Annotated in this window: 57 protein-coding genes and 1 riboswitch (1 of these 58 running past the window's edge); of the genes, 25 read left to right on the plus strand and 32 right to left on the minus strand. The window is 32.6% G+C overall.

Going from position 1 to position 57,671, the window contains the following annotated elements; translation table 11 throughout:
• The first annotated feature begins 219 nt into the window (after window positions 1-219).
• Window positions 220-696: a hypothetical protein gene (locus ACVC08_RS05460; RefSeq protein ID WP_452601305.1), complete on the plus strand. Its 477-nt coding sequence runs from the start codon at window positions 220-222 to the stop codon at window positions 694-696.
• Window positions 696-1,193, plus strand: coding sequence for a hypothetical protein (locus ACVC08_RS05465; protein ID WP_452601306.1), 498 nt, complete (start codon window positions 696-698; stop codon window positions 1,191-1,193). Before ACVC08_RS05460 ends, ACVC08_RS05465 begins: the two co-directional genes overlap by 1 nt.
• Window positions 1,194-1,351: 158 nt before the next feature.
• Here ACVC08_RS05465 and moeB (ACVC08_RS05470) read toward each other — a convergent pair whose 3' ends face one another.
• The 14 genes from moeB (ACVC08_RS05470) to ACVC08_RS05535 form a co-directional block, all read right to left on the minus strand.
• Complete coding sequence (gene moeB, locus ACVC08_RS05470) at window positions 1,352-2,401, minus strand: molybdopterin-synthase adenylyltransferase MoeB (RefSeq protein WP_452601307.1); 1,050 nt, start codon at window positions 2,399-2,401, stop codon at window positions 1,352-1,354.
• Between the two features lie 22 nt (window positions 2,402-2,423).
• Window positions 2,424-3,539, minus strand: coding sequence for a 2-iminoacetate synthase ThiH (gene thiH / locus ACVC08_RS05475; RefSeq protein ID WP_452601308.1), 1,116 nt, complete (start codon window positions 3,537-3,539; stop codon window positions 2,424-2,426).
• Window position 3,540: 1 nt separating this feature from the next.
• Window positions 3,541-4,305, minus strand: a complete 765-nt coding sequence (locus ACVC08_RS05480; RefSeq protein WP_452601309.1) for a thiazole synthase — start codon at window positions 4,303-4,305, stop codon at window positions 3,541-3,543.
• A gap of 2 nt (window positions 4,306-4,307) precedes the next feature.
• On the minus strand, window positions 4,308-4,961 hold the full coding sequence (gene thiE / locus ACVC08_RS05485) for a thiamine phosphate synthase (protein ID WP_452601310.1): 654 nt from the start codon (window positions 4,959-4,961) through the stop codon (window positions 4,308-4,310).
• An 11-nt stretch (window positions 4,962-4,972) separates the two neighbouring features.
• Entirely contained in the window at window positions 4,973-5,710 is a 738-nt protein-coding gene (locus tag ACVC08_RS05490) for a hydroxymethylpyrimidine/phosphomethylpyrimidine kinase (RefSeq protein ID WP_452601311.1), read from the minus strand.
• Window positions 5,700-6,299: a thiamine phosphate synthase gene (locus ACVC08_RS05495; protein ID WP_452601312.1), complete on the minus strand. Its 600-nt coding sequence runs from the start codon at window positions 6,297-6,299 to the stop codon at window positions 5,700-5,702. The genes ACVC08_RS05490 and ACVC08_RS05495 overlap by 11 nt, the downstream gene beginning before the upstream one ends.
• 3 nt (window positions 6,300-6,302) lie before the next feature.
• The gene (gene thiC / locus ACVC08_RS05500; RefSeq protein ID WP_452601313.1) at window positions 6,303-8,162 is read right to left on the minus strand and encodes a phosphomethylpyrimidine synthase ThiC; all 1,860 of its coding nucleotides are present in this window, start codon (window positions 8,160-8,162) and stop codon (window positions 6,303-6,305) included.
• Between the two features lie 15 nt (window positions 8,163-8,177).
• Window positions 8,178-8,381: a sulfur carrier protein ThiS gene (thiS, locus tag ACVC08_RS05505; RefSeq protein WP_452601314.1), complete on the minus strand. Its 204-nt coding sequence runs from the start codon at window positions 8,379-8,381 to the stop codon at window positions 8,178-8,180.
• An 89-nt stretch (window positions 8,382-8,470) separates the two neighbouring features.
• A riboswitch (TPP riboswitch) is annotated at window positions 8,471-8,565 on the minus strand.
• 358 nt (window positions 8,566-8,923) lie between these two features.
• A complete protein-coding gene (gene dsrP, locus ACVC08_RS05510; RefSeq protein ID WP_452598319.1) occupies window positions 8,924-10,144 on the minus strand; it encodes a sulfate reduction electron transfer complex DsrMKJOP subunit DsrP in 1,221 nt (406 codons plus the stop codon).
• A 10-nt stretch (window positions 10,145-10,154) separates the two neighbouring features.
• A complete protein-coding gene (locus ACVC08_RS05515; protein WP_452598320.1) occupies window positions 10,155-11,273 on the minus strand; it encodes a 4Fe-4S dicluster domain-containing protein in 1,119 nt (372 codons plus the stop codon).
• 6 nt (window positions 11,274-11,279) lie between these two features.
• Complete coding sequence (locus ACVC08_RS05520) at window positions 11,280-11,903, minus strand: cytochrome c3 family protein (RefSeq protein WP_452601315.1); 624 nt, start codon at window positions 11,901-11,903, stop codon at window positions 11,280-11,282.
• Window positions 11,896-12,591, minus strand: coding sequence for a nitrate reductase cytochrome c-type subunit (locus tag ACVC08_RS05525; RefSeq protein ID WP_452597082.1), 696 nt, complete (start codon window positions 12,589-12,591; stop codon window positions 11,896-11,898). The genes ACVC08_RS05520 and ACVC08_RS05525 overlap by 8 nt, the downstream gene beginning before the upstream one ends.
• A gap of 3 nt (window positions 12,592-12,594) precedes the next feature.
• Window positions 12,595-14,880 carry a molybdopterin-dependent oxidoreductase gene (locus tag ACVC08_RS05530; protein ID WP_452601316.1) on the minus strand — a complete coding sequence of 762 codons (2,286 nt, stop codon included), beginning with the start codon at window positions 14,878-14,880 and terminating at the stop codon, window positions 12,595-12,597.
• Window positions 14,881-14,925: 45 nt separating this feature from the next.
• Window positions 14,926-15,165, minus strand: coding sequence for a hypothetical protein (locus ACVC08_RS05535; protein WP_452597080.1), 240 nt, complete (start codon window positions 15,163-15,165; stop codon window positions 14,926-14,928).
• A gap of 147 nt (window positions 15,166-15,312) precedes the next feature.
• On the opposite strand from ACVC08_RS05535, the gene ACVC08_RS05540 reads away from it, so the two are divergent.
• The 14 genes from ACVC08_RS05540 (at window position 15,313) to ACVC08_RS05605 (ending at window position 30,331) form a co-directional block, all read left to right on the plus strand.
• Entirely contained in the window at window positions 15,313-16,488 is a 1,176-nt protein-coding gene (locus ACVC08_RS05540; protein ID WP_452601317.1) for a molybdopterin molybdotransferase MoeA, read from the plus strand.
• Window positions 16,489-16,499: 11 nt separating this feature from the next.
• Entirely contained in the window at window positions 16,500-16,838 is a 339-nt protein-coding gene (locus ACVC08_RS05545) for a winged helix-turn-helix domain-containing protein (RefSeq protein WP_452601318.1), read from the plus strand.
• Window positions 16,838-17,578 (plus strand): sulfite exporter TauE/SafE family protein, encoded by a 741-nt coding sequence (locus tag ACVC08_RS05550; protein WP_452601319.1) that lies wholly within the window; start codon window positions 16,838-16,840, stop codon window positions 17,576-17,578. Before ACVC08_RS05545 ends, ACVC08_RS05550 begins: the two co-directional genes overlap by 1 nt.
• Window positions 17,579-18,166, plus strand: a complete 588-nt coding sequence (mobA, locus tag ACVC08_RS05555; protein WP_452601320.1) for a molybdenum cofactor guanylyltransferase — start codon at window positions 17,579-17,581, stop codon at window positions 18,164-18,166.
• On the plus strand, window positions 18,150-18,383 hold the full coding sequence (locus ACVC08_RS05560; protein WP_452597075.1) for a MoaD/ThiS family protein: 234 nt from the start codon (window positions 18,150-18,152) through the stop codon (window positions 18,381-18,383). Before mobA ends, ACVC08_RS05560 begins: the two co-directional genes overlap by 17 nt.
• Window positions 18,384-18,396: 13 nt before the next feature.
• Window positions 18,397-19,473, plus strand: a complete 1,077-nt coding sequence (moeB, locus tag ACVC08_RS05565; protein WP_452601321.1) for a molybdopterin-synthase adenylyltransferase MoeB — start codon at window positions 18,397-18,399, stop codon at window positions 19,471-19,473.
• Between the two features lie 3 nt (window positions 19,474-19,476).
• Window positions 19,477-19,923, plus strand: a complete 447-nt coding sequence (locus ACVC08_RS05570) for a molybdenum cofactor biosynthesis protein MoaE (protein WP_452601322.1) — start codon at window positions 19,477-19,479, stop codon at window positions 19,921-19,923.
• A 49-nt stretch (window positions 19,924-19,972) separates the two neighbouring features.
• Window positions 19,973-20,887, plus strand: coding sequence for a bifunctional molybdenum cofactor biosynthesis protein MoaC/MoaB (gene moaCB / locus ACVC08_RS05575; protein ID WP_452601323.1), 915 nt, complete (start codon window positions 19,973-19,975; stop codon window positions 20,885-20,887).
• Window positions 20,884-21,891 carry a GTP 3',8-cyclase MoaA gene (gene moaA, locus ACVC08_RS05580; RefSeq protein ID WP_452601324.1) on the plus strand — a complete coding sequence of 336 codons (1,008 nt, stop codon included), beginning with the start codon at window positions 20,884-20,886 and terminating at the stop codon, window positions 21,889-21,891. Before moaCB ends, moaA begins: the two co-directional genes overlap by 4 nt.
• 59 nt (window positions 21,892-21,950) lie before the next feature.
• Window positions 21,951-23,618 carry a formate--tetrahydrofolate ligase gene (locus tag ACVC08_RS05585; protein ID WP_452601325.1) on the plus strand — a complete coding sequence of 556 codons (1,668 nt, stop codon included), beginning with the start codon at window positions 21,951-21,953 and terminating at the stop codon, window positions 23,616-23,618.
• A gap of 108 nt (window positions 23,619-23,726) precedes the next feature.
• Window positions 23,727-24,554 (plus strand): formate dehydrogenase accessory sulfurtransferase FdhD, encoded by an 828-nt coding sequence (fdhD, locus tag ACVC08_RS05590; protein ID WP_452601326.1) that lies wholly within the window; start codon window positions 23,727-23,729, stop codon window positions 24,552-24,554.
• A gap of 23 nt (window positions 24,555-24,577) precedes the next feature.
• The gene (locus ACVC08_RS05595; protein WP_452601327.1) at window positions 24,578-26,230 is read left to right on the plus strand and encodes an NADH-ubiquinone oxidoreductase-F iron-sulfur binding region domain-containing protein; all 1,653 of its coding nucleotides are present in this window, start codon (window positions 24,578-24,580) and stop codon (window positions 26,228-26,230) included.
• A gap of 13 nt (window positions 26,231-26,243) precedes the next feature.
• Complete coding sequence (gene fdhF / locus ACVC08_RS05600) at window positions 26,244-28,979, plus strand: formate dehydrogenase subunit alpha (RefSeq protein WP_452601328.1); 2,736 nt, start codon at window positions 26,244-26,246, stop codon at window positions 28,977-28,979.
• 71 nt (window positions 28,980-29,050) lie between these two features.
• Window positions 29,051-30,331, plus strand: a complete 1,281-nt coding sequence (locus ACVC08_RS05605) for an acetyl-CoA hydrolase/transferase family protein (protein ID WP_452601329.1) — start codon at window positions 29,051-29,053, stop codon at window positions 30,329-30,331.
• A gap of 76 nt (window positions 30,332-30,407) precedes the next feature.
• Here the strand turns inward: ACVC08_RS05605 and ric are convergent, their stop codons facing one another.
• The 4 genes from ric to ACVC08_RS05625 all read right to left on the minus strand — a co-directional run bounded on the left by ric (window position 30,408) and on the right by ACVC08_RS05625 (window position 35,332).
• Window positions 30,408-31,118, minus strand: coding sequence for an iron-sulfur cluster repair di-iron protein (ric, locus tag ACVC08_RS05610; protein WP_452601330.1), 711 nt, complete (start codon window positions 31,116-31,118; stop codon window positions 30,408-30,410).
• The gene (locus ACVC08_RS05615; protein ID WP_452601331.1) at window positions 31,115-32,374 is read right to left on the minus strand and encodes an alginate export family protein; all 1,260 of its coding nucleotides are present in this window, start codon (window positions 32,372-32,374) and stop codon (window positions 31,115-31,117) included. Before ACVC08_RS05615 ends, ric begins: the two co-directional genes overlap by 4 nt.
• 94 nt (window positions 32,375-32,468) lie before the next feature.
• On the minus strand, window positions 32,469-33,896 hold the full coding sequence (locus ACVC08_RS05620) for a pyridoxal phosphate-dependent decarboxylase family protein (RefSeq protein ID WP_452601332.1): 1,428 nt from the start codon (window positions 33,894-33,896) through the stop codon (window positions 32,469-32,471).
• Window positions 33,897-33,922: 26 nt separating this feature from the next.
• Complete coding sequence (locus tag ACVC08_RS05625; RefSeq protein ID WP_452601333.1) at window positions 33,923-35,332, minus strand: MBL fold metallo-hydrolase; 1,410 nt, start codon at window positions 35,330-35,332, stop codon at window positions 33,923-33,925.
• 242 nt (window positions 35,333-35,574) lie between these two features.
• Here ACVC08_RS05625 and ACVC08_RS05630 point away from each other — a divergent pair, with 242 nt between their 5' ends.
• The 4 genes from ACVC08_RS05630 (at window position 35,575) to ACVC08_RS05645 (ending at window position 39,362) form a co-directional block, all read left to right on the plus strand.
• Complete coding sequence (locus ACVC08_RS05630) at window positions 35,575-35,808, plus strand: hypothetical protein (RefSeq protein ID WP_452601334.1); 234 nt, start codon at window positions 35,575-35,577, stop codon at window positions 35,806-35,808.
• A 151-nt stretch (window positions 35,809-35,959) separates the two neighbouring features.
• Complete coding sequence (locus tag ACVC08_RS05635; protein WP_452601335.1) at window positions 35,960-36,919, plus strand: ornithine cyclodeaminase family protein; 960 nt, start codon at window positions 35,960-35,962, stop codon at window positions 36,917-36,919.
• Complete coding sequence (locus ACVC08_RS05640; RefSeq protein WP_452601336.1) at window positions 36,912-37,982, plus strand: proline racemase family protein; 1,071 nt, start codon at window positions 36,912-36,914, stop codon at window positions 37,980-37,982. Before ACVC08_RS05635 ends, ACVC08_RS05640 begins: the two co-directional genes overlap by 8 nt.
• 81 nt (window positions 37,983-38,063) lie before the next feature.
• Window positions 38,064-39,362, plus strand: a complete 1,299-nt coding sequence (locus tag ACVC08_RS05645) for a S28 family serine protease (RefSeq protein ID WP_452598246.1) — start codon at window positions 38,064-38,066, stop codon at window positions 39,360-39,362.
• 8 nt (window positions 39,363-39,370) lie between these two features.
• Here ACVC08_RS05645 and ACVC08_RS05650 read toward each other — a convergent pair whose 3' ends face one another.
• The gene (locus ACVC08_RS05650) at window positions 39,371-40,663 is read right to left on the minus strand and encodes an aminopeptidase P family protein (RefSeq protein ID WP_452601337.1); all 1,293 of its coding nucleotides are present in this window, start codon (window positions 40,661-40,663) and stop codon (window positions 39,371-39,373) included.
• 225 nt (window positions 40,664-40,888) lie between these two features.
• Between ACVC08_RS05650 and ACVC08_RS05655 the strand changes: the two genes are divergently transcribed.
• Together ACVC08_RS05655 and ACVC08_RS05660 are read left to right on the plus strand one after the other, a co-directional pair.
• A complete protein-coding gene (locus tag ACVC08_RS05655) occupies window positions 40,889-41,611 on the plus strand; it encodes an AAA family ATPase (RefSeq protein WP_452601338.1) in 723 nt (240 codons plus the stop codon).
• Between the two features lie 38 nt (window positions 41,612-41,649).
• Entirely contained in the window at window positions 41,650-42,465 is an 816-nt protein-coding gene (locus ACVC08_RS05660) for an NAD(P)-binding domain-containing protein (protein ID WP_452601339.1), read from the plus strand.
• Between the two features lie 72 nt (window positions 42,466-42,537).
• On the opposite strand, the gene ACVC08_RS05665 is transcribed toward ACVC08_RS05660, so the two are convergent.
• The 4 genes from ACVC08_RS05665 to ACVC08_RS05680 all read right to left on the minus strand — a co-directional run bounded on the left by ACVC08_RS05665 (window position 42,538) and on the right by ACVC08_RS05680 (window position 47,484).
• On the minus strand, window positions 42,538-43,956 hold the full coding sequence (locus ACVC08_RS05665) for a TolC family protein (protein ID WP_452601340.1): 1,419 nt from the start codon (window positions 43,954-43,956) through the stop codon (window positions 42,538-42,540).
• Window positions 43,956-45,317: an HlyD family secretion protein gene (locus ACVC08_RS05670; protein ID WP_452601341.1), complete on the minus strand. Its 1,362-nt coding sequence runs from the start codon at window positions 45,315-45,317 to the stop codon at window positions 43,956-43,958. Before ACVC08_RS05670 ends, ACVC08_RS05665 begins: the two co-directional genes overlap by 1 nt.
• On the minus strand, window positions 45,310-46,983 hold the full coding sequence (locus tag ACVC08_RS05675) for a peptidase domain-containing ABC transporter (protein WP_452598252.1): 1,674 nt from the start codon (window positions 46,981-46,983) through the stop codon (window positions 45,310-45,312). The genes ACVC08_RS05670 and ACVC08_RS05675 overlap by 8 nt, the downstream gene beginning before the upstream one ends.
• A 180-nt stretch (window positions 46,984-47,163) precedes the next feature.
• Window positions 47,164-47,484 carry a hypothetical protein gene (locus ACVC08_RS05680; RefSeq protein WP_452601342.1) on the minus strand — a complete coding sequence of 107 codons (321 nt, stop codon included), beginning with the start codon at window positions 47,482-47,484 and terminating at the stop codon, window positions 47,164-47,166.
• 349 nt (window positions 47,485-47,833) lie between these two features.
• Here ACVC08_RS05680 and ACVC08_RS05685 point away from each other — a divergent pair, with 349 nt between their 5' ends.
• The 3 genes from ACVC08_RS05685 to hemN all read left to right on the plus strand — a co-directional run bounded on the left by ACVC08_RS05685 (window position 47,834) and on the right by hemN (window position 50,286).
• A complete protein-coding gene (locus tag ACVC08_RS05685) occupies window positions 47,834-48,511 on the plus strand; it encodes a T9SS type A sorting domain-containing protein (protein WP_452601343.1) in 678 nt (225 codons plus the stop codon).
• Between the two features lie 121 nt (window positions 48,512-48,632).
• A complete protein-coding gene (locus tag ACVC08_RS05690) occupies window positions 48,633-48,920 on the plus strand; it encodes a hypothetical protein (protein WP_452598255.1) in 288 nt (95 codons plus the stop codon).
• 4 nt (window positions 48,921-48,924) lie between these two features.
• Window positions 48,925-50,286, plus strand: coding sequence for an oxygen-independent coproporphyrinogen III oxidase (gene hemN, locus ACVC08_RS05695; RefSeq protein WP_452601344.1), 1,362 nt, complete (start codon window positions 48,925-48,927; stop codon window positions 50,284-50,286).
• Window positions 50,287-50,366: 80 nt separating this feature from the next.
• Here hemN and ACVC08_RS05700 read toward each other — a convergent pair whose 3' ends face one another.
• The 9 genes in view from ACVC08_RS05700 to ACVC08_RS05740 are tightly spaced (at most 60 nt apart) and all read right to left on the minus strand, a layout consistent with a single transcriptional unit that may run on beyond the window.
• The gene (locus ACVC08_RS05700; protein WP_452601345.1) at window positions 50,367-50,516 is read right to left on the minus strand and encodes a hypothetical protein; all 150 of its coding nucleotides are present in this window, start codon (window positions 50,514-50,516) and stop codon (window positions 50,367-50,369) included.
• 40 nt (window positions 50,517-50,556) lie between these two features.
• Entirely contained in the window at window positions 50,557-51,264 is a 708-nt protein-coding gene (locus ACVC08_RS05705) for a sulfite exporter TauE/SafE family protein (protein ID WP_452598262.1), read from the minus strand.
• Window positions 51,265-51,711: a FixH family protein gene (locus tag ACVC08_RS05710; protein WP_452601346.1), complete on the minus strand. Its 447-nt coding sequence runs from the start codon at window positions 51,709-51,711 to the stop codon at window positions 51,265-51,267. It abuts the gene before it with no gap.
• Window positions 51,712-51,760: 49 nt separating this feature from the next.
• A complete protein-coding gene (gene ccoG, locus ACVC08_RS05715) occupies window positions 51,761-53,182 on the minus strand; it encodes a cytochrome c oxidase accessory protein CcoG (protein WP_452601347.1) in 1,422 nt (473 codons plus the stop codon).
• A gap of 7 nt (window positions 53,183-53,189) precedes the next feature.
• A complete protein-coding gene (locus ACVC08_RS05720) occupies window positions 53,190-54,161 on the minus strand; it encodes a cbb3-type cytochrome c oxidase N-terminal domain-containing protein (RefSeq protein ID WP_452597492.1) in 972 nt (323 codons plus the stop codon).
• On the minus strand, window positions 54,158-54,355 hold the full coding sequence (locus ACVC08_RS05725) for a CcoQ/FixQ family Cbb3-type cytochrome c oxidase assembly chaperone (RefSeq protein ID WP_452597491.1): 198 nt from the start codon (window positions 54,353-54,355) through the stop codon (window positions 54,158-54,160). The genes ACVC08_RS05720 and ACVC08_RS05725 overlap by 4 nt, the downstream gene beginning before the upstream one ends.
• Before the next feature lie 7 nt (window positions 54,356-54,362).
• Window positions 54,363-56,564 carry a cytochrome-c oxidase, cbb3-type subunit I gene (ccoN, locus tag ACVC08_RS05730; protein WP_452597490.1) on the minus strand — a complete coding sequence of 734 codons (2,202 nt, stop codon included), beginning with the start codon at window positions 56,562-56,564 and terminating at the stop codon, window positions 54,363-54,365.
• 2 nt (window positions 56,565-56,566) lie between these two features.
• The gene (gene ccoS, locus ACVC08_RS05735) at window positions 56,567-56,782 is read right to left on the minus strand and encodes a cbb3-type cytochrome oxidase assembly protein CcoS (RefSeq protein WP_452597489.1); all 216 of its coding nucleotides are present in this window, start codon (window positions 56,780-56,782) and stop codon (window positions 56,567-56,569) included.
• A 60-nt stretch (window positions 56,783-56,842) separates the two neighbouring features.
• Window positions 56,843-57,671 carry the 3' portion of a heavy metal translocating P-type ATPase gene (locus ACVC08_RS05740; protein WP_452597488.1) on the minus strand. 1,577 nt of this gene lie beyond the right edge of the window, so 829 of the gene's 2,406 nt are visible here — the last part of the coding sequence; the start codon falls outside the window, past its right edge — the gene reads right to left on this strand; it ends in the stop codon at window positions 56,843-56,845.

The raw sequence follows: 57,671 nt of genomic DNA on the forward strand, positions 1-57,671 counted from the left end.
TTGAAACTTGGTATAATAGAAAAAGATTACACACGGCTTTAGGCTTAAAATCTATTGAAGAATTTGAAACAGAAATGAACAATCAAAAATTAGCAGCATAATCTCTCTTCTTTTTGTCCAGTTTTTTGTTGCAAGTCCATAGAATATGATGGTTGTTTTAAAGAAGACTTAAAACGAAATGAATTTTTAAAATTAATTAATAATTAAAATTTTCTAATTATGATATCAAAAGAACAAGTGTTAGAGTCACAAAAAAAGTGGGGAGATGGAGTAGTAAAAATAGGGAGCTTAAAAGATAACAGACAAGAATGTCTTAAATATGCAAGAACGTTTCTAGAGGAGCGTTATGCATTTGAAAATGGGGTAGTTTTATTTAAACCAACAAAGTGTGAAATAGAACAATTTAGATCTACAAAACTTAAGGCGTTGTCTTATTTTATAGCAGGTGATGATAGAGCTTGTGCAGAAGATAAAGGTTTTGCTATACAACCTTGGACAAAGGTAAGATTTGAAAATACAGGATTTATTTTAGAGGAAAAAAGAGCTATTGCTATGGGTAATTACTTTTTTACAGATTTAAATGGAGAAGAAGCAAAAGTAGAATATACATTTGGATACAAACTTATAGATGAAGAGTTAAAAATTGATGTGCATCATTCATCATTTCCATTTGTAAATACAAGTCCTGTAGTATAATGCGTAAAGCGCTTTTTCTTTTATGCCCAACAGATTGTTTAGAAACAGTTATAAATACTAAGTTCGCCTCAGAAAACTATTTTTATACTTCTCTTGCAAACTCTTTTGTTTCTAATACTAAAACACTAGATGAATTAAATACATTAATTGTAAAACATAATATCACCAAAATTTATTTTGTCCTTTCTCGTAACAATCAAATTATTTTGGATGCTTTAGGCAAACAAACTTTTTCTAAGTTTTCAAGACTAGAACCGTTGTATAGAAGTATTTATAAATATAAAGGAAATTCGAAAACGATGTGGCTTGCAGAGAAATATCAAGATTCAATTATATCTTATTTTCTTAATCATAAAATAAAAGAATTAGAACAAAAGCTGTCATATTTTCAAAGTGGTGCTATTAAAATAGATGGGAAAATTTATAATAAAAGAGAGAATGTATTTAACAATATTTATTCAGATTTTATTTGTTTAAAAAAGTATCATTTAAATTAAAAAAGAGTATTCCAGTTTTTTAAATGAGTCTGTTTATTTGGATATGTCTATAGCTAGACTCTTAACTTAAAAAAAAATCAAAAGATTGAGTCTTGCGTATGTAATTGAAAGCCCTTTAGGAAATTGAAGGGCTTTTTACATAAACATAATTTATTATGTTACAATAAGGATAAGCTTATAAGCTGTTTTTTAAACCCATATTGTTTTAAAATTTTAATAGCAGCCATACTACGTACCCCCGATTTACAATACACAACTAAGTCTTTATCTTGTAAAACATTATCAATATTATGAGGCAGTTCTCCAAGAGGAATATGTTGGCCACCAATATGGTGTTCTTTACGTTCCCAATGCTCTCTAACATCTAGTAAATTATAAGTGTGTGGTAATGTCTCTAAATGTTCGAATGTAATTTTTGTAATAGCTTTTGGAACTTCACAAAACACATCATAATCAATATCTAGATTTGTAATAGTAGCTGTTATGTTTTTTTTGAATGAAAAAAGCAATTGTTGCATACTAAGTGCATTAAAGGTTAAAAGCCTACCTGTTAGTACCATTCCAATATTGCAAATTATCTTTATAACTTCATTAGCTTGAAAACAGCCTATTATGCCTGGTAAAATACCTAAAACGCCAATTTCAGAACAATTTGGAACGTCATTAGATTTGGGTGGTTTAGGAAATAAACAACGATACGTAGGACCATTTTTATAGTTAAATACACTAACCTGACCTTCAAACTTAAAAATAGAACCAAACACAACAGGTTTATTGGTTATAATTGCTGCATCATTAACTAGATAACGTGTTGGGAAATTATCACTTCCATCAACAATAATATCGTATTCTTTAAAAAGAGGTATTGCATTGTCTTTAGATAGCCGTATCGAGTAGGTTTTAAAATCTACAAAGGGGTTTAAGTGTTGTAAACGCTTAACGGCAGCATCTGTTTTTAAAGTACCAATATCGTTATAAGTATAGAGTATTTGGCGCTGTAAATTACTTTTAGTAACAATATCGTCATCTAAAACACCAATAGTACCAACACCTGCAGCAGTTAAATACTGTAATACAGGACAGCCAAGTCCGCCAGCACCAATAACTAAAACTTTAGCTCTTTTTAGCTTTAATTGCCCGTCTATACTAATCTCATTTAAAATTAAATGACGATCGTAATGCTGTTGTTCTTCTTTAGTTAATTTCATAATTAGTAAAGTGTACTATTTTTTATTGCCAATTATTTGCCCAATCTTTCCAAACAACTTCTAAGCCTTGAGTTTTTAACATAGCTGTTATGGCTTCGGTAGAGCGTTCGTCCGAAATTTCAAATTGTTCTAGCGATTTTGGTTCTACAGCATAACCTCCAGGATTTGTTTTAGATTCTGCGCTTATAGAGGTAATACCTATGTTTACAATGTTATTTCTAAACAGTTCACTTTCTCTAGTGGAAATAGAAAGTTCTACATCTTCATCTAATAATCTGTAAGCACAAATTAACTGTACCAAATCAGAATCTGTCATCTCTACTTTTGGTTCTAAGCCTCCAGAGTGGGGACGTAGCCTAGGGAATGAAATGGAGTATTTTGTTTTCCAATAGGTTTTTTGTAAATATTTTAAGTGTAAAGCTGTAAAAAAACTATCGGCTCTCCAATCTTCTAAACCAAATAAAGCTCCCAGACCTATTTTATGCACACCAGCTTTGCCTAATCGATCAGGAGTGTCTAATCTGTAATCGAAATTAGACTTTCTTCCTTTTGGATGATGCTTTTTATATTCGTCTCTATGATAGGTTTCTTGGTACACTAAAACGGCATACAATCCACTATCAATTAACTGCTCATACTCTTCTTGGTTTAAAGGTTGAACCTCTATTGTAATATTTGAAAAATGTGAACGAATTAATTGTAATACATTATTAATATATTCTACACCAACTGTTCTATTAGCTTCACCAGTAACTAATAAAATATGGTCATATCCTTTAGACTTAATATATTCAACCTCTTTTAAGATTTCGGTATCAGTTAAGGTTCTACGCGGAATTTTATTGGTCATACTAAAACCGCAATACGTACAAATGTTCTGGCACTCGTTACTTAAATACATTGGAGAGTACATCTGTATGGTATTTCCAAAACGTTTTTTAGTTAATTGCCTACTCAACTGGGCCATTTGTTCTAAGTATGGTTTTGCTGCTGGCGAAATAAGTGCTTTAAAATCTTCTAAGTTACGTTTTGAATTGTCTAAAGCTTGTAAAACATCTGTTTCTGTTTTAGAAAAAATACTTTGTAGAATTTCATCCCAATTATAAGTGTCAAATATGTCTTTAAAAGTATTATTCATTTTAACTTAAAAAACGAGTTAAAGGACTACTAGCTTCAGCCTTTTTATGAACTATAGGAGCTAACTTAGCTTCAAAAGCCATTCTACCAGCTTCTACAGCCATTTTAAAAGCTTTAGCCATTTCTACTGGGTGTTGCGAAACCGCAATAGCTGTATTTACTAATACAGCATCTGCACCAAGTTCCATAGCGTGAGCGGCATGACTAGGGCTGCCAATGCCTGCATCTACCACCACAGGGACATTACTTTGATCTATAATAATTTCTAAAAACTCTAATGTTTTTAAGCCTTTATTACTACCAATAGGTGCTCCTAAAGGCATTACGCATTGCGTTCCTACTTCCTCTAATCGCTTGCATAAAACAGGGTCTGCATGAATATAAGGCATTACAATAAACCCTAATTTTACAAGCTCCTCTGCTGCTTTTAAGGTTTCTATTGGGTCTGGTAATAAATATTTAGGATCTGGATGTATTTCTAATTTTATCCAATTTGTTTCTAAAGCTTCTCTGGATAGTTGAGCTGCAAACACCGCTTCTTTAGCATCTCTTACTCCAGAAGTATTGGGTAATAAATTAATTCTTGGGTGTTTTAAATGTGTTAATATATCATCTTGATTATTTTCTATATCAACCCGCTTCAATGCAACTGTTACCAATTCACTCTCTGAGGCTATTAAAGCTTCGTTCATTAATTTAGAAGAACTGAATTTGCCTGTTCCTGTAAACAACCTTGAGTTAAACTCTTTATTTGCTATTTGTAACATTCTTATTTTTTATTTTCTTCTGGTTGCCAACGTTGCTCTTGTGTTGGACCTCCATTTATAATTTCTTTAAACGTTGTTATACTATTAAAATTACGAGTAATTTCTCCAGATACTGCAATACCATATACTCCGGTAATTAATATATCTAATACATCATTCTGTGTAATACCTCCTATGGCAATTACAGGAATATCTGTATTTAATTCTTCTAGTATTGTTAAGTACCCTTTTTCTCCTAAAACCGGACTTAAATTATCTTTTGTTTTCGTGAATCTAAAAGGACCTAAACCTATATAGTCTACTTTTTTATCTATTAATTCCTTACAATCTTCTTGTGTGTTGGCTGTTCCGCCAATTATTTGCCAAGAATATAATTTCTTTCTAACCATAGAAGGGCAAGCATCAGTTTTTCCTAAATGAATACCATCTGCTTTAATTTCAATAGCAACTTTATAATGATCGTTTATAATTAATCTAGTTTGAAAATGAGTCGTTATTTCTCTAGCCTTTCTTGCTGTTTCAAGTATGGTTTTGTCATCTAGACCTTTTAAACGTAACTGAATCCATTCTGCTCCAGAAGTGCAAGCTTTCTGAATATTATCTAGATGTTCTTGAGGCGTGGTTCCTTGCGATATGTATTGTAATTTGCTTATCATAATTATTTCTTTTAATGATATCCTAAAAGACTTCTATTAGAACTTAAAAACTGCTCTGTACACCTTTTGCCTCTATAACATGCTTTTAATAACGGAAAACCTAAAGCTAAATAACTTGCTATGGAAGAAGATAACACACAACCACTACCATGTTTTTCTGAACAATTAAGTAACTTAGGGTTAAATACAAACGTTTTCCCTTCTTTAGTATATAGCTCGTCTTTTCCTAATTTATTTGGTCGATGTCCGCCTTTTAAAAATACGTTGGTTTTAGATGAAATTAATTGGATAGTTTCGTCTAAGCTTTTGTTAGGATATAGCTCTTTGATTTCGTTATAATTAGGTGTTAGTAAGTATATTTTTTCTAAAATATTGTCTAAATCTAAAATTGAATTGAACTGAAAATTAGAACTCGATTTTAAAATAGGGTCCAAAACAATTTTTGTCTTAGAATTATATTTTAAAACTAGATTAATAATTGTATTCAATACTTCAAAACGTTCTACAATTCCAATTTTTACTACATCAACCTGAAAGCGATTAAGTAAAACCTCTATTTGGGCTGTTATTTGCTCTACAGGCATCCAGTGACAAGCTTGAAATGATTGATCATCTTGAACGGTATTAGCTGTACAAACCGACAATCCATAACATTTTAAAGTTTCAAATGTTTTTACATCGGCTGTTAACCCCGCTCCGTTAGAAGGATCGAATCCTGCTATAGTTAATATGTTAGGTCTAACGTTCAATTTTATGGTATTCCTTTTTTAATTCTATAAAGCTTTCAACTGGATTATTAGTATTCCAAACTCCACCTAAAACTCCAACACCTTTAAACCCTAACTCCATTGTTTTTGCTATGGTATTTGCGTTGATTCCACCCATGCCAATTATTAATTTATCTATATAATTAACATTAAAACCTTTGCCTTTATATCCTTGTTTAGATATTGAGGAAAAAACTGGGCTTAGTAAATGATAATCAAACTCAAAATAACAGTCTTCTAATTCTTTTGGTTCGTGAAAAGAAGAGCTAATGGTTTTACCGAATAGATTTAGGTCTTTAAAATAATGACCTGGATTATCTATATGGTCTCTTCTTTTTTGTTCTTGAAAATGAATCCCTTTTAAATTGTATTTATTTATTAATTCATGAAAATAATGTACTACAATCCTATTATGATATTTAGGGTCTATGGCCTCTAAATACTCACAATGTTCTTGATAAGATTTGTTTGGTTTTCTAAAATGATAATATTCTAATCCTGACTCAAAAAGTTGAGTCAGAATTAAAATTTCATTTTCAATATCTTTTTCTGGGGCTATAAGAACAATCATTTTTTATAAATAAACTTCGCTTCCTTTGTCTTTAAACTCTTTAGATTTTTCTTCCATTCCTTTTGCAAAGACTTCATCATCTTTTATTTCATTTTCGGCAGCAAAATCACGTACCTCTTGAGATATTTTCATAGAACAAAATTTAGGGCCACACATGGAACAGAAATGTGCAATTTTAGCACCTTCTGCTGGTAAAGTTTCGTCATGGTATTCGCGAGCTAATTCTGGATCTAGCCCTAGATTAAATTGGTCTTCCCAACGGAATTCAAAACGCGCTTTACTTAAAGCATCATCTCTATGTTGTGCCCCTGGATGTCCTTTTGCTAAATCTGCGGCATGAGCTGCTAACTTATAAGTAATTACACCAGTTCTTACATCGTCTCTATTAGGTAAGCCTAAATGCTCTTTTGGTGTTACGTAACATAACATTGCTGTACCATACCAACCAATCATGGCTGCACCAATACCAGAAGTAATATGGTCGTAACCTGGGGCAATATCTGTAGTTAAAGGACCTAATGTATAAAAAGGCGCTTCACCACATGCTTCTAATTGCTTATCCATGTTGGCTTTTATCATGTGCATAGGTACGTGTCCAGGGCCTTCAATAAAGGTTTGCACATCGTGTTTCCATGCAATTTTTGTTAATTCTCCTAAAGTTTCTAACTCAGCAAATTGCGCTTCATCATTAGCATCTGCAATACAACCAGGGCGAAGTCCATCTCCTAATGAAAAGGCAACATCGTAAGCTTTCATAATTTCACAAATCTCCTCAAAATGAGTATATAAAAAACTTTCTTTATGATGCGCTAAACACCATTTTGCCATAATAGAACCACCACGAGAGACAATACCTGTAATACGTTTTGCAGTCATTGGTACATAGCGTAAACGTACACCAGCATGAATTGTAAAATAATCTACACCTTGTTCAGCTTGCTCAATTAAAGTATCTCTAAAAATCTCCCAAGTTAAATCTTCGGCAACTCCATTTACTTTTTCTAAAGCTTGATAAATAGGCACAGTACCTATTGGGACAGGAGAGTTTCGTATAATCCACTCTCTAGTTTCATGAATGTTTTTTCCTGTAGATAAATCCATAATATTATCTGCACCCCAACGGCAGGCCCAAACAGCTTTTTCTACTTCTTCTTCTATAGAAGATGTTGTTGCCGAATTACCAATGTTAGCATTAATTTTTACAAGAAAATTTCGACCTAAAATCATAGGTTCAGCTTCTGGATGATTAATGTTTGAAGGAATTACAGCACGCCCTCTAGCAATTTCTTCTCTAACAAATTCTGGAGTTATTTTTGAAGGAATATTTGCGCCGAAATCTTGCCCAGGGTGTTGTTTAGATAAACGTGTCATTTCATCTATACGCTGATTTTCGCGAATAGCCACATACTCCATTTCTGGGGTTATAATACCTTGCCTCGCATAATGCATTTGCGAAACGTTTTTTCCTTTTTTAGCTTTTTTAGGCTTGTGTTTTAAATTGAAACGTAAATGATCTAAACTAGAATCGTTTAAGCGTTCATTACAATAATTGGAAGAAAAAGCATGTAATTCCTCAACATCTTCACGATCTAAAATCCATTGATTTCTAATACGTTCTATACCATTATGCACATTTATTTCTTTGTTAGGATCTGTATAAGGTCCAGAGGTGTCGTACACCGTAACGGGTTCATTTGGAGTACGCTTTTTAGTTATAGAGTCTACGGTGTCACTTAATGCTATTTCTCGCATGGCAACGTTAATATTTGGATATATCTTTCCAGGAATATATATTTTTTTTGAGTTAGGAAAGGGTTGTCTTGTAACTCCATCTTGTTTTGGAGCAGTATCTTTTTTCTTCATATTAAAATAGTAGTTTTAGCCGCCTTGAGTTGCTGTTATAATTAAAATAGTATCGTTTTGTTGGAGTTTTTGTATGTCCCAATCGTCTTGACTAATAATAGTATTATTAATTGCTACAGCAATACCTGTACTAGTAATGTCTAATTGTGTTAGCAATGTTTTTAAACTAGTATTCTTAACGACTTGGTGTTGTTTTTGGTTTATGTTTACAGTTATCATTTGTATTAAAAATAGTATCTAATAAATTTAGAAATCAATTTTATAAATAATGTAAACGAGAAGTATTTAGAATAATAAAAAGTGCAGTAATACATACTGTAACTTTTCCCTACGCTGGTATTAACCAAATCAGGTTCTAAGGATATGTCTCAAACTAGATATCTAGCTACTCCTAAAGTTTACAAAACAAATGTAGTAAATATAAATAGGTTTGCTAATTTTTAAATGAATTTATCTTATAGTTAAGGAAAAGCACATAATTATGGTTGTATATAAATTTATCTATCTTAGATTAAAGATACAGTAGGAATAAGAGTAATACTGTATTTATAATATATTTAATTAAAATGGATAATATGCCTTGACTAATTCTTGATTTTCAACAAAGATAAGTTGATATTGAGGAGTTGAATTTAAACGATATGCGTGAGAGTATTCGAGATAAAAATACAACACAAGCATTTTACAGATAAGATATTTGAATGGTTTAATAAAAAAACTCGTTATAATGCATAACGAGTTTTTTTATTAGATAAACGACTTTACTTCTTTTTATACCTTAATTTCCCGGTTTCTATACCAATAGCTGTTTTAGCTAAAACAGTAAACACTAAAGCGCCCATAGCCCATATTCCTAATGTAACTCCTATTTCTATTCCAGTAGGTGTGTACTCGGCTATTTTTCCATAAGGTCCTGGGATGAAACCTGGCACAATTAGCCCGAACCCTTTTTCTATCCATATAGCAATAAACAAGATAAAACAGGCAAAGTATAGTACCTTTAAGTTGTTACGAAGTTTATGGAAAGTTAAAATTACAGTTGCTAAAACATTTAAAGAAATTGCAGTCCATATCCAAGGTAGTAAGGCTGTTTTACCATCTAGTCCAAAAAATAAATAATAAGCACTTTCACTATGGTGTGTAGGCGCATAGAATTCTTTAAACAACTCAGAGACTAACATGATAATGTTTATTTGTGCTGCAACAGTAACTACCATTGCTATTTTTTTTATGGTTTTGTCTTTAATTTTAAAAGCAGTAAAAGATCTAATTATAGCTAGTACTAATATTATTAAAGCTGGTCCTGCAGCAAAAGCAGATGCTAAAAAACGAGGTCCTAATAACGCATTGTTCCAAAATGGTCTTGCTTGTAAGCCTTGATATAAAAAAGCTGTTACTAAGTGAATCCCTACAGCCCAAAAAACAGATAATATTGCTCCTGGAACATAAATACTTTTTTTAGATTCTTTGCCTTGATAATGTCTAAATAAGATGTAAAAAGGAATTGTAATGTTTAAAAATAAATACCCATTAAGTACAATAACATCCCAAGTAAGCATTGAGTTAGGGAAGTTAAAAACACCAAATCCAGGAATCATATGCCATAATACAGAAGGGCCTCCCATATCTGCAACAACAAAAGCTAAACACATAATTAATGCAGCAACAGCTAGTCCCTCTCCAATAAGCACAGCTTGTTTAAAATCGATATCTTTTAAAACATAAGTTGGCATAACGAGCATTACTGCCGCCGCCGCTACACCTACTAAAAATGTGAAATTAGAAATATACAGGCCCCAGCTAACTCTATCGGTCATTCCTGTAACACTTAAACCATGTTCTAGTTGTATAGAATAACAATACATACCTATTAACATTACAAAAGTTAAAAAAGCCATCCATACATGGTATCTTTTGGAACCTTGTGTTATAGTGCTTAAACTATCTTTTACTAAACTTGTAAAAACTTTAAGTTGTTTCATTGTATATATTTTAGTCCATGAAGTACCAGAACTTTGGTTCTGTACCTAAATCTTCTTTTAATCTGAATACTTTTTTGTTTTCTAAGACCCATCTAATTGTACTGTTAGGATCTAAAAGATTCCCAAAAATACGTGCGCCAGTAGGGCAAGCTTCTACACATGCAGGGTTTTTACCAGCTCTTGAGCGTTGTACACAAAAAGTACATTTTTCCATGACTCCTTTTTTACGTAAACGATTTCCTAAGTAGTGTTGGTTTTTATTGACTTCGTTTTCTGGAACTTCTGGTTTACTCCAATTAAAACGTCTGCCATCGTAAGGACAGGCTGCCATACAATACCTACAACCAACGCACCAGTCGTAGTCCACTACAACAAGACCATCTTTTTCTCGCCAAGTTGCTTGTACAGGGCAAACCTCAACACATGGTGGATTATCGCAATGGAAGCATTGTGTACCCATGTAAAAATGACCTTCTGCTGGAACTTCATGATAATAATTATCATCAGCTTCATTAAAATTGAAGCCTTTACCATCTTTCATTTCATGAATTCTAATGTATTGCATTTGTGAATTCCTATCTTGATTATTTTCTTCAACACAGGCACTTACACAGTCCATATAGCCTTGACATTTTGAAATGTTAAAGGCATATCCAAAGAGTACATCTTCTTCAGCATTTTTAGAAGACATATTTAATGTTTTTCCTGTTCTAATTTGGTACGAACGTACCAGTCTGTTTACAGTAGCTTTCTTTTCGTCATCCGTCATCAGTTTATAGTTTCCTTTAAACTGCTCTTCCCAATCTATTTGCGCTTTTTCTTTAGTTTCATCACTAGATACAATACTAGTACATGAAGAGGCTGCACCCGCTCCAATTAACAAACTAGCTGTAAGTTTTTTAAAGGCAGATCTACGATCCATTTTTACGTCGAATACTTGATCAAAACCATCTTTATGTCTCTCTTCTCCAATTGCAGCATTAGAAGCAGCTTCTATAAAATCTTCATTGCTTAGTGATTTTTCCGAAGTACAACTACCAGAGTTTTTTCCACAACCACAAGAGCTTGAAGTTTGTTTATGTTTGCTGTTTAGGTTTAGAGTAAACCATTTTTTTTTGTTTTCGCTCATACCTAATTATTTTCGTTCTTTAATTTTTTGAGTATTAAATCTTGCAGGCCATTTTGTTTCAAATCCAGGAGAGTGTGGATTGTGGCAATTAACACAAGTCATAGATGCTCTTGGAGTAGCCCAGCTTTCTATTCGTTTACCATGAGCACCACCAACCCAATCTTTTTGTTGTTTTTGATGACATTGACCACATAACTTATAACTTTTATTAAAATGGATTGGCGTTCCTGTTAAACTTTTTAAATTATCGGGGTTATTGCCATCGTGGCATGTAACACAATTCATGGTGTTAATATTTGCATGGTTTAATTTTATATTCCAGTGTGCCTTTTTAAGGTCTTTACTTTGCATTTGTGCCAGAGGTTTAGTGTGGCACTCTGTACATTTATAAGATTTTATTTCTCCTGTTCTTTCTGGTATTAAAAATGTTATTCCGTTTTCGGAGACTTCTACCAATTCCATATTTCCTATATATTTTTCAGAAGAAGTAGAAATACCTTGATAGTTTTTGCTTTCGGCTTCAATTTTATCTGTAATGCTATGATATTCATGTTCTTGATGTTTACAAGAAGTAATAAGAAGCATTATGATGCAAAAACCAAAAAGTTGTATATGACGATGATTATTCATTAGTTTCAAATTTTCTTATAAATGTGCCTATATCTTCTGTTACTTTATTATTAGGAACATGACATTGTCGGCAATTAATACGCTCTGGATGTGTAACTCTAATTTCTTTAGGGGCAGCAGGTCCTGCATGACATGCTAAACAGTTTTCGCGTAATTGTAATTGATGAGGTATTACAGGCGGGCTACCATCTAAAGCATTATTTACACCTACTAATGGTATTGTTCCTTTTTTAAAATTAGTGCCTTTAAATAAGCTTGTCGTTTTTTCTGGAACATGGCATTGACGACAATTAATTTTTTCTGGGTGCGGAGTAACGGGAGCATAAGCGTTAAACTTAGCCGAGAATCCGCCATTTTCATGACATTTTAAGCAACTATTTTCTCCCATGTTTCGTTCACTTTCTACTGTGTGAGGAATGCTAGGAGGTGCGCCATAAAAAGCTCTATTGTTATAATAGGTTTTCATGCTGCGTTGATGATTTTCATCAACGGGCATATTTACATAATCTAAAGCGTATTCAGAACGTTCAAAAACTCCAGATTCTGAAGGAATAATAGGAATCGGCCTATTGTTTTCTATAGGAACATAGGCTTCTTCTTGACCTTGGTAATAACTGTAATTCCAAACAACAATAAAAGCTATAAATAGAATTACAAATAATGATATGATACCTAACCGTTTTCTCATAACCTAAGCTTTTTCTACTTTAACAGCACATTTTTTATAATCTGGTTCTTTAGAAATTGGACAAAACGAATCTAAAGTAATGTCGTTAATTAACATATTTTCATCGAAAAAAGGAACAAACACTTGCATAGGTGCTGGTACACCTCTTTCATTTATAGCAGCAGGTAGTGTTATTTCCCCTCGTCTGGTTGTTAATTTTACACGGTCTCCAGTTTTAATTTGCAGACGTTTAGCATCTTCTGGGTTAAGCTCTACATAACTGTGTGGCATTGCTTTATGCAATACAGGAATTCTACGCGTCATAGAGCCAGTATGCCAGTGTTCTACTACACGTCCAGTACATAACCAATAAGGATACTCTGAGTCTGGAGACTCTGCAGCAGGCTCGTAAGGACGTTGCCAAATAATAGCTTTGCCATCTTTTTTTCCATAAAAATGAAAGGCTTCTCCATTGCTACATGCAGGGTCGTACTTAGAGTTAAAACGCCATTGTGTAGATTTTCCTTCTACGTATGGCCACATTGCACCTGGTTGAGATTTTAAAACCTTTAAAGGCGCCATATTATGTTTTTTATTATCGTGATGCTTACGGTATTCATTATATATTTCTTCAATATGGGTGTCCTCGTTATAGTAAAACTGTTTTTCAAACCCCATGCGTTTGGCTACTTCAATTAATTGCCAAGTATCGCTCATGGCTTCTCCTGGTGGCTGTACCATTTGCTCAAAGTACTGTGTTCTACGTTCTGAGTTGCCATACATCCCTTCGCGCTCTACCCACATTGCAGATGGTAAAATAACATCGGCTATATCTGTGGTTGGAGTAGGGTAAATGTCTGACACTACAATAAATCTGCCTTCTTTTTTTGTTGCATCTCTATAGCGTTTTAATTTAGGCATAGTTACCATTGGATTGGTTACTTGTATCCACATAAAACGGATATCGCCTCTATCTAATGCTCTAAACATTTCAACCGTATGGTAGGTTGGTTTTGGATCTATATTTTCAACAGGAACATCCCATATTTTTGCAGCAAATTCTCTATGTTCTTTATTCATAACCACCCCATGAGGTAGTTTATGGGTTAGTGTACCAACTTCTCTAACAGTACCACAGGCAGAAGGCTGCCCTGTTAATGAGAAGGGGCTATTACCAGGTGTAGAGATTTTACCTGTTAATAAGTGAATGTTATAAATTAAGTTATTCATCCAAGTGCCTCTACTGTGCTGGTTAGGGCCCATACACCATAGCGACATTACTTTTTTGTTAGGATCACCATAATAAGCGGCCATGTATTTAATATCTTTAGCAGAAACACCTGATATTTTTTCTACTTTCTCAGGAGCATAATCCTCTAAAAAGGTTTTGTATTCTTCAAAACTTATCCCTTCTGGCTTGTCTTTAAATTTATAGTTGTCTTCTAAGCCGTAGCCCATGTTTGTAATCCCTTTTTTGATATTACAATGTTTTTCAATAAAGGATTTATTTACCCAACCATTTTTTATAATTTCATAACAAATAGCATTAGCAACAGCTAAATCAGTTTGGGGTAAAAATAAAATAGATTTATCGGCTGCCATACTTGTACGTGTTGTACGAGTAGCAAAATCTATAATTTTCACACCTCTTTTAAGTCGTTGGTCTAATAACCTAGAGAATAAAACGGGGTGCATTTCTGCCATGTTATTTCCCCATAGTACAAATACATCTGCATGATCTATATCCTCATAACAACCCATAGGTTCATCTATTCCAAAAGATGTTAAAAACCCCGTTACCGCACTTGCCATACACAAACGAGCATTGGCTTCAACATTGTTAGTACCTATGCAACCTTTAAAAAGTTTAGAAGCAACATAACCATCTGGAATAGTCCATTGACCAGAACCATAAATAGAGACTGCATCTTTACCATGGTCTTTTATGGTGTCTTTCATTTTTGAAGCAATTAAGTCTAATGCTTCTTCCATTGAAGTCTCTACATATTTTCCGTTTTTTTTAACCAAAGGCTTTGTTAAACGGTCTTTTCCATACATAGACATTACAGAATGATAACCTTTTACACAACATAAGCCTTTGTTTACTGTAGATTTAGGATCTCCTTTTACGGCTACTGCTTTACCATTTTCTACACCAATTAAAACGCCACAACCTACCCCGCAAAACCTACATGGAGCCTTTTTCCAATCTAAATTACCGCCTTTTGGTAATCCTTTTTCTTGTTCGCTAGCAAACATAATACCTGGAAACATGGTCGCTGCTGCTGTCATTGCAGAAAGTGTTGCCATTTTTTTAATAAAACTTCGTCTATTAGTTAAAGAAGTATACATATGTTAGTTTGTTTTAGTTGTGTTAAATCCTGAAACCATAGTTAGTAGTTTTAAGCTACTTATGGTTTCTAGTTTTTGTTTTAAAATATCTTCGTCTTCCCTAGTTTCTGTTTCAGTAACTACTATTAGAATGTCTTTGTTTTCTGCAGGGATAACATCACATTCATTAATTTGAGAGAGTGTTTCTATGAGTTCCTTTTTTTTGCCCTCATACGGATGTGCTAAATAACTTTTTACAGACATTGTTTTTTGTTAAAGATTGATACACAAATAACATGAAAGTTACTCTTTTTTAACATGATATTAATCATATATAAGAAAAAACATATCGCTATATTTGTTTGGAAATAACGATAATAGCTCTATTTTAGAGTATAAAATCTTGTAATAATGATTAGCGTAGAAAAAGCTAAGGAACTTGTTTTTAATAAAACGAATGCGACAACGACTCAAGAACGGTTTTTGATAGACTGTATAGGGTATTATCTTTCAGAAGATGTTATTTCTCCCATAGATATGCCGCCTTTTAGACAATCTGCAATGGATGGCTATGCCCTTAATATGCATGACTCTGAAAACTATAAGGTTATTGGTGAAACAAAAGCAGGAGATAGTTGTAACCCAAATTTAAAAATAGGTGAAGCAGTTAGGATTTTTACAGGGGCAGCTGTTCCAGATTCTGCAAATGCAGTAATGATGCAGGAAAAAGTTGTTTCTAACGAGAATAGTATAATACTAACTAATAAAGTCACTGCAGAAGCAAATATTCGCCCAAAAGGAGAACAAGTAAAAAAAGGAGCTGTAGCTTTAAAAAAAGGAACATGTTTAACACCTGCCGCTATAGGTTTTTTAGCAACTTTAGGAATTACAAAGGCTTTAGTGTTTAAGAAGCCTACTATAGCAATTATTGTTACAGGAAATGAGCTTACAGAAGCAGGAGACATTTTAACTTACGGAAAAATATTTGAGAGTAATACGATAATGCTGCAAAGCGCATTACTTAAATCTGGTTTTACAGACATGCAAATATACCGAGTTAATGATGTGTATGAAGAAACTGTGAAAACTCTGGAGTCTGCAATTTCAAAAAGCAATGTTGTTTTAGTTACCGGAGGTATTTCAGTTGGAGATTATGATTTTGTAGGGAAGGCTTTAGGAGAATTAAAAGTAAAAGAGGTGTTTTATAAAGTAAAACAGAAACCTGGTAAACCATTATATTTTGGAGAAAGAAATAATACTTCTGTTTTTGCATTGCCAGGAAACCCAGCTGCTGCATTAAGCTGTTTTTATATTTATGTATACCCAGCATTACAAAATAGATCTGGAGCAAGTAATTTTAAATTGAAACAATCTAAAGAAAAATCAGCATCATCTTTTATAAAAAAAGGAGACCGTAGTCAATTTTTAAAAGCAATTTATAACGCTGGAGAAGTTTCTATTTTAGAAGGACAAAGCTCTGCAATGTTACAAACATTTGCCTTAGCTAATGCATTTGTATATGTACCAGAAAACTTAAATATTATAGCTATAGGTGATACGGTAGAAGTAATACATTTTCCTCATTAAATAATGTCATTATGGAGTATAAAATAAAAAGTAGAATATGGATTGAAGCAGGAGACAAAGTGCTTATAGGAGAAGGACGTGTACGTTTGCTAAAAGCTATTGAAGAAACGGGGTCTTTGTCTAAAGGCGCCAAAGCTATGGGAATGTCTTACAAAAAAGCCTGGACTCTTCTTGATGCTGTTAATAAATCTGCCAAAAAACCAGTAATAATTACAAACGTAGGAGGCAAAGATGGAGGAGGCTCAACGTTAACCCCACATGGGAAAGCGCTAATCGATGCTTTTGATACTATTAATAAAAACTGCTGGGAGTATTTAGATAAACAACTTTTAGAGATAAATATATTTTAATGCCAGACATAACGACATATTTGGTTTTTATAGTTTGCTTACCTATCATTTCGTTTCTATATGCTAGTGTTGGTCATGGAGGAGCAAGTGGTTATTTAGCACTCATGGCATTATTTTCGTTTGCGCCAGAGATTATGAAACCTACAGCACTATTGTTAAATTTATTTGTTGCAGGGATAGCATTTTACCATTACTATAAAGCAGGATATTTTAATAAAAAACTATTTATGTCCTTCGCAATAGCTTCTATTCCCATGGCATTTGTAGGAGGAAGGCTTACAATTGATGCTTCTATTTATAAAAAAATTCTGGCATTACTATTAATATTTGCCATTTTAAAAATAATGAATGTTTTTGGACGTGAGCAATCGACTGTAAAAAACATTAAAATATGGGAAGGCATAATAGTTGGAGCTATCATAGGCTTCTTTTCTGGATTAATAGGAATAGGAGGAGGTATTATTTTAAGCCCAGTTATACTATTATTTCATTGGGGTAAAATGAAAGAAGCAGCTGCTGTTTCAGCTTTATTTATTTGGGTAAATTCAGCTTCAGGATTAGTAGGCCAATTAAGTAGTGGAGCATCTTTACCAAAAGAGACCATTTTATTTGTGCTTTTTGCATTAATAGGAGGGTTTTTAGGAGGCTATTATGGAAGTAAAAAATTTAATAATAAACATTTAAGATATTTACTTGCTTTTGTGTTAGTGCTAGCATCTTTTAAATTATTTATAGTATAAATGAAAGCGGAAAAACAGCATATTACAGGAATTATTCTAGCGGGAGGGAAAAGTACTAGAATGGGGGAAGATAAAGGACTAATAGTATACAATAAACAACCTTTTATACAACATGTTATTAATGCTTTAGAGCCTATAGTATCAGAAATTATTATAGTAAGTAATAATCCTGAACATGATGTGTTTGCGGAAAAACGTGTTGAGGATTTGATTCCTAATAGCGGACCAATAGCAGGGTTGTATACAGGTTTGTATTATTCTAAAACTGAAGAGAATTTAGTATTGAGTTGCGATATTCCATTAATAAGCACCTCTGTTTTAAATGCATTAATAAATGCTTCGGATAAAACTATAAACTGTGTTCAAATAGAAAGTAATAATAAAATAATGCCGCTGATAGCATTGTATAAAAAACAATGTAAAGACACCTGTTTTACACTATTAGAACAAGGTGAGAGACGATTAAAAGTATTAACTAGGCAGTTAAAGACTAAAACAATAGTATTAGATAAAGCTTTAGCAATACATACAACAAATGTAAATACACCAATAGAATTAAAAGAGATAAACCATGCAACTAACAGTTAAATATTTTGGAATGTTGGCTGAGGTCACTAAATGTGAAGAAGAAATTATTAATGAAGAAGGAACTACAGTAGTAGAGTTTTTAGAAACATTATATAATAAATACCCAATATTAAAAGATAAAGATTTTCAAATAGCACAAAACCAAAAGTTAATTACAAAAGAGACCCTTTTATCTTCTGGAGAATTAGCATTGTTACCACCTTTTGCTGGAGGATAAAAAATAGAGAAGCATGACTAGATATAACAGACATATTATATTACCAGGAATAGGAGCTAAAGGACAACAACAACTTTTAGACTCTAAGGTATTGGTAGTCGGTGCAGGAGGTTTAGGATGCCCTATTCTGCAATACTTATGTGCTGCAGGAATTGGTGTTTTAGGTATTATAGATCATGATGTTGTAGATGAGTCTAATTTACAACGTCAAGTATTATATGGAACTTCTTCTTTGGGAAAATATAAAGCGTTGGCAGCAAAAAAACGACTTGAAGATTTAAACGATACCATAACAATCCATGCCTATACAGAAAAGCTAACAACTACTAATGTTATTACTCTGTTTGAAAAATATGATCTTATCATTGACGGAACCGATAATTTCAATACCCGTTACTTAATAAACGATGCCTCTATCATTACTAAAAAACCATTAGTATATGGAGCTATTTATAAGTTTGAAGGGCAAGTTGCTGTTTTTAATTATAAAAACGGACCTAGCTATCGTTGTCTGTTTCCAAATTACCCTAAAGCAAATGCAATCCCTAATTGCTCAGAAATAGGTGTTTTAGGAGTCTTACCAGGAATTATAGGAGCCATGCAAGCAAACGAAGCCTTAAAAATTCTATTAAAAATAGGGCATGTGCTATCTGGAAAAATATTATATTACAATGCATTAACAATGCAATCTCATACCATTAGCATTCAAAAAAGCGAGGAAGCAAACTACGATAAAGTTATTACTCAATTTCAAAAGCAGGCATTAGAATTTAGTTGTAAAACAAAAACAATAGAGATTACTATAGCAGAAGTGCTGCAAAAGAAAAATGTACAATTTATAGATGTACGAGAAGCACACGAATTACCTAAAATTAAAGCTGTTAATTGTATTAATATTCCATTAAGTCAGTTAAAAGAGCATATACATAGCATTAACCCTATAAAAGAAAACATATTATTCTGTCAATCTGGAATGCGAAGTAAAAAAGCCGTAGCATTATTGCAACAATACCATATTACAAATTGTTACAGTTTAACAGAAGGCGCTTCAAGTTTAGAAGAGGCATTAAATATTACAAAAGTTACATAAAAGATGAAAGAACATAAAAAAGCGAAAAACGTATTTATACAAGGGCCTATCTCTGCTGAGTTTATAGGTAATTCTATTGCTAAACACCAATCTAAAACAACAATAGGTGCGCATGATATTTTTTTAGGACAAGTACGAGCAGACGAAGTAGATGGCCGTGTTGTAGCCTCTATAGAATACACTGCTTATGAAGATATGGCAAATAAAAAATTTCACGAAATACGTGAAGCTACTTTCGAAAAATTTAACCTAACATGTATGCATATATACCACAGTTTAGGGCATGTAAAAGCAGGAGAATTGTGTTTGTTTGTATTTGTATCTTCTCCAAGAAGAAAAGAAGTTTTTAAAGCAATAGAATACATTGTAGAAGAAATAAAAACACAAGTGCCAGTTTTTGGAAAAGAGATTTTTGAAGACAATACGCACCAATGGAAAGCAAATTCATAACTTGTTGTTAATTACAAAAGAAGCACATTAAGATAATAGATAATTACAAATGGTAGATATTACACATAAAACCAATACACTCCGCATTGCAACAGCACAAGCAATAGTTCGTGTAAGTAAACAAGAAACAATTACAGCTATCTTAGAAAAAACAGTTCCGAAAGGGGATGTATTTGCTATGAGTAAAGCAGCAGGGTTGTTAGGCGTAAAAAAAACACCAGAATTATTACCAGACTGTCACCCACTACCTATTGAGTATACTGGAATAGACTATAACATTAATGGCTTAGAAATAACTGTGCTATGCACAATAAAAACGATTTATAAAACAGGCGTTGAGGTAGAAGCCATGCATGGCGCAAGTATAGTTGCGCTAAATATGTACGATATGCTAAAACCTATAGATAAAGGCATAGAAATACATCAAATTAAATTATTATCAAAAAAAGGAGGGAAGTCCGATTTTAAAGACCGTTTTAGAAAAGACATCACTGCAGCAGTAATTGTCTGTTCAGATACAATTTCTGCTGGACAAAAAGAAGATAAAGCAGGAAAAGCGATTATAAAAAAGCTAGAAGAAAGTAATGTAGCAATTGCAGATTATATTGTTATTCCAGATGAAAAAGAAAGTATTCAAGACAAAGCAAAACACTATCAAGAACAAGGAGTAGATTTAATTATATATACAGGTGGTACAGGCTTGTCTAAGCGAGATGTTACTCCAGAAGCATTACAACCATTGTTAGATAGAAACATTCCAGGAATAGAAGAAGCCATTAGAAGTTATGGGCAAGATAGAACGCCATATTCTATGCTGTCGCGTAGTGTTGCAGGAACATTTAAAGATACATTAGTACTAGCATTACCAGGCTCTACCAATGGAGCAAAAGAATCCATGGATGCAATATTTCCTTCTTTACTGCATGTTTTCAGAATTTTTAAGGGCGCAAGACACGATTCATGAATAAAGACCAAAACATATTAACCGATACTTTTGGAAGAGCACACCAATATTTGCGCATCTCTCTTACAGAGCGCTGTAATTTAAGATGTACATATTGTATGCCTGCAGAAGGTATTAAACTATCTCCAAAAGCGCATTTAATGACGCCCGAAGAAATTTATACCATTGCAAAAACATTTGTAGCACATGGTGTTACAAAAATAAGGTTAACAGGAGGAGAACCCTTGGTTAGAAAAGATGCCCCTATAATTTTAGAAAAATTAGCAACATTACCCGTAGCACTAGCGATAACCACTAATGCTATAATAGTAGACAAATATATCCAGACGTTTAAAACTTACGGCATTAATAATATTAATGTTAGCTTAGACTCTCTAGATAGAGAAAAATTTAAACAAATTACCCGAAGAGATTACTTTAAAAAAGTATACGATAATATTTTACTTCTTGTTAAAGAAGGATTTAATGTAAAGGTAAATGTAGTATTAATAAAAGATTTTAACGATAATGAAATCATCGACTTTATTAATCTAACAAAAGAGCTTCCTATTGTAGTTCGTTTTATAGAATTTATGCCTTTTGATGGCAATCAATGGAATCTTAAAAAAATGGTGTCTTTAGATGCTATTATGAATACTGTTTTTGCAACATTTCCAGCTTTAAATGTAACGCGTCTTGAAGATGCATTACATGATACCTCTAAAAATTATGGGATTAAAAATTACAAAGGATCTTTTGCAATTATAAGCTCTGTAACAAATCCATTTTGCGATTCTTGTAATAGGCTACGATTAACAGCAAACGGACAACTTAAAAATTGCTTGTTTTCAAACTCAGAGTCCGATTTACTTACAGCATTGCGTTCAGGTAAGGATATAACAGCAATAATTCAAGAATCTATAACAGCAAAATTAAAAGTAAGAGGCGGTATGAATACTTTAGAAAAATTAAAAACACCTCAATTACACTCTAAAAATAGAAGCATGATTACAATAGGAGGGTAAATAAAATAGAAATAATCGAGATAAAAATACTATCTTCAAAAACCAAAAAAACAATACCGATGACAGATTTAGACATTGCCAAAAAAATAGAATTAAAGCACATCAGTGAAATTGCTAAAAAATTAGGATTAAACAGCAACGATATAGATATGTATGGTAAATACAAAGCTAAATTACCACATACTATTATTGATCATGAAAAAGTAAAAAAGAGTAATCTTGTTTTAGTAACGGCAATATCTCCGACTCCAGCAGGAGAAGGAAAAACAACAATGTCTATTGGACTGTCTGAAGGATTAAATCAATTAGGAAAGCAAACAACAGTGGTGTTAAGAGAACCTTCTCTAGGGCCAGTTTTTGGAATAAAAGGAGGAGCAACAGGAGGCGGTTATTCGCAAGTGCTTCCAATGGAAGATATTAATTTACATTTTACAGGAGACTTTTCGGCTATAGAAAAATCACATAACTTATTAGCAGCAGTTATAGACAACAATATTCAAAGTAAAACGAATTCTCTAGGAATTGATGCTAGAACAGTAACATGGAAACGTGTTATGGATATGAATGATAGAGCACTTCGTAATATTGTAATAGGACTTGGTGGAACAACTTCAGGCGTGCCAAGAGAAACAGGTTTCGATATTACTGCAGCCTCAGAAATCATGGCTATTTTATGTTTAGCAGACGATTTAGAAAACTTAAAAGAACGCTTAGGTAATATTTTCATTGGTTATACTTTCGATAAAAAACCAGTATACGCAAGAGATTTAAAAGTAGAAGGCGCAATGGCTGCACTTTTAAAAGACGCAGTAAAACCTAATCTAGTACAAACTATAGAAGGCAATCCAGCAATTATTCATGGAGGACCTTTTGCAAATATTGCGCAAGGCACTAATTCGGTTATAGCAACTAGAATGGGAATGTCTTTATCAGATTATACGGTTACAGAAGCTGGATTTGGAGCAGACCTTGGAGCAGAGAAGTTTTTAGATATAAAATGCCAAAGTGCAGGGATTTCACCAAAAGCAGTAGTGTTAACAACAACTATAAGAGCATTAAAATATCATGGAGGGGCAGATTTAAAAAGCCTAACAGAAGAAAATGTAGACGCTTTAAAAAACGGATTGCCAAACTTAGAAAAGCATATAGAGAATGTAAAGCAATTTGGAATTACACCAGTGATAGCCATTAATAAATTTCTTTCGGATACAGATGCAGAAATAGAGGTAATAAAAACGTATGCCAAAGAGAATAATATTCGTGTAGCATTAGCAGAAGTCTGGGCAAAAGGAGGAAAAGGCGCTTTAGACTTAGCACAACATGTAGTAGACGTAGTAGAAGCATCAACCTCTCAGTTTACACCTATATATAATTGGGAAATGGATGTGAAGTCTAAAATAAAAGCAGTAGCAACAAAAATATATGGAGCAAAACATGTAGAGTACACAGCAAAAGCTAAAAAGGATTTAAGAACAATAGAAAATTTAAAACTAGATAATCTGCCTGTTTGCATAGCAAAAACCCAAAAATCACTATCAGACGATCCAAAGTTATTAGGAAGACCTAAAGACTTTACTATAACAGTTCGAGAAATAGAGATAGCAGCAGGAGCAGGGTTTGTAATACCAATTACAGGTAACATGATGAGAATGCCAGGATTACCAGCACACCCAGCTTCAGAAAATATTACCATAGATAATAATGGGGTAATCTCTGGATTGTTTTAAACAATTGATATTAAGTTAAAAAGTTAAAGAGACCTGTAGAATTTTAACAAATAACTTATAATAATTTCTAGTAACTTTGTGTAAAACGATGTTATTACATACTATTTTATGACAATACGCAACTACAACGGTAAAAAGATTATGGCAGATACGGTAGAAACTACCATAGATGCTCTTACCGTAGAAGAAGCGTTGCAAATAAATATAAATGGTAAACCCTTTACAGTAACCATGAGAACTCCGGGGAATGACGAGAGTTTAATTCGTGGATTGTTACATTCAGAAGACCTTATTACCAATAAACTATTTAACCCAGAAATTGTTCTAAAAAAAGAAAATAAAGCCTCTATAATTACCATAGCCAATATTACTGTTCCCGAAAATGAATTGGGGAATGGTTATGCTAACAGTAGAAGCATGCTATCCGTATCATCTTGCGGTATTTGTGGCCGAACGGAGTTAGCAGAACTTAATTTTAAGTATACTCCTAACAACGCGAATAAAAGAATAGATAGTGATTTAATACCTAGTCTTTTTAATAAAATGAATGTTTTACAACACGACTTTAATAAATCTGGAGGAACACATGCAGCAGCAGCTTTTACTATAGATGGAAGGTTAATATGTGTAATGGAAGATATAGGAAGGCACAATGCCGTAGATAAAGTAATAGGAGAACTTATAGTATCTAAGCAGCTTAAAGAAGCAAAAATATTAACAGTAAGTGGGCGTGTTTCGTACGAAATAATTATGAAATGCTTTAAAGCGAAGCTTCCTTTTTTAGCAGCTGTTTCAGCACCATCATCATTAGCAGTAGACTATGCAAAAGAATTTGGAATTACATTATTTGGGTTTTGTAGAGATGGAAGAGCAACCTGTTATTCGCATGTAAACAGATTAAATGTAGATAAAAAGTCATCAATAACAATTGAATAAAAAAAACTAGCAATCAAAAGTATATGTCAGATAATCTAAGTGAATTATTAGGAAGAAAAGGATTAAAAGATAACCTCTTTCAGCGATTGGGTGAAACTGCCAAAACAGATGGAACGCCAAACGATGAAGAATTAGCTAAACTAGCAGATGAATTTTTGATAGGAAAAGCACATACTTATGGAACAGCAAGTTTTTACGATTTTTTAAAACCCGAAAACAAAGGGAAAAAAGTATACGTATGTAATGGGACAGCCTGTGTTTGTGCAGGAACTCAAGATCAAGTTATAGAAACATTAAAAAATCATTTTCAAGGAGACGAAATTGGACACATGACATGTTTAGGACGTTGCCACGAAAATAATGCATTTCATTACGACAAGAAAAATTATTCAGGAGAGGCTATAAACAAAGTCGATGAAATTATTAAGAATTCACCTAGTTTAAATAAAGATAACTATCATGTAAAAGCCAGTGGAAAAGCAATACTTACGCAGCCTTTTACAAACCTTCAAGATTATTATGCCCCTTTTAAAGACGCATTAAAAAAAGATCCATCTAAAGTCTTAGAAGAAATAAAAACAGCAAATATTAGAGGTCGTGGAGGAGCAGGTTTTCCTATGGGCTTAAAATTGGAGTTCTGTAAAAATCAAGATAATGACACTAAATTTATAATATGTAATGCAGACGAAGGAGACCCAGGAGCATATTCAGATCGTTATTTACTAGAAGAAAGGCCTCATTCTGTTTTATTTGGAATGCTAATTTCTGGATATGTAACCCAAGCAAATTATGGGATTTTATACATTAGAGCAGAATATCCAGAAGCCGTACTTGTTGTTCAAGAAGCAATAGACAAACTAAGAGAAGAAGGAATTATAGGTAATAATATTTTTAATAGCGGTTTCTCTTTCAATCTTAAAATTATTCAAGCACAAGGATCGTATATCTGTGGGGAGGAAACAGCATTAATAAACTCTATAGAAGGCCAACGTCCAGAAGTACGTGTACGACCACCATATCCTGCACAAAAAGGACTTTTTAACAAACCTACAGTGGTAAACAATGTAGAGACTTTGGCGGCAGTACACTATATCATTGTTAATGGAGGAAACGCATGGAAGCAATTAGGTACCGAACGTTCATCTGGAACAAAATTAGTGTCATTAGATAGTTTTTTTAATAAACCAGGATTATACGAAGTAGAAATGGGGACACCATTAACAGTGGTAATAAACGAATTAGGAGGAGGGTTTAAAGAAAAAGTAAAAGCGTTACAAATAGGAGGGCCTTTAGGAGGTTTAGTACCAATATCTAAAATAGCAGATTTAACACTGGATTTTGAATCGTTTTCTAAAGAAGGATTTCTATTAGGGCATGCCTCTGTAGTAAGCATTCCTGAAAGTTTTCCTATGATACAATTTTTAGAACACTTATTTGATTTTGCTGCTTATGAAAGTTGTGGAAAATGTTTCCCTTGTAGATTAGGAACCAAACGAGGTCATGAATTACTAACTAAAGCAACACAAACAGATTATAAAATAGACAGAACTTTATTTAATGACCTTTTAACAACACTAGCAGAAGGATCATTGTGTGCGCATGGCGGCGGAATACCACTTCCAGTTAAAAATGCTATGCAATATTTTGAAGAAGAATTAAAAACATATTTCAACTAAAACCTAAATGAAGATGAAAACGGCATACATAGACAATCAAGAGTTTGAAATAGTTGAAGGAGAAACCATATTATCTTTTGTTAAACGATATAAAGAGAAGGGCTTAATCCCTACTTTGTGCGATGCGCCAAACCTTGACCCTTTTGGATCATGCCGTGTATGTAGTGTTGAAGTAGCATTACAAGAAAATGGACCACTAAAAACAGTAGCATCTTGCCACACAACAGCTTCAGAAGGGCAATACATATACACAAGCACAGAAGCAGTAAAAGCTTTGCGTAAAAATATTATAGAACTTGTATTAACAGACCACCCGTTAGATTGCTTAACCTGCGAAGTAAATGGAAATTGCGAATTGCAAACCGTAGCAGCTCAAGTAGGCATTCGAGAAGTAAGGTATCCAGAAGGAGAAAACCATCTAGATAGAGAAAAAGATACAAGTCACCCGTACATGACTTCAGATTTATCAAAATGTATAAACTGTTATAGATGTGTTCGTGCCTGCGATGAAGTCCAAGGAGAATTTGTATTAAACATGTCTGGCCGTGGTTTTGATACTAAAATAATCAAAGGGTTAGATACGTCGTTTATGGAGTCAGACTGTGTAAGTTGTGGCGCCTGTTCGCAAGCATGCCCTACATCTGCAATCTCAGATGTGTTTCAATCTAAGGCCATAAAAGCAACAGAAACAACACGAACTATATGTACATACTGTGGTGTAGGGTGTAATTTGGAAGTGGCAACAACTAATGGCGAAATTTTAAGTATTCAAGCGCCCTATGATGCAGAAGTTAATCAAGGACACACTTGCCTTAAAGGGCGTTATGCGTTTAAATTCTATGATCATCCAGACCGATTAAACGCTCCTATGATTAAGCGAAATGGTGTGTTTGAAAAAGTAAGTTGGGATGAGGTATATACATATATTGCTTCTAAACTTACGGGATATAAAAAGAACTTTGGAGCAGATTCTATTGCAGGAATATCTTCGTCTAGATGTACTAACGAAGAAAATTATTTAATGCAAAAATTCTTTAGAGCGGTTATACAAACTAATAATATAGATGGTTGTGCAAGAGTATGCCATTCGCCAACAGCTTTAGGTATGCAACGTGTTTTTGGTACTGGAGCAGCTACAAATTCTATAGAAGATTTAAAGCACACTAACTGCATTATGGTTATCGGGGCAAACCCTACAGATGCACACCCAGTAACAGGAGCTAAACTGAAACAGTTTGCTATGAAATCTGGAAACGTATCTATTGTTATAGACCCTAGACGAACAGAGATAGCTAAATATGCAACACACCATTTAGCATTACGTCCTGGAACCAACGTAGCCGTACTAAATATGATGATGTATTATATCATTACAGAAAATCTAGTAGACACTTCATTTATTGAAACTAGAGCAGAAGGTTATGAAGATTATAAGGAAGCATTATTAAAAATAGATATAGATAAGCTAGAACAAGTTTCGGGAGTCGATAGAGAAGACGTTAAAGCAGCTGCCATAGCATACGCAAAAGCTCCAAATGCAATGTCATTTCATGGTTTAGGCGTTACAGAACATTCTCAAGGTACATTTACAGTAATGCAAATAGCAGATTTAGCTATGCTTACAGGAAACATAGGAAGGCAAGGTGTTGGAGTAAATCCATTACGAGGGCAAAATAATGTACAAGGTTCTGCAGATATGGGAGTGCAACCACATCAAGGCGCAGGTTATTTAGACGTCACTAAAGATGAAATAAACAAAAAATATAACGAATTTTATGGTGTAGAAGTACCAAAGCAAATTGGTTATAAAATCCCTGAAATGTTTGATGCGGCTTTAAACGGAGAATTAAAAGCTATTTGGATTATTGGGGAAGATGTGGTACAAACAGACCCAAATACTCAAAAAGTAATAAAAGCGCTAGAAGCTACAGATTTAGTAATAGTCCAAGAGTTATTTATGACAGAAACTGCGAAGCATGCAGATGTTATTTTGCCAGGAGCTTCTTTTCTAGAAAAAAGTGGAACTTTTACTAATGGAGAACGTCGTGTACAAGCAGTACATCAAGTTGTAGAACCAATAAAAGGCTGTAAACCAGATGGGCAAATTATAGTTGATATAATGAACAAAATGGGGTACAAGCAACCCGATTATACTCCAGATGGTATGCTAGAAGAAATCTCTCAAATCGTCCCTTTCTTTGCGGGGATAACATGGGAGCGTCTAGGAGAGAATGGTTTACAATGGCCAGTGGCACCAGATGGAACAGATACACAAATATTACATACAACAGAATTTAAAAGAGGAAAAGGGTATTTTGAATTTAACCCTTGGGAAGAAACTGTAGAACTAACAGAACATGCTAAAGACTATCCGTACATATTAACAACAAATAGAGAGTTAGAACATTACAACTGTGGAGCGATGACGCGTCGTACTGCAAATGAAAAAATTCTTCAAGATGATTACCTTATGATTCATCCAAATGATGCACAGTCTCATTTTATAAACGAAGGCGATTATGTTTGTTTGGAATCACCAAGAGGAAAAGTAGATGTAAAAGCACGTATTACCGATGAGGTTAAACCTGGTGTTTTAAGTACTACATTTCATTTTCCAGAAATCATGATTAATAATATTACGGGAGATGTACATGACTCTGAGGCCATGTGCCCAGAATATAAAGTTGTTGCCGTTAGAATTCGAAAAAGTAAAGGGAAATTTAAACAACAACATTTAGTTAATAATTAATAGACTATATGATTTTTATCATATAATCTACTTGGTTTTCAATAGAACTTTGCACTCTAAATTTAATAGTAATGAGTGCAAATACCATAAAAATTGTAACTGCTGAGAGAGCAGTTTCTATTGTAAAATCTAACGATAAAGTTTTTTTTCAAGGAGCAGCAATGACTCCAAATGTGTTGATAGATACCTTATGCGAACGCTATAATGAAATAAAAGGTGTCGAAATTATTCAAATTCATACCCACGGTAAAGCAAAATATTTAGAGCAACCCTATAGCAACTCCTTTAAACTAGTAAGCTGTTTTGTTGGCGATAATGTTAGAAAAGGAGTAAACTCAAATAATGGAGATTATGTGCCTATTTTTTTGAGCGAAATCCATTGGCTATTCCGAAGACAAATTTACCCTTTAGATGTAGCTTTTATTCAAGTTTCTCCACCAGATAAACATGGTTATTGCTCTTTAGGAACCTCTGTAGATATTACATTACCAGCAATTCAAACCGCAAAAACGGTAATAGCGCAAATTAATCCAAAAGTACCTAGAACGCACGGTGATGGTATTATTCATGTGCGTAATATAGATTACGCTATAGAAGTAGATACACCAATTCATGGCTCTAGTATAGGGACTCCTTCAGAGATAGAAACTAGTATTGGGAAGCATGTTGCAGGTTTAATAGACGACGGGGCAACGTTGCAAATGGGAATAGGAAATATTCCTAATGCGGTATTACATAATTTAACTCACCATAAACGTTTAGGAATTCATACAGAAATGTTTTCTGATGGGATATTGCCATTAATAGAAAAAGGAATCATTACAGGAGAAGAGAAAGAAATTAAAACAGGTAAAATAGTTACTTGTTTTGCTGTTGGATCTCAAAAACTATACGATTTTATTGATGATAACCCTTTAGTACATTTTAAAGAGGCAGGCTATACAAACGATACTTCTATTATAAAATTAAACCCTAAAGTTACAGCAATTAATAGTGCTATAGAAATTGATATTACGGGGCAAGTGTGTGCAGATACTATAGGTAAATATCAATATTCTGGAGTAGGAGGGCAAATGGATTTTATAAGAGGAGCAGCACTTTCACAACAAGGGAAACCTATTTTTGCTATGCCTTCTGTTACAGCAAAGGGAATTTCTAAAATTACACCGTATTTAAAAGAAGGCGCAGGGGTAACGACTACAAGAGCCCATGTGCATTATGTTGCTACAGAGTACGGGGTAGTTAATTTATTTGGCAAAAGTTTAAAACAAAGAGCAAAAGCATTAATATCTATAGCACACCCTAATTTTAGAGAAGAGTTAGAAAGAGAGGCGTTTAAGCGCTTTAATTAATTGAATATTATTCTACAAAATAATAAGGAGCATCTAATTTAGATGCTCCTTATTATCTAACCAAAAAATATAAATTTTAGCCCAATAATTCGGTTTCTAATAGAATCGCTTTTGGGTGTAAAATATTATTCTCTAAATGTATATGCTTATGTAAATCCTCTTCAAACTCTTGTAATTTAGCATACAGAGCTTTAAAAGTATTGCATGCCCCTTCTGGCGGCATATAATTATTTGTTAATACTGCAATTTCTTTAAAAATACCTCCTGCATTTTCATGTTCGTGTTCCATCATTTTTATTGGGTTATTAACACTTCCAAAAGGAGAGGAGCTAGAGGTGTTATTAGCTTCCATTTGTTTAATATATGGAAATAGTACTCGTTCTTCTTTTTGTAAATGAGCTAATAACTCGTTAGCCACTTCATGAAACAATTTGTTTACGGTAACCAATTTTGGGTAGTGACTTCCGTGTACTTTGGCAACTTTGTTTGCGTATTGCGAAAGTATAGGTAGGCTCTCTTTAACATAAGTATGATGTACGTTTATAATATGGTCTATTAAAAATGTTAAACTCCATGAGTCATAATCGTATGCACGATCTATAATTTTAGTAACATCTAAAAGTTCTTGTTCTAAAAGAGATTGGTCTACATTATTTTTAGCACAAGCTTTCTCTATGGTAATACCGCCTCCACAGCAAAAATCAATACCATGTTTTTTAAAAACATCGGCTGTTTTTATATTCTCTGTCACAAAATCTGCAACTGTTTTTTTATTAGCTATTTTCATGATTTCTGTAGTTCGTTTTTAAATAAAGTAGGTTTTATAACTAGCATTACCCAACCCCAATTGTTAGTGTTTCCATCAATATTTCCTTTTAAAGCTTCCATTCCATCTGAAGCAAATAGGTGAGAATAACCAGCTTTTAATATTACATATTGCTGAAGTTTTTTAGAGTACACTAAATCCAATTCGTTTCCTAATTGTTTGTCGTTAAACTCTGCAGCAGCAGAAAAGTTATGGAATGCAACATTTAAATTAGAAGTCTCATTAAATTTAAAATTGGCTTTTACATGTAGATCTAGTAAACCAACATTATTAATATGGTTTCCAACATAGAAATAGTCCATTAACCCGTTAAATTTATGATTAGTACCATAAAAAGGAGTAAAGGCATTATTGTCCCCATTAGTAATAACACCATTATCATTACCACTTTGTAATTCTACCCCTAAGCCAAGTTTTGTTTTACTTGAAGCCATGTAGGACGTTTCTAAACCTAATAAATAAGCACTAAGAGAATTATCTGCAACATCATTACCAAATTGGTAGTATAGGTTACCTGCAAACCCAAATTTTCCTTTTTTGTATTTTAAATGCGATCCAATCGTTTGGCTATATCTTGTATCGTTATTATCTGCATTTGTAGCATCAATAAATTGTAAACCATTATTTAGTAGTAAAAGACTTCCAGAGAAATGCTCCCAGTCTTTATGTAACCAAGCATATTGAAAGCTTTTATAAGTATTGGTGTTTAATGTTGTTTCTGTTAATGTTTCACCATCTTGATTAAAGGCCACACCAACATCTAATTTAAATTTTTCTTTTTTGTATTTAAACATAGCAACATCATGACTTCTTGCTTGTTGTGCCCAATTTACATTTCCAAAAAATCTACTGTCATCGTAAACTATTTCTTGTCTACCTAGTTTTAAGGCAGTGTGTTCGGTTAACCCTATCTTTGCCCAAGCTTCATGTAAAGAAAAACCATTATTGTCTGCGGTGTTTAATTGAGGAACATCTCCCCATACTCTAATATCTTGTATACTTATATAAAAATCTAGTTTTTCCATTTTGTACCCCGTATTTAATCTTGTACGTTGCGATACAAATGCTGCTGGATCTGTATTATCTGGAAAGAGTGTTTTAAAACCATGCCTGTATTCAAATCGTGGACGTATTTCTGCGTCTACTGTAAGCTGCGCATAGCTATTTGTTATAAATAATGTAAATAGTAAAATTGAAATTCTTTTGAGTAGTTTCATGGTAATATAGTTTAAGAATTAAAAGATAAATCCATCTTTTATCTAACAAAGATAGAACCATGAAACACTTGAAAATATGACTTTTGTCAGCTTATTAGATAATTTTTTCTACAACATTTTCGCACAATTCTAATGTTTCTTTTATATCGCTTAACGTTGTTCTAGGGTTAATTAAACACATACGTAAAACTATCTGGTTTTGTAGCACTGTAGTAACCAATAAAGCTTCTCTAGAGTCAACAACTTGTTTAGAAATAATTTGATTTAAAGCATCTAACTCTTTTTCTGAATACGACTTACCTATTGGGTTGTATCTAAAATTAATTACGGCAAGTGTGGCAGGAGAAACCACTTCCCAATTTGGGCTTTTTCGAAGTAAATTTTCGGTGTTTTCTGCTAGCTCTATATTATAAGATACAGCTTTTCTAAAGGCTTCTAAACCAAAAGTTTTAAGAGACATATAAAATTTTAAGGCTCTAAAGCGTCTAGTAAGTTGAATACCATGATCGTAAAAATTAATTTCGGAGGTATTACCTTCAATATCTCTAAGGTATTCTGGTTTTTCACTAAATGTTTGACTTAGCCATTTATGATTGCGTACAAGTAGGCATCCCATTTCATACGGTTGGAAAAGCCATTTATGTGGATCTATGGTTAAAGAATCGGCTTTTTCTATACCTTTTAACAGGCTACTTCCTTTTTTTGATAGGATAGCTGCAGCACCGTATGCTCCATCAATATGAAACCATAACTTTTCTTTTTTACAGATTTTCGCTATTTCATTTAAAGGGTCTACTGTTCCTGTATTTGTTGTGCCAGCAGACGCTATAATACAAAAGGGTTGCAAACCTTCTAACCTATCTTTTGCAATAGCATTTTTAAGTTTGTTAATGGCCATTTTAAATTCTATATCGGTAGGGATAATACGAACTTGTTCTTTTTTAAAGCCTAATACGCGAATAGCTTTAATGTTAGATGAATGGGCTTGATCTGACATGTATATTATAGCTTTAGAAAAATCATCGCCACAACGTTGTCTTCTAGCAGTTACTAATGCGGTTAAATTGGCCATAGAACCACCACTAGTAAAAATGCCTCCACCTTTTTTAGCAGGAAATTTAAAAAGTTTTAATAACCAATTCATTGTTACAATCTCAAGCTCTGCTGCTGCAGGAGAAGCGGCCCAGCCTCCTGAAAAAATATTAAAACCTGTTGCTAGCGTATCGGCCATAACGCTTACATAATTACTTGGCCCAGGAACAAAAGAAAAAGATTTTGGATGAGATACAATATTACTATTAGGGAGTACCTTATTTACAACCAAATCCAATACATCATTATACGGCATTGGCTCTACTGGAACTTCCATATTAAACATAGAATCCATCTCTTCTCGAGAGGCCTGAGTTACTGGTTTTTTATTATGTTCATTTGCAAAATGCTCAACAATGGTATCTATTACTTGATAACCAAATTGTTTCATATCTTCTTTGCTTAATTGCAACTTATGGGATGTGCTCATTTATATAATACTTTTTTGTAAAAATATTAATTACAAAGGCACGAATCACAATTTTTAATGCATTTGTCTAGAGGGATTTCACTTTTTAATATTTCTGCAAATCCACCATTAATATTAATAAGTTTAGTAAAGCCCTTTTGCATTAAAATTGAAGTCGCTATTACTGAACGATATCCACCCGCGCAGTATATAAAGTAAAATTTATTTTTATCTAGTGTATTAAGTTGGTTATAGATGGTGTTTAATGGTAAGTTAATGGCGTTTTTAACATGGTTAGTGTCGTATTCATTTGGTCTTCTAACATCAATAAAAGGAGCTTTTAGTAAAAGAGATTTATCATTAGCATTTAAAGATTTAATTATACTTGTATCATAATTATTAGCTTGCCATGCGTCTACACCGCCATCTAAAAAGCCTAATACATTATCATAACCAATTCTAGATAACCTAGTAATAGCTTCTTTTTCCTGTCCTTTTGTGGCTACTAAAATTATAGGCTGATTTATATTTTCTATTAAAGCTCCTACCCAAGGAGCAAAATCTCCTTTTAGTCCTATAAAAATGGAGTTTGTAATGTGTCTTTCACAGAATTCTTGAGCCGTTCTAACATCTAAGATTAATGCTTTTTTAGATGTTATATAGTTATTAGTTTCTAGAGCAGATAACGGAGATAATCCATCTGTAATGACCAGATTTACATTTTTATTTATTTGTTTGTTTAATTGTGCATTCTTTGGAAAATATTGAGGCGGCATTGTTAGTCCATCTAAAACAAGCTGTACAAAATCGTCTTTAGATAAGTTGGGGTTTAAAGCATAATTTACTTGTTTTTGGTGGCCTAATGTGTCAAACGTTTTATTACTCATGTTTTTACCACAAGCAGAACCCTTACCATGATTTGGGTAAATAATAATATCGTTAGGAAGTGGCATGATTTTTTTGTGTAGAGATTCAAACAAATTCCCTGCTAAATCTTCTTTTGTAACTGTAGAGGTAACAGCAAGATCTGGCCTGCCTACATCTCCAATAAATAAGGTGTCTCCAGAAAATAAACAATGCTCTTTGCCCAATTTATCAATTAATAAATAAGATGAAGACTCTAGCGTATGCCCAGGTGTGTGCAATAATTTTAAAATTATATCTCCAATTTTAAAATGCTCATTGTCTTTACCAACATAAAATTCAAAATCAGCTTTTGCGGTAGGTCCATAAATAATAGTAGCACCTGTTGCTTCTGCCAAGTCTACGTGACCAGAAACAAAATCGGCATGAAAGTGTGTTAAAAATATATACTTAAGTTTTGCTTTGTCTAATCTAAGTAAATCTAAATAAGGTTCAGTTTCTCTTAAAGGATCTATAATTGCAGCTTCATTATTAGACATTATGTAATAAGTAGCTTCTGCTAAACATTTGGTGTATAATTGTTGGACTTTCATTTTTTACAAAAATTAATCTCAAAGTAACAATCCTTGTTGTTTGTATAACATGATAAAAATCATGTTTTTATTTCAACGTATAAAAATGCTTTTAATCGATATTTTTATCTTTCCGTAATATTATTTTCTTTAGCAACGCGCAATAATTTTTTATTTGTAGTAATATACTTATAACTAACTTTTAGGTTAATCTGCTGTTTGTTAGTTGTTTATGTTAGTCTTGAATTTATAGCGCCAAAAATATGAATGATGTCATTAAAGTTTCCGATTTGAAAAAAATAATACACAATCTTATTTTGTTTATAGTTGTAGACGCAAAAAAATACATAGCAGAAGATAAGTTAAATGAGTACGTTATTCATTATACCAAATGCTTTATAGAAGTCATGAATAATGCTACAACGGCTTCTAAAGACGATCATATGATAATAGATGTCATGAAAGTAATAGAAAAAGATATTCGCGATAACATATAAATTATTCTATAGTATTAAAGAAATTCAATGTTTATAAGTGTAAATTGAATGTACTCACTTCGTATTACTTAATCTCTTTTTGGCGAAAAAAGTATCAGTTTAAGATTAAAAATGAGTAATGAGCTAGTGTGAAATTATGTACTTTTAAATCATGGATAGAATAGTACAAATAAGTAATTCTTTTATTGAGGAAAATACTAATTTCTTAGCGCTAACATCAGAATTAAGAAGCGTGTTTTCTTCAAAAAGTATAATAGCTCCAATGCGTCATCATCACGATTTTCCTAACCCTAAAGCGGGAGAAGATACTACATTATTATTAATGCCAGCATGGCAACCAAGTGAAAATGCAGGCGTTAAAATTGTAACAGTTAGTCCAGAAAATACAAAATTTAATTTACCATCTATACAAGGCACTTATATTTATTTAGACGCTGTAAAAGGAACTATAAAAGCCATTTTAGAAGCCAAAAGTTTAACCGCTAAACGTACGGCTGCAGCTTCTGCATTGGCATCGTCCTATTTATCTAGAAAAGAGTCTTCATCATTACTTATGATTGGTACAGGCGCTTTGTCTATAAACTTAATAAAAGCACATGCTGCTGTTAGGCCTATTACCGATGTTTATATTTGGGGACGAAACTTTGATAAGGCAAAACGGTTAGCAGCAATATTAAAACAAGAAGAATTTAAAGTAACAGCAATAAAAACAATAGAAGAGCAAGTAGAGGACGTTGCTATTATATCTTGTGCAACTTTATCTAAAACGCCTTTAGTTCTTGGAGCGCATTTAAAAGCAGGACAACATGTAGATTTGGTTGGAGCATATAAAAAAGACATGCGTGAAGCCGATAACGACGTTATTAGGAAATCTTCTATTTATGTAGATACTTACCAAGGTGGATTAAAAGAGAGTGGAGATATAGTAATTCCTTTAAAGCAAGGAATTATAAATGAAAAGGATATAAAAGCCGACTTGTTTGAATTGTGTACCAGTATAAAGCAAGGAAGAAAAACTGAAGAAGAAATTACAGTGTTTAAATCTGTTGGGCATGCTATAGAAGATCTTGCTGCTGCTAATTATTACTATAAACAATATAAAAATGCCTAAAAATACTTACCAAAATATTTTAAATAACCCAGTATTTACTCCGCCAACAAACTGGTTGCAGATAAAAACGATAGATATGCACACAGGAGGAGAGCCTTTACGTGTAATACTAGAAGGTTTTCCAGAGTTAAAAGGGAACTCCGTTTTAGAGTATAGAAGATATTGTAAAGAAAATTATGACGTATTGAGAACGGCATTAATGTTTGAACCTCGTGGACATGCAGATATGTACGGATGCCTTTTAACACCTCCAAATGATGATGATGGCGATTTTGGAATTATTTTTTTACATAACGAAGGGTATTCTACAATGTGTGGTCATGCTATTATTGCTATTTCAACTTTGGCAGTACAAATGCATTGGATACAGGTTGTAGAAGGAGATAATTTATTAAAGATTGATGCGCCTTGTGGCCGTATAACATCGTACGCTAAAGTAGAAAAAGGGAAAGTAATTAGTGTAAGATTTTATTGTGTGCCTAGTTTTGTTGTTGGCTTAGATCGCGTAGTTGATGTTGCAGGATTAGGAAAAGTAACATACGATTTAGCTTATGGAGGGGCATTTTATGCTTATGTAGATATGGCAAAGAACAATTTTGAATTTGATTTAACAAATAAATCATACAGGGCATTAATAAAAACAGGTATGAATATTAAAGAAGCTGTAATGAAGACAGATAAATCTATTTTACACCCATTTGAAGACGATTTAAGTTTTTTGTATGGCACCATTTTTATAGACAACACAAAACAATTTTCTGGAAACGATAGTAGAAATGTTTGCATTTTTGCAGAGGGCGAAGTGGACCGATCACCTACAGGTTCTGGCGTTTCTGGTAGAATGGCAATACATAAAAAGCGAAACGAAATTAGCTATGGAGATGTTATGACGATTGAGAGCATTACTAATTCTGTTTTTAAAGGGTCTGTGATTTCTGAAGAAGAGTACGGCCCATTTTTAGCAGTAATACCACAAGTAGAAGGTGCAGCACATGTTACAGGAATGCAAACCTTTGTTATAGATCCTGATGACCCTATGAAAAAGGGCTTTATTTTAAGGTAAACAAACAAGTCTGCTTTTTAAGCTTATAAAAATGAATTATTATATATTTAAAGTCTCGGTTATAAAAAAACGAATAAGATTATGAAAATTTCTGGTTACTTTTATTTAGTTCTATTGGTAATATTATTTACTAGCTGTTCTACAAAAAAAGAAGAGGTCAATACTTCTAATTTTGAAAAATTAGCACATATAGAAAATGTTGTAAAAATCGAAAAAAGAGATACAATAAGTCATTTCGATGAAAATTACGAGATATGGTTTGAACAACCGGTAGATTATTCTGATGCATCTAAAGGAACCTTTAAACAGAAAGTTTATTTAGGATTTGAAAACGATTCGCTTCCTGTATTTGTTGAGTTACAAGGTTATGGTATTTATACAGAGAAATCTGGAGAACTTGCAAACCATTATAAAGCCAATCAACTCACAATAGAGCATCGTTACTTTAATAACTCGAGACCAGAAACCATAGATTGGAATACATTAACCATAGAAAATGCAGCCAAAGATCAAGCAAATATTATAAATGCTATAAGAGCAGCCATATACCCAAAGTCTAAATTTATAACAACAGGAATATCTAAAGGTTGCCAAACAACTATGGCACATAGAAAGTTTTTTCCAAAAAATGTAGATGCATGTGTATGTTATGTAGGGCCTTTAAATTACGAAAGAGAAGACCCTAGAGTCTATGCTTTTTTAGAAACAGTGGGGACAGAGGAAGAAAGAGACAAAATTAAGGCATTTCAAGATTTATGTTTTGAGAATAGAGCAGCGCTTAAAAAAATATTAGAAGAGACTGCTAAAGAGAAAAATATGTCTTGGGAGTTTGGAATAGAAAAAGCAATGGATTATACTATTCTAGAATACTCCTTTGCTTATTGGCAATGGGGTACAAAAAGTGAACAAATACCTTCTCAAGAAGCAACGCCTCAAGAGATATACAAACATTTAATAGATGTAGTAGGTTACGGTTTTTTTGAAACAAAGGCTGTAGATAATTTACAACCCTATTTCTGGGCAGCATTAACACAACAAGGTATTTATGGTTATGAAACTGCGCCATTTAAAAAATATTTGGGAACCGATGAGGTTTATAAATTTGATTGGGCATTTCCAGAGGATGTTTCTAAAGCGTATGATACTAAACCAATGCAGGAAATAAAAACATTTTTAGATGACTCAGCAGAACGTATGCTTTTTATTTATGGAGAATACGATGCTTGGAGTTCTACGGCAGTAGAGTTGTCTAGTACTGCTAAAGATAGAGAGCTCTATAAATTTGTTAAACCAAAAGGAGATCACAGGACTAGAATAAAAAGCTTTGAGCCAGAAAAGCAAGACACAATTTACAGTATAATAGATAGTTGGGTAAAATAACACAATTATTAATTAGCCATTAAAGCTTCTATATCCTCTATTTCTATAGGCATAGCCTCTGTTAAATTACAATTACCATCTTTAGTTATTAAATAATTGTTCTCTAAACGGCAACCTATACCTTCTTCAGGAATGTATATTCCAGGTTCGCAGGTTACAACCATGTTTTCTTTTAAAGGGATAGAATATAAGCCTACATCATGCACATCTAAACCTATATGATGTGCAGTGCCATGCATAAAGTATTTTTTATATAATGGTTTTTCAGGGTCTTGATTTGCAACTTCTGTTTCATTTAATAAACCTAATTGTATCAGTTGGTTTTCAACTATGCGAGCCATTTTTGCTTCATATTCTAATGGTATTACGCCTGGTTTTAATAATTTGCTACCTTCTTTTAAACAGTACAATACAGAAGAATAAACCTCTTTTTGTCTTTTTGAAAACTTCCCATTTACTGGGAAGCATCTGGTAGTATCACTATTATAATTGGCATAACTAACACCAAAATCTAACAACACCATATCTCCATCATTACAAATAGAATCATTAGTATTATAATGCAAAGCACAAGCATTTTTGCCTGAAGCAATAATAGGTTTAAAAGCATGACGAGAGGCTCCAGATTTTATTAAGTTGTAAATTAATTCGGCTTCTAACTCGTATTCGTAAATATTAATGTTGCAGTTTTTTAATACTCTTTTAAAAGAAGTGATACTAATAGCTATTGCTTTTTGTATAAGTTTAATCTCAATATTAGATTTTACTGTACGTAATGCTCTAGTTATTTTTGAAACTCTATAATATTGATGTAAAGGATATTTTTCTTTGCACCATAAAATCATTCGGTCCTGTTGTGTTTGTTGGTTGTACGTTAGGCGCTTAATATGTTCATTATGTCCTAGGTAAAACCCATCAGCTTCAAAAGCTATTAATTGTAATATTTTTTCAAAATCTTGTAGCCATTCTACTCTTTTAATTCCTGAAATCTCCGAAGCCTTTTCCTTTGTAAGTTTTTCACCATCCCATATTTTAATATGTTCGTTAGTTTCTTTTACAAATAAGAGTTCTCTATATACATTACTATAGGCGTCTGGGTAAAGCACTAAAATAGTTTCCTCTTGGTCTATTCCAGAGAGGTAAAATAAATCTGAGTTTTGAGCAAAGCCCATAACATCATCTGTATTGGTATGTTTTACATCGTTAGAGGTTAAAATAGCAATAGTGTTTTGATGCATTTTTGCAGTAAAATGTTGTCTGTTTTCTATAAATAAACGACTGTTAATTTGTTTATAACGCATGTTTAATGTCTTGTATTTAATACGGTAGAATATATCTTAAACTTTAGTTAAGATATAAGTCTATATAGTGACTCTATTTATGTTCTGGTTAAATATATAATAAGTTCATAAATTAATTATACCAAAAGTATTATTAGAATGCCTTTTTCTAATAAATCACTTTAAAGACGTTATTTATATGTTAACTAGGAGTGTTAACTTTGTAAATATAAAGACATAGAAGATATGTACAATTATAATTTAGTAATTAACGATAAATCAACAGTAATTCCTTTAGAAAATATTCATTTTAGTGAGGAGAATAAAAGGGCATTAAACCAACTACTAAAAGAGTTTAAATATATTGAAGCTTTAAAAGAATATAATTTGCCTGTAGATAATAAACTATTGTTATTTGGGCACACAGGTTGCGGAAAAACTACAACGGCAAAAGCTATTGCAAAAGCATTAAGTAAACCTATTGTTATTTTAAATTTAGGAGAAATAGTCTCTTCAAAATTAGGTGAAACAGCCAAAAATATAGCTAGCATTTTTAAAAAGGCTGAAAGAGAAAGAGCAGTATTATTTATAGATGAGTTTGATTATATAGGTAGAATAAGAGATTATGACGAAAAAGATTCTAGCGAGATGAAACGGTTAGTAAATGCCATTATTCAGTTAATAGATTATTTGCCAGATACCAGTTTGTTAATAGCAGCTACTAATCATTCTAGAGTTATAGACACCGCTTTATTAAGACGTTTTCAATTAAAGCTGAAGTTTGAATTGCCTAGTAATAATGAATTAGATCATTTTTATGATACTTTATTAGCACAATATCCTAAAGAGTTTAGAAACCTAAATAGAATTTACAAGACGTCTTATGCAGAGGCAAAAGATGTCGTTTATAGATTTGTTAAACAGCATATTATTAGTGCAGAAGAAGCCAAAGCATTAATTGTAAAATAGTAACTAAGCAGAAGCTAAAAAATAAAAAGTAGTTTTTAATGATAACTAAAAAAATAAGTGTTTTGGGTTGTGGATGGTTGGGGTTGCCTTTAGCTATTAATTTTGTGTCGAAAGGTATAAAAGTTAAAGGGTCTACAACTACAGATGAAAAAATTAAGATATTAAAGTCCGTAGAAATACAGCCATACCTATTAACCTTAGATGAGGTAAACGATACAGTATATTCTCAATTTACTCTAGGAAGTGACGTTGTTATCATTAATATTCCACCAAAACGAGCTTCTAATAATGCAGATAGTTATTTAGATCAAATAGAACGTATTTTACCATTTATAGAAAAACATCAAAAAGTTATTTTTATAAGTTCTACTTCCGTGTATCAAAATACTAACAGTGAGGTGTTAGAAGATTCAAAACTTTCACCAGAAAAAGCTTCAGGTTTAGCAATTTTAAAAGTAGAACAAAAGCTTCAAGATGTTTTAAAAAATCGCGTAACTATTCTACGATTTTCAGGATTAGTTGGCTACGACCGTCAACCCGGGAGATTTCTAGCAAATAAAAAAGAGCTTAAAAATGCAGAAGCTCCTGTTAATATCATTCACAGAGACGATTGTATTGGTTTAATGCAATCTGTAATAGAACAAAATGTATGGGGAGAAATTATTAACGGGTGTGCAGACCAGCATCCAACACGTAAGGAATATTACACATTAGCCGCTAAAAAACTAGAATTAACACCTCCTGAGTTTATACAAGAAGATACTATTAGTTATAAAATAGTATCTAATACAAAGAGTAAAGTGCTACTAAACTACACTTACCAGTTTCCAGATCCTTTAGCATTATTGATGTAATTAAGCTACATGATAATACATGTTAGAAAAAGAAGTTGTAAGAAACGTTTTTTTAAAACTCCTAACTAAATATTAAATACCATTAACAGGCTCGGAAACCCCTAAAGCATTATATAAACTAGCAGTTGCTTTTAATTGTTTTATAATTAATTTATTATTTTTTAATTGAGAATCTATTAATTTTTGTTCACGCGAATTAATAAGAAACAATGAGCTTTCTCCTAAGAAAAACTTACGTTCCTCGGCATTTAATAACGTTGTGTAGTCTTTTACTATGCCATCTATTAGATTATTTTGTGTCTCTAATGATTTTATTTCTGCTTGCACCGCTTCAATTTTGTTTTTAAGATTTAAAGACGTCGATATGCGTTCAAAATTAGCATCCTGTAACTTCAAATTTGCTAATTTTACATCGCCTCTCGCTTTGCGTAAAAATAAAGGAACGCTAAAATTAACAAAGGCTTTATAATTAGCCGTATTAAAGCTATTTAACTGATCGAAATCTGTAGTTAAAAAGTTATATTGAAGGTTTAATTTAGGTAATAGTTTATTTCGTTTTAAAGAACGATCTACGGTTAACTCATTTATTTTAGCATCTAAACTTAATAGTTTAGGGTGTGTATTTACTAAAGCATTTGTGTTAGTAATACCTTCTAACAACAGTACGGTTTTAAGAGTATCTATTTCTGGTTCTGTAGGGACTACATTGTCTTTAACTTCTATAGGCACATCGTTTAACCATAAATAATTACTAATTACTAAGGCAGCCTTTCTACGTTTTAAAGTTGCAGCTTCAAGATTTAATAGCCTGTTTTGTAAAGCAATTCGTGCCTCTGTTATATCTATCTCGGCTTTATCTCCTAAAGTAACACTACGCTCTATAGCATTTAAACGTGTTTTTGCATTATCTAAAAAAGCGGTATAAATACGTTGTGCGTTTACAGTTTCTAGCCAATCGAAATAAGCTTTACTAGCTTCAAATAACAAATTATTAACTAATAAATCTCTATTGGCTTTAGTTTGCTCTCTAAAAAAACGCGCTTTTTTTAGTGCAGCCATACGCTCATTTATTAAAAACCCTTGCGCAAGAGAAAAGGAAACGCCAGCACTGTATAAACCATCTTCTGGAACTGTTAAGTTCGGGTTTAAAAAAGCTCCTGTATTTTCTTCAAAATTGGCTTTAAATTCTATGCCATACCAAGTCGGGATTTTAAAAGTAGCATTTAACTGATCAAAATACTCTGTGCCTTTAAATGATTTTCTATCGTAGTCTACTTCAATTTTTGGGTCGAATCCACCTCTTGCTTTTAATACATTAGCTTCACCAATACTTAATACTATATTAGCTTGCTTCATTAATGGATGGTGTTTTTTTACATAACCTAGATACTCTTCAAAAGACAAGTATTCTTCAAGTTTTTCTTGAGACGATACTATATTTGAGAGTATAAAAGCAAAAGAGAGTATACTATACTTTAATATGGTATTCATTATTTTTTAGTTTTTTTAGAATCCTTACTGTTTCCATCTTTAGGTTTGTAATAATTAGGAGGGAAGCCATTTAACTGCCTCCATATTTCGTACCAAATAGGCACATCTTCTAGTAGGGCTATTGTGTAAGCCCCAGAGCCAACTCTTACATTTTTTGGCCAATCTTCTCCACTTGGATCTGGTGCAATTAAAATTCTGAATTTACCATTATCACTAATAAATGTTTCTATAGCTACAACTTTACCTGCATATGTACCATAAGAAGCATTAGGCCATCCACTAAAGAAAATAGCTGGCCATCCATCGAATTGAATACGCACTTCCTCTCCAATATGCATTAATGGTAAATCTATAGGTTCTACAAAAGTTTCTACAGCTAAGTCATAATTTGTAGGCATAATACCTACTAGTTTTTCTCCTTCTTTAAAAGTCTCACCTAGACCACCTCGTAGTGCTTTATTAATGTAGCCATTCTGTGGAGCTGTAATATAATACAGGGAATTCCTTATTTTATAATTTGTAGATTGGTTGTCTAGTTTAGTTACTTCGGCTTCAGCTTCAAATTGACTTGATTCTGCTGTAAAACGATCACTACGAGATTTAGCAATTTTGTCTGCATATTCTGCAGAAATTCTACCAATTTCAATATTAGCATTGAGTACTTTATTTTGACTTGCCAATAATTTGTTTTCTTGAGAGATAAGCTTCGCTTGTGTTTCCTGTAGTTTTAAACGTTTGTCTTCTACATCGGCAACAGCTTTTATGCCTTCTTCCTGTAAGGTTTTAGTACGGTCATATTGCTTCTGTGCAATGTTTAAATTTGTTTTAGCAGCCGTAAAATCTATACTGTCGCTTTTTACTTTTAATCGGGCTTGTTTTAACTTGTTTTCTGCTTGTGTTAATTTTAATTGGCGTTCGTTGACTAGGGCATTAACTTGGTTTTCTAAAGTTTTTATTTTTTCCTTGTACGATACTACCGATCTACTTTTTGCGTCACGTTGTTGATTTGTTCGCTCTACAAGATTTGGATCTTGATATTCGGTTTTTATTTCAGATATAAATAAGATTGTATCTCCTTTTTTTACAAAGTCGCCTTCTCTTACATACCATTTTTCAATACGTCCTGGTATAGGAGATTGTATGGTTTGTGGGCGTTGATCTGGTGTTAATGTTGTAATAAAGCCATTGCCACTTACATTTTGCGTCCATGGTAAAAACAGCACAATTAGTACTATTATAGCAAATGCACCTAAAAAACGATTAAATAGCTTATTGTGCTTAGAGGTAAATGCTTTAGAAAAAGCAGTGTATCCCTCAAGCGACACTTTTTTATTTAATTGATTGTGAGAGATATTAAGCATTGTTTTTTTGTTTAGAGTTTATATTTCCGTCTACAATAGTTAATTTTTGATTACAGTGATTCTTCCATAGTGTATTTCTACTAGATATTATTAGAGTCCATGGACGTTCTGCGGCTGTTAGGTATTTAATAATTTCTAAAGCTTCATCATTTTCAAAATGCTCTAAAGGATCTTTTAGTAATAGTAATTTGGGTTTATGTATTATGGCTCTAGCCAATACAATACGTTTAGATACTGTAAATGGAATTTGCTGGCCTTCTGGGTATAGAATAGTATTAATACCATTTGGTAAGCTTTTTACAAATGGTAATAAACCAGTAAGTTTTAAAATGTATCGTAACTCATCTTGTGAGATATCTTCACGGCCAAAAGTTATATTGTCTGTAATAGTGCCTTCAAAAGGAAATTGCTCTGGGAGTACTTGTCCAATATGTGCTCTATATTGGTTTAACTTAATACCTTTTATAGGCGCATCGTTTATATATAATACACCACTAGATGGTAAAATAAGCCCAGATAAAATTTTAAGTAAAGTGGTTTTTCCAGAGCCAGATGGCCCTGTTAATAAAATGCGATCCGATTGTTCTATCTTAAAATTAAGACTATTAAAAATAACCTTGTTTTCTGGAGTTGTATAACTTAGGTTATCTAATTCAATATTTAAATTGTTATAATTAATAAAAGGGTCTTCTCCAGATTGAGGCTCTAGTTCTTTATCTACAACTTGACCTATTTTTTCTAATGAAGTTAAAACGTCGTAAAAAGATTCTAACCCTTTAATTAACTTTTCTACTGAACTAATAACTAATAAAATAATAATTTCTGCCGCTACAAATTGCCCTATATTCATTTGCTGATTTAAAACCAATAAACCACCAATAATTAAAAGTCCAGCAGTAACCAGTACCTTAAAAGTAATAAGTTGTATAAATTGAGAGACTAACACTTTAAAGTGGCTTTCTCTAGCTTCTAAATAACTCGTTGTTAAAAGATCATTTTGCTGCATAGCTAGGTCAGTGGAACCAGACAATTTAAAACTTATTAAAGAACGAGCTATTTCTTGTATCCAATGGGCCACTCTATACTTGCTTTTAGATTCTTTTAAACTTGTTTCTAATCCCTTTTTTGCAGTAAATTTAAATACTACATATATAAGTAGTACTAAAAGAAAACCATATATAATAAAAAAGGAATGGTAGAAGGATAAAAGAATTAAGCCAAAAATGATTTGTAGCGCAGACGCTGGAAAGTCTATTAAAATTTTAGAAAGTCCTTTTTGTATTGTAAGTATATCAAAAAAACGATTAGCTAGTTCTGGAGGATAGTAATTGCGTAATTCCTCCATTTTAATTTTCGGAAAACGATAAGCAAACTCAAACGATGCTCTAGTAAAAATTTTTTGTTGCATATTTTCTAGAATACGTATTTGCATGAGTTGAAGTACGCCTTGGAAAGCAACACCTAAAGTTACTAGAACAACAAGAACAATCCAGGAGGTGGATACTTGTGCGCCTTGAATTAAGTTAATTATGGCTTGTATTCCTAAAGGTAAGGTAAGGGCAACTAAACCTGCAAAAATGGCATAATAAAAAATTTGGCGGATGTCTCTTTTGTCTAATTGTAGAAGACTAATAAAGCGTTTCCATGGAGACATTATTTGTTTCATTGGTTAAGTTTTAAGTATAATTAAGCTGAAATTTACATAATTATTAGCTCTATTTTTATGTAGAGGTTTTTAAACTACGCGTTTTTCATTTAATAGGTATTAAATTTTTAATTAAATAGTTGGAGTACAGTTCTAATCTTGATTGTATTATTCTCATTATCCCAAGATTAAATATAGTATTTAAATACTGTCGGGAGGAGGGATATGCACTTCTTTTAATACAGGTTTTAATGCATTTTCTGCTAAACCAAAAGCCTTATTGTTAGTTGTGGTATTAAAGGAGTGTTTAGAATGAATAATAACTATTTTAATTTTTTCGGTTTTTAAATCCTCTTTTTCTTCTTCCACATTATCTTCACAGTCTAGTAATACCAATTCACTATCTAAATTGCTAATTAAGGGAAATGTTTTAAAAAAAGGCTGAGTAAACACTAATAGAAATAAGGCTATTACAAAGAATTGCTTAAAAAATATTCTATAATGTATAGTGTTTGGGTTCATTTAGCAAGTAACTAATTTGTTATTTTTTAAATTGCTTTTGCAAATATATAATAGTATTACTATTAAAAATAGAAGTTTAACTATTTTTTGTGAAGATTTGGGTATATCTGTTTGGTTTTGAACTGTAAAATAGCAAGAGATGTTAAGGTAAGTTTTTTTTCAGTATTAATACTTTACAAGCACCTATACTGGTAGTGTTATAAGGTTATTTATTTTTTGCAAAAAAAAGCTATTGTAGAAGTTTATTTAAGTTATAACATGTTTTGGAAGTTGAAAAAGCATTTTCGGAAATTTATTACCTGTTTGTAAACTAGCCTATAATATATTAGCTTAATTAATATAATTAAGCATGACCAGAAAATATACTTTAGTTATCGTTTTAATAGCATTGTTACAGTGTACTTATGCACAAATCACATTTAGAGGGTGTGTTGGTGTTATGGGGGCTCAAGATTTTATACTTACGGCTACAGGAACAAATACAGATGATGGTATTACTCGCAACATTTACGAGAGTACACCTTTAAATTTTGCACAAAGTTGCCCTTCTGGAGTATGCGAGATGCAAATTATATGGAATACAACAGCAGATAGATGGGAAATGAAATTTGATAATGATGGTCCAATAAATACACCAGATTATACAACAGCCAATTTATATTACAGTACGGCTGCGACCTATCCTAACCCTCCAGATATAAGTTTCGGAAACTGGCAAAACGCTGGATTTTGTCCAGATGGGATAACAACTATGAGTGGAGATGTAAATGATGGCGCTACACTTGGAGTAGATGTTTTTGAAACCGAACCCCAAATACGTATTTACCCTAATCCAGCTAATAAAGTATTAAAAATACAAACAAAAAAAGAATTAAAAGACATTACAATTTATTCGGTTTTAGGGAAAAGTGTTTTTAAAACAAAAACAAAAACAATAGATGTTTCTAAATTAGCTATGGGAATGTACCTTATTAAAATTACAGATATAGATGGGCGTATTATTGCTAGACGTTTTATTAAAGAGTAATGTTAAGTAAATTAATGAGTTAAATATTTTATTAAGGCATTTTACAAAACTGATAAATATCATATTATACATAAGAGCTATATAATAATTTTGAAGTGTAAACTAAAAATACTTTAAAATTATGAGCACTTTATATGCAAAAATTAGCACAGATTGGAATAATCATTTTGTAGGTTATTCAGCATTAGCAATAATCCTTTCTACTTGTCTAGGTTCTATTGCAGTAATGTTAACAATGATGGATGGTAATGGCTTTCCGCAGATGTTTCAAGTATTTCTTGTTGTAGCTGCATGTAATGCACATAATGCTTCAATTTTAACAGTACAGAAGCCAAAAACAGTATTAAACTTATTAATTGTAAGCATAGTAGTTAGCGTGTTAGTCATGTTTGCTAGTTTATTATACTAAAAACATGTGTACTTTAACATCTAAGTATAACGTGGCAGGGCCGCGTTATACTAGTTACCCCACAGTACCATATTGGCAAAACGATACATTTTCTTTAAGTCATTGGGAAGATACATTGTATAAAAGCTTTAAAGAGAGTAATAGTAATGAAGGTATAAGCTTATATATCCATTTACCATTTTGCGAAAGCATGTGTACATTTTGTGGCTGTAATAAACGTATAACAAAAAACCATAGTGTTGAAATTCCATATATAGAAGCTGTAATAAAAGAATTTACATTATATCGTGAATTATTTAATGAAATTCCACTAATTAAACAGCTACATTTAGGTGGTGGAACACCTACTTTTTTTTCACCAAAACACCTGAGTAGATTATTAGATGGTATTTTTAGTATAGCTAATAAAGCAGAAGACTATGAGTTTAGTTTTGAAGGCCACCCTAATAATACAACCAAAGAACATCTTAAAACACTAATAAAACATGGGTTTAAAAGAGTGTGTTATGGTGTACAAGATTATAATTTAACGGTACAGAAAGCCATAAACAGAGTGCAACCTTTTGAAAATGTTGAAAAAGCAACGTTACAAGCAAGAGCATTAGGATATACTTCTGTAGGTCATGATATTATATATGGTTTACCATTTCAAACCAAAACAGATGTTATTAACACTATTGAAAAAACAATAACACTACGTCCAGACCGTATAGCTTTTTATAGTTATGCTCATGTACCTTGGATAAAAGGAAATGGACAACGTGGTTTTAAAGACTCAGATCTACCAACAGCAAATCAAAAAAACGAACAGTATAAAATAGGAAAACAGAAACTTACAGAAGCTGGGTATGTAGAAATAGGGATGGATCATTTTGCGCTTAAAACTGATAGTTTATACAACGCACAAGAGACAGGGCAGATTCATCGAAATTTTATGGGCTATAATTCTAGTAAAACTCAAGTAATGGTTGGTTTAGGTGTATCGTCTATAAGTGACAGTTGGTATAGTTTTGCTCAAAATGTGAAAAATATAGAAGACTATTATAATAAACTAAACAATAACTTATTGCCAGTTTATAGAGGACATATATTAACAGAAGAAGACGTAATAATACGCCAGCATATTCTTAACCTTATGTGTCAATTTGAAACTAGTTGGGAAGATCAATCTCAGTTTTTTAAAGAGCTTCCAGATGTGTTAATTAAGTTAAAACCTTTAGAAGAGGATAAACTGATAACAATTAACAGTAAAACAATAAAAGTCACAGAAAAAGGACGTGCTTTTGTGAGAAATGTTTGTTTACCCTTCGATTTACGATTACAGCGTAAAAAGCCAGATACACAGTTGTTTTCTATGACGATTTAATAAAAAATCTATTTGTATTTAAATAGTTAGTTTAGAGAGAAGAAAGGATAGTATTATGTTATACTATCCTTTTTTAATGCCTAGTTTTCTTTTTCTGAGCCTTCTTCTTTCTTATTTGCATTAGCCATATTATAAATTACAAGAGCCATAACAATACAAACAAGAGCGAAAACGCCAATAATAATGCTGCCCATTCCCCAATTAACAAGCGGTAGATTATAAAGAGTCATAAGTTATATATATTAAATTAAAAATTAGTAGATTGTTTTTCTAGTGACAACTATGCTTAGCTGTAGCTTTTTCTACGGTTACCATTTCAGAAGGTGATACGTAAGGAATTCCTAATCCTAAACCTCTTAAAATAAAGAGCATTCCAATGACTACTACAAAAACTGGTATTGCCTTTAAAATGTATTGTTTTACTGATGTTGTTAAAAAATTACCTAAATATATAGCTGTTGTCATTAATGGTATAGTACCTAAACCAAAAATAATCATGTATAAACTACCTTCCCAAGCATTTCCTGTACCTAAAGCACCAAATATGGCCATATATACTAAACCACACGGTAATAAACCGTTTAAGTAACCAATAGTGAAAAAAGTGCCAGGCGATTTCTTTTTTAACTCGCTTCCCATAGCTTTTTTAACTTTTCCAACTAGTTTATATAGTGGTTTAGAAAAGTTGTAGCGATTAAATACACGTGTAGGTATTACTATAACAGTTATCATTAAAATTCCAATAATTATAGATAATTGTTGTTGGAATCCAAAGAGGTTTAAACTCTTGCCAATAATTCCAAAAATTAAGCCTAATACAGAGTAAGTAAGTAGACGGCCTAAATGGTAGCTTAATAGTTGCATTACTCGTTTCGTATTATTTTTACGGTCTAGAGGTAGTAAAAAAGCAATAGGGCCACACATGCCTACGCAGTGGAAACTGCCTAATAAACCAAAAATAAACGCAGAAAGTAACATTTAATAGACTATTTGTTTTTTGTATAGATAATCGGTTCCTTTATATTCCCAATCTATAGTAATGTTCCACCGACCATCTACCAGATTTTTTTCAGGTATGAGCAAATTAAAACTAGATAGAACTATTGGTAAACTAAAATCTAGCTTCTGGTTAGATGGTCTGTATAGGAACACTTTTCCTTTTATTTTAGATGGTTCTAGTTCTTTAGGAAAGGTTATAAGCCAACCTTCAGGAACACGTTTACCTTTTATGTTTTCTTTTAAATTATTGTTGTTTGTTTCAGCATCAATCTCTGTTTGATAGGCCATTTCTTTGGCGTAATAATCTTCTGTAACCAAATCATGACTATATTTTTTGTCGGTACTCATAGTAACCACGAAATACATGATAAAGCCTATAAAACCTATTATTGCAACTACAATGCCTGTTCCCCAATTCCATTTCATAATCTTACTATTTTAATTAAATTTTTGTTTTATTGGTTTTTATAGAATACTATTTATAACTACGTGGCCCTAAAAAAGTAGTTCTTGTAGTTTCAATAAGGTCATCGTTACTATAAATCCCAATTTTTAATCGTTCTTTATCATCCTTTAAGGCACTTGCATTAATTTCAATAAATAGAGTGCCTTCTGCTAGTCCTTGTCCTTTTACTGTAAAGTTATGATTAGAAACGAGTTTAACAGTTCCTTTGTGCGATAGTAATTTAAAGTTAACACTATCTATATCTTTTATCGTTTTGTTTACTAACTTAAATGTAAATACATTACTAATTATATTATCTGCTTTATGTTCGTACAATTGCCCTGGCAATCTTAAAATTCTTGCCTCTATATCATTGCGTAAAAACAACATACCAATAAGTACAGCTGTTAAAATACCTAGAACTGCTGTATAACCTTTAAGGCGAGGTGTAAACTTAAAAGGTTCTTTTTTCTCAATATTATCTTCGCTGGCGTAACGTATTAATCCTTTTTGTAGGTTAACAGATTCCATCATGCTATCGCAGACATCTATACATGCAGTACAGTTAACACATTCTAGCTGTGTCCCATTTCTAATATCTATGCCAGTAGGGCATACATTAACACATTGAAAACAGTCTATACAATCTCCTTTTCCTGTTGTTTCCCTATCTTCATTTTTTCTAAATTTAGCACGACCTTTTTCTTTCTCACCTCGTTTATGATCGTAAGCAACAACAATAGATTTATTGTCTAATAGCACACCTTGTAATCGACCATAAGGGCAAGCTATAATACATACTTGCTCTCTAAACCATGCAAAGATAAAATAGAATACTCCTGTAAAAATTAGTAAAGAAATAAGTGTGCTGGCGTGGTTAAAAGGTCCATCTTTTATATATCGTATTAGTTCATCGCTACCTATTAAATAGGCTAGGAAAACATTTGCAATTAAAAATGAAATTATAAAAAAGATACTCCATTTAAGAAGGCGTTTTCTAATTTTTACCGCATTCCAGGGCATTTTTTTTAAACGAATTTGCTTTCCTCTATCTCCATCAATCCAATATTCAATACGTCTAAAAACCATTTCCATAAAAATGGTTTGTGGGCAAATCCATCCACAAAATATACGACCAAAAGCAACTGTGAATAAAATAATAAAGACAACACCAATAATCATCATAATAACAAATAGATGAAAATCTTGAGGCCAAAATGGAAATCCGAAAATGTTAAAACGGCGTTCTAAAACATTAAACATTAAAAATTGATTCCCATTAATTTTGATAAAGGGTGCCGAAAATAAAAAAGCTAATAAAATATAACTTACATATTTACGGTATTGATACCATTTACCAGATGGTTTTTTAGGAAATACCCAAGCACGCTTGCCTTCTTCGTTAAGCGTGCCTATAGTATCTCTAAAATTATGTTGACCTTGTTCTGCCATGTATATTTTAATTCGTCATTGAGACGTTTACTGCAGTAGAATCTTTTACAGTTTCGATAGTTTCTTCTACTTTTATATCTTGTGCTTTAGTGTCTTCTGAAGCATTTGGGTCTATCCAAATATCGCCTTCGGCTTCTTTTGGTTCTGCCGGCGTAGTACCTTGAAAGCTTAAAACGTAACTCGCTACTTGAGCAATTTCAGATGGTTTTAAATCAGACTTCCACGAAATCATTCCTTTTCCATCTCTACCACCTTCAGAAATTGTATTGAATACATTTTTTATACCACCTCCTAAAATCCAGTTTTTATCTGTTAAATTAGGACCAATACCTCCACCACCATCAGCTTTATGGCAAGCAACACAATTGGCATTAAAAATGGTTTGCCCTGCTTTTAAATCGGAAGCATCGGTTAGTAATGTTACAGTATTTGCATCTACTAAATCTTTAGCTGTTTTTTTCCATTCAGCAATTTTAATATTAGCTTCTGCAACAGCAATTTCGTATTCTTCTGCTTGGTTATAATCGTTAAATACTTCAAAACGTACCAAATATATTACAGCGAATAGGATGGTTCCATAAAATCCCCACACCCACCAAGGTGGTAAATTGTTGTCTAGCTCTTTTATACCATCGTAGTTATGGTCTAATATAATTTCGTGTTCCTCTTCTAATGCTTTACTTCCTAAAGCTTTTTTATAATTATCTTTTAACCATTTAAAGCGGTTTTGTTTTTCTAAATTACGTTTTGCTTTATAACTCTCCTGTTGCTCTGGGGTTAATGTTTTAAATAGTACATTTTCTAGGGCAGCGATACATATTTCAAAAGCAAAAGCAAATAACATCAATCCAGAAACTATGGCCCACAATATTGGCTCTGTTAACATGGCCCATTGCTCTCCTGGATATACCCATTCTATTATAATGACTGCGCAGACAAAGAATAGTAATAATCTTAAAAATGATGCTGATGTTCTCATAGTAAAGGTTCGTTTGTGTTAATAGTATCGTCTGCTAGCGGAATATTGCTAACCTCATTAATGTGTGCTTTTTTTGCTGTAAATACCCACCAAAATAATATGGTGAAAAAGATGAAGAATATGAGTAATGAAATAATTGGATAAATCTCTACTCCATCTATGTTTTCTAAGTTTCCTTTAATAAATTTCAACATAGCTATATTATTTTAACTCGGCAGTTGTGCCATCAGTATTTTTTATTTTTATATCTGTTCCTAAACGTTGTAAATAGGCAATCATGGCAACTATTTCACGGTTTCTCATTTCTATAAATGGTTCCCCATTTTCTTCCGCATACTTTTTATCTGCTTCATAAGTTTTTACAAAATCGGGGTCGTTATATAAGTTTTTTTCTATTTGTAAACTTTGTGCTTTCATAGACGCTTCTGCGTTAGCAATGTCCTCATCGCTGTAAGGGACACCTAGACTTACCATAGCTTTCATTTTTGCTGTAGTTTGGCTTTTATCTAATTCGTTTCTAACTAACCATTTGTATGAAGGCATAATAGAGCCATCTGAAGTACTTTGTGGATCGTACATGTGATTTAAATGCCAGTTGTCTGAATATTTCCCACCAATACGCATTAAATCTGGACCTGTACGTTTACTTCCCCATAAAAATGGATGATCGTAAACATATTCTCCGGCTTTAGAGTATTCTCCATAACGTTCTACTTCACTTCTAAAAGGTCTTATCATTTGCGAGTGACAAGAGACACAACTTTCTCTTATATACAAATCACGACCTTCTAATTCTAGAGGAGTATATGGCTTTACACTTGTAATAACTGGAACATAATCGTCTACCATTAATGATGGAATAATCTGTACCATACCACCAATTAAAATAGCAATAGTAGCAAATATGGTTAATTTTACTGGGCGTCTTTCTAACCAAGTATGGTAACCTTCTTTTGCAGTTCGTTTTTTAGTAACACGTTGTAATGGTAACGCTTCAGCAAGTTCGTCTGTAACTTTTTTACCAGCACGAGCAGTCATAATTACATTATAAACACCTATTAAAGCTCCAACAATAAACATGGTACCACCAATAGCACGCATCCAATACATTGGTATAATTTCACTTACTGTTTCTAGGAAGTTACCATAAGTAAGTGTACCATCTGGATTAAATTGTTTCCACATAGATGCTTGTACAAAACCAGCAACATACATTGGCAATGCATATAGTATAATACCTAATGTACCAATCCAGAAGTGTGCATTGGCCAGTTTATTAGACCATAATTTAGTTTTAAATAGTTTAGGAATTAACCAGTAAATCATACCAAAAGTTAAAAACCCATTCCAAGCCAATGCTCCCACGTGTACGTGTGCAATAACCCAGTCGCTAAAATGGGCGATTGCGTTAACGTTTTTAAGAGATAACATTGGGCCTTCAAAAGTCGCCATACCATAACCAGTAATGGCAACAACCATGAATTTTAAAACAGGGTCGGTACGCACCTTATCCCATGCACCGCGCAGAGTTAAGAGACCGTTAATCATTCCACCCCAAGAAGGCGCGATTAGCATTATAGAAAAGGCAACACCTAAATTTTGTGCCCAATCTGGTAATGCAGAGTATAATAAATGGTGCGGACCAGCCCATATGTATATAAATATTAGAGACCAAAAGTGAACAATAGATAATCTGTAAGAATATACAGGTCTATTTGCAGCTTTAGGTACGAAATAGTACATTAAACCTAAAAATGGAGTTGTTAAGAAAAATGCTACTGCATTATGACCATACCACCATTGCACTAAGGCATCTTGTACACCAGCGTACATCGAGTAACTTTTTAATCCATTTACAGGAATTGCCATACTATTTACAATATGAAGCACGGCTACAGTAACAAAAGTTCCTAAGTAAAACCAAATTGCAACATATAAATGACGTTGTCTTCTTTTTAGGATAGTACCAATAAGGTTTGCTCCAAAAGCAACCCAAATAAGTGCAATAGCAATATCGAAAGGCCATTCTAGCTCTGCATATTCTTTAGAAGAAGTGTAGCCTAAAGGGAGCGTTATTGCTGCTCCTACAATAATAAGTTGCCAGCCCCAAAAATTTAAATTGCTTAACCAATCTTTCCACATACGTGCTTTTAAAAGACGTTGGGTAGAGTAGTATACTCCTGCAAAAATAGCATTTCCTACAAATGCAAAAATAACGGCATTGGTGTGTAGCGGTCTTAGTCTACCAAAACTTAGCCAAGAGATACCGTCGGTTAAATTAGGGAATAGAAACATAAAGGCGAGTAGTAAACCTACACTCATTCCTATTATCCCCCAAAATAATGTTGCGACAATAAATTTACGAACGATTTTATTATCGTAATAGAATTGTTGTACTTCCATAGTTAATTAGATTGATCATTTAAAATGATTGATTTTCTTTTTGATTTTTGATTAGTTTTAGTATCTGTTTTTTTTATGGTTTCTTCTTCAAAAAGCATACGAACAGATGGTGTATACGTATCGTCGTACTGCCCTTTTTTAACAGAAATAATAAATGCGGCAAAAAAGAGAAGCGCTACTATAACGCTAATTGCCAGAAGCATATAAATAATACTCATACCTTACCTGAATTATGCTGTAAAATTACTGTTGACACCTTTTAAAAAGAATGACTTTTATCAGCTTTCGTTATTTTTTATGTTTAATTTTTGTCCTAAAATATATGTTGCTATTGTTGTAAAAATGACAATACTAATAGAGCTTAAAGGCATTAAAATTGCTGCTACTATAGGCGATAGGTTACCCGTTATAGCAAAACTTAAGCCTATTAAGTTGTAAAACAATGAGAATATAAAAGCGTACTTTATAATTTGCATTCCTTTTTTAGAGAGGGCTAAAAATGTTGCAATATCTTTAAATCGTGAGGCATCCATAATACCATCGCAAGCAGGTGAAAATACATTTACGTTTTCAGAAATAGAGAGGCCAACATTACTTTGGGCCAATGCTCCTGCATCATTTAAACCATCGCCAATCATTAATACATTTTTACCCTTATTTTGTAATCCTTTAATATAATTGAGTTTGTCTTCTGGTTTTTGATTAAATAATAATGTGCTATTTTTTGGTAGTAGTGTTTTTAAATAAGCTTGTTCTCCATCATTATCTCCAGAGAGTATAACAATTTCAGAATGTGGTTTTAATGCGTCAAAAAGGGCTTTTACACCTTCTCTGTAGTCATTGTAAAAGACATAACATCCTTTATAAGTGTTGTTTGTACTTATATGAATTGCTGTGCGTTTATGTGAATTTTCTGTTACTTGATCTTCTGTAACAAACATATAAGAACCAATTTTTATATGATTGTTATTTATAGAACCTGTGATTCCTTTTCCTAGTGTTTCAGAAAAACAATCAAGTGTTTTAATGTCATGCTTTTCAAGAATATTATAAAGGGCTCGGCTTAATGGATGGTTAGATGCGCGAAGCGTATTAGTTAATAAAGTT

It is taken from the genome of Pontimicrobium sp. MEBiC06410, assembly GCF_053601615.1.

Coding starts and splice junctions, on each gene's coding strand:
- ACVC08_RS05460 (WP_452601305.1), top strand. CDS start 220: ATGATATCAAAAGAACAAGTGTTAGAGTCACAAAAAAAGTGGGGAGAT.
- ACVC08_RS05465 (WP_452601306.1), top strand. CDS start 696: ATGCGTAAAGCGCTTTTTCTTTTATGCCCAACAGATTGTTTAGAAACA.
- moeB (WP_452601307.1), bottom strand. CDS start 2,401: ATGAAATTAACTAAAGAAGAACAACAGCATTACGATCGTCATTTAATT.
- thiH (WP_452601308.1), bottom strand. CDS start 3,539: ATGAATAATACTTTTAAAGACATATTTGACACTTATAATTGGGATGAA.
- ACVC08_RS05480 (WP_452601309.1), bottom strand. CDS start 4,305: ATGTTACAAATAGCAAATAAAGAGTTTAACTCAAGGTTGTTTACAGGA.
- thiE (WP_452601310.1), bottom strand. CDS start 4,961: ATGATAAGCAAATTACAATACATATCGCAAGGAACCACGCCTCAAGAA.
- ACVC08_RS05495 (WP_452601312.1), bottom strand. CDS start 6,299: ATGATTGTTCTTATAGCCCCAGAAAAAGATATTGAAAATGAAATTTTA.
- thiC (WP_452601313.1), bottom strand. CDS start 8,162: ATGAAGAAAAAAGATACTGCTCCAAAACAAGATGGAGTTACAAGACAA.
- thiS (WP_452601314.1), bottom strand. CDS start 8,381: ATGATAACTGTAAACATAAACCAAAAACAACACCAAGTCGTTAAGAAT.
- dsrP (WP_452598319.1), bottom strand. CDS start 10,144: ATGAAACAACTTAAAGTTTTTACAAGTTTAGTAAAAGATAGTTTAAGC.
- ACVC08_RS05515 (WP_452598320.1), bottom strand. CDS start 11,273: ATGAGCGAAAACAAAAAAAAATGGTTTACTCTAAACCTAAACAGCAAA.
- ACVC08_RS05520 (WP_452601315.1), bottom strand. CDS start 11,903: ATGAATAATCATCGTCATATACAACTTTTTGGTTTTTGCATCATAATG.
- ACVC08_RS05525 (WP_452597082.1), bottom strand. CDS start 12,591: ATGAGAAAACGGTTAGGTATCATATCATTATTTGTAATTCTATTTATA.
- ACVC08_RS05530 (WP_452601316.1), bottom strand. CDS start 14,880: ATGGCAACACTTTCTGCAATGACAGCAGCAGCGACCATGTTTCCAGGT.
- ACVC08_RS05535 (WP_452597080.1), bottom strand. CDS start 15,165: ATGTCTGTAAAAAGTTATTTAGCACATCCGTATGAGGGCAAAAAAAAG.
- ACVC08_RS05540 (WP_452601317.1), top strand. CDS start 15,313: ATGATTAGCGTAGAAAAAGCTAAGGAACTTGTTTTTAATAAAACGAAT.
- ACVC08_RS05545 (WP_452601318.1), top strand. CDS start 16,500: ATGGAGTATAAAATAAAAAGTAGAATATGGATTGAAGCAGGAGACAAA.
- ACVC08_RS05550 (WP_452601319.1), top strand. CDS start 16,838: ATGCCAGACATAACGACATATTTGGTTTTTATAGTTTGCTTACCTATC.
- mobA (WP_452601320.1), top strand. CDS start 17,579: ATGAAAGCGGAAAAACAGCATATTACAGGAATTATTCTAGCGGGAGGG.
- ACVC08_RS05560 (WP_452597075.1), top strand. CDS start 18,150: ATGCAACTAACAGTTAAATATTTTGGAATGTTGGCTGAGGTCACTAAA.
- moeB (WP_452601321.1), top strand. CDS start 18,397: ATGACTAGATATAACAGACATATTATATTACCAGGAATAGGAGCTAAA.
- ACVC08_RS05570 (WP_452601322.1), top strand. CDS start 19,477: ATGAAAGAACATAAAAAAGCGAAAAACGTATTTATACAAGGGCCTATC.
- moaCB (WP_452601323.1), top strand. CDS start 19,973: ATGGTAGATATTACACATAAAACCAATACACTCCGCATTGCAACAGCA.
- moaA (WP_452601324.1), top strand. CDS start 20,884: ATGAATAAAGACCAAAACATATTAACCGATACTTTTGGAAGAGCACAC.
- ACVC08_RS05585 (WP_452601325.1), top strand. CDS start 21,951: ATGACAGATTTAGACATTGCCAAAAAAATAGAATTAAAGCACATCAGT.
- fdhD (WP_452601326.1), top strand. CDS start 23,727: ATGACAATACGCAACTACAACGGTAAAAAGATTATGGCAGATACGGTA.
- ACVC08_RS05595 (WP_452601327.1), top strand. CDS start 24,578: ATGTCAGATAATCTAAGTGAATTATTAGGAAGAAAAGGATTAAAAGAT.
- fdhF (WP_452601328.1), top strand. CDS start 26,244: ATGAAAACGGCATACATAGACAATCAAGAGTTTGAAATAGTTGAAGGA.
- ACVC08_RS05605 (WP_452601329.1), top strand. CDS start 29,051: ATGAGTGCAAATACCATAAAAATTGTAACTGCTGAGAGAGCAGTTTCT.
- ric (WP_452601330.1), bottom strand. CDS start 31,118: ATGAAAATAGCTAATAAAAAAACAGTTGCAGATTTTGTGACAGAGAAT.
- ACVC08_RS05615 (WP_452601331.1), bottom strand. CDS start 32,374: ATGAAACTACTCAAAAGAATTTCAATTTTACTATTTACATTATTTATA.
- ACVC08_RS05620 (WP_452601332.1), bottom strand. CDS start 33,896: ATGAGCACATCCCATAAGTTGCAATTAAGCAAAGAAGATATGAAACAA.
- ACVC08_RS05625 (WP_452601333.1), bottom strand. CDS start 35,332: ATGAAAGTCCAACAATTATACACCAAATGTTTAGCAGAAGCTACTTAT.
- ACVC08_RS05630 (WP_452601334.1), top strand. CDS start 35,575: ATGAATGATGTCATTAAAGTTTCCGATTTGAAAAAAATAATACACAAT.
- ACVC08_RS05635 (WP_452601335.1), top strand. CDS start 35,960: ATGGATAGAATAGTACAAATAAGTAATTCTTTTATTGAGGAAAATACT.
- ACVC08_RS05640 (WP_452601336.1), top strand. CDS start 36,912: ATGCCTAAAAATACTTACCAAAATATTTTAAATAACCCAGTATTTACT.
- ACVC08_RS05645 (WP_452598246.1), top strand. CDS start 38,064: ATGAAAATTTCTGGTTACTTTTATTTAGTTCTATTGGTAATATTATTT.
- ACVC08_RS05650 (WP_452601337.1), bottom strand. CDS start 40,663: ATGCGTTATAAACAAATTAACAGTCGTTTATTTATAGAAAACAGACAA.
- ACVC08_RS05655 (WP_452601338.1), top strand. CDS start 40,889: ATGTACAATTATAATTTAGTAATTAACGATAAATCAACAGTAATTCCT.
- ACVC08_RS05660 (WP_452601339.1), top strand. CDS start 41,650: ATGATAACTAAAAAAATAAGTGTTTTGGGTTGTGGATGGTTGGGGTTG.
- ACVC08_RS05665 (WP_452601340.1), bottom strand. CDS start 43,956: ATGAATACCATATTAAAGTATAGTATACTCTCTTTTGCTTTTATACTC.
- ACVC08_RS05670 (WP_452601341.1), bottom strand. CDS start 45,317: ATGCTTAATATCTCTCACAATCAATTAAATAAAAAAGTGTCGCTTGAG.
- ACVC08_RS05675 (WP_452598252.1), bottom strand. CDS start 46,983: ATGAAACAAATAATGTCTCCATGGAAACGCTTTATTAGTCTTCTACAA.
- ACVC08_RS05680 (WP_452601342.1), bottom strand. CDS start 47,484: ATGAACCCAAACACTATACATTATAGAATATTTTTTAAGCAATTCTTT.
- ACVC08_RS05685 (WP_452601343.1), top strand. CDS start 47,834: ATGACCAGAAAATATACTTTAGTTATCGTTTTAATAGCATTGTTACAG.
- ACVC08_RS05690 (WP_452598255.1), top strand. CDS start 48,633: ATGAGCACTTTATATGCAAAAATTAGCACAGATTGGAATAATCATTTT.
- hemN (WP_452601344.1), top strand. CDS start 48,925: ATGTGTACTTTAACATCTAAGTATAACGTGGCAGGGCCGCGTTATACT.
- ACVC08_RS05700 (WP_452601345.1), bottom strand. CDS start 50,516: ATGACTCTTTATAATCTACCGCTTGTTAATTGGGGAATGGGCAGCATT.
- ACVC08_RS05705 (WP_452598262.1), bottom strand. CDS start 51,264: ATGTTACTTTCTGCGTTTATTTTTGGTTTATTAGGCAGTTTCCACTGC.
- ACVC08_RS05710 (WP_452601346.1), bottom strand. CDS start 51,711: ATGAAATGGAATTGGGGAACAGGCATTGTAGTTGCAATAATAGGTTTT.
- ccoG (WP_452601347.1), bottom strand. CDS start 53,182: ATGGCAGAACAAGGTCAACATAATTTTAGAGATACTATAGGCACGCTT.
- ACVC08_RS05720 (WP_452597492.1), bottom strand. CDS start 54,161: ATGAGAACATCAGCATCATTTTTAAGATTATTACTATTCTTTGTCTGC.
- ACVC08_RS05725 (WP_452597491.1), bottom strand. CDS start 54,355: ATGTTGAAATTTATTAAAGGAAACTTAGAAAACATAGATGGAGTAGAG.
- ccoN (WP_452597490.1), bottom strand. CDS start 56,564: ATGGAAGTACAACAATTCTATTACGATAATAAAATCGTTCGTAAATTT.
- ccoS (WP_452597489.1), bottom strand. CDS start 56,782: ATGAGTATTATTTATATGCTTCTGGCAATTAGCGTTATAGTAGCGCTT.